Genomic DNA, 57,671 nt, shown 5'->3' on the forward strand with positions numbered 1-57,671 from the left:
CCAGTTCGGCAAGCGCATCGCCCACGGCTATTTCGTGCTGTCCGCCGCTGCGGGCCTGTTCGTTTCGCCGGCACCGGGGCCGGTGCTGGCCAACTACGGTCTGGATAATCTGCGCTTTATTACGCCGGTAGCCATCGGCGATACCATCCGCGCCCGTCTGACCTGCAAGCGCAAGGTGGACCGCAACCGTACCGACGACAAGGGCATAGGTCAGGGCGTGGTAGCGTGGGATGTGCAGGTCACCAACCAGAACGACGAACTGGTAGCCAGTTACGACATTCTGACGCTGGTGATGAAGCGGCACTAGGCCGCTTGATGAGGCGTGCAGCACGTGCCTTAACGGGCACTGCTGCACAATTTGCGCTGGCCTACTTATTCAGACCGAACGGATCATCGATGCTGTGTGCCGGTTCGGTGAACCATTTCGGACCGTTCTCGGTCATGTAGAAATGGTCTTCATGGCGCACGCCGAATTCGCCCGGTATGCAGATCATCGGCTCGTTCGAGAAGCACATGCCCACATCGAGCGGCGTCTTGTCGCCACCCACCAGATACGGCCATTCGTGGATGTCGAGACCGATGCCATGGCCGGTACGGTGCGGCAGTCCCGGTAGCTTGTAGCCGGGGCCAAAACCGTCTGCTTCCAGCGAACGGCGCGCCGCCGCATCCACTTCCTCGCATGGCACACCCAGTTGCGCAGCATTGAAAGCCGCCTGCTGGGCAGCCTTCTCGCTGTTCCACACGGAGCGCTGACGCTCGCTCGGCGTACCGTACACATAGGTGCGGGTGATGTCGGAAATGTAGTTGTGCAGTTTGCAGCCTGTGTCGATCAGCACGGTGTCGCCTTGGCGCAACGTTTGCACATAGCTCACGCCATGCGGGTAGGCCGTGGCTACACCAAACAGCACGATTACGAAATACGAACCGGAAGCACCCACCTTGCGATGCGCGAGGTTGATAAATTCTTCCACCTCGGTGGTGGTGATCCCCTCCCGCAGGATGCTGGCGGTGGCCACATGCACGGCCAGCGTCATGTCCTTGGCGCGCTGCATCAGGGCGATTTCATTTGCTGATTTGCGCGTGCGGCAGTGCGCTGTCACCTTGCGTGCGTTTTCCAGCGTGTAGCCTTCTGCCAGCGGGCGGATGCCGTCGTAGATGAAGAAGGCGGCACTCTCGCAGATACCGATGCGCGGCGCGGCAGCACCTGCGGCCGGTGCAATGCCCATGCGCTGCAGCGTATCGACGAACAGCTGGTAGGGGCTCTCGTGCTCGTGCCAGGTGTTGACGCGGCCCTCCACCAGCATGAAGTCTTTCAGCGTACTTTCTTCAAAAGCGGGGGCAATGTATTCGACCGCGCCGCTGGCCGGCAAAATAGCGCCCACCATGCGTTCGCTCGGATACCAGCGCGTGCCGGTGAAGTACATCAGATTGGCGCCAGCATTGATGTAGATGGCGGCGACGCCCTGCGCTTGCATATAGGCCTGCGCCTTGGCGATGCGCTGCAGGTGTTCGTCTTTGCCGATGGGGACAGCGCCCGCCGTCATGTCCGACAGGGAGGCCAGCGCCTCTTCGATGGTTTTTCCACCTATGGTCATTTTTATATCCCTGAGTTAGATCGCTGAGTAGAACGCCGGTAAGCGTCAGGCGGGGATGATATCAGCTTTATGCCAGCAAGCCAGTAACCGCAAGCCTTGCTGGCATTTTTGGTATGCCGATTTCGGCATCGGCCTGTGATGCGGATTTCCCTCTACTCGGCCAGCAGGCTAACTTTGTCGATGACGAAGTAAGTGGGCTTGGAACTATCCTCGTGCATGGCAAAACTGAGTGTTAGCGTCTTGCCCTTTTGCGCCAGCACGTCGAAGCTGCGTATCTGGTAACCCGCAGTCGCATCTTTGTTGCTGTAGCGCGCTAGTGTACGCACTACCTTGCCCGCACTATCCTTGAACGTGACGGTAAGCTGGTCATAGGCCACGGCATGGACTTCCTCCGTTTCGATATGCGTGGCAAAGCTCAGCACGGCCCGCGTGGCACCGGCCGGTATGCTGACGCTCTGCGTCAGTGTCTGATTGGTGGTGCGGCCCTGACCGCCCATGCGGGCATAGCGTGTGCCTTCGAACGCCGCCTGCGCGGGATCGCTGCCTATGGTGGCTGTATTGCCATTCCAGCCCGTTATGCCGTCTTCGAAGCCACCATTGACGATGCGTTCCATGCTTTGCTGGCCGCCGCCGTCACTGGCGCCGGTTTCGTCGACATCGGCGCCGACGTTGATCGCTGCATAGGCCCGCTGCACGGCGATGGCTTCCTTCGAGTTGGCGCCATACAGCTCCTGCGCCGCTTCCAGCACCTTGGTCCGCGCATCGGCATAGCCGGTGGTGGAGGTGAATTTGGTGGTGAGCGCCTTGAACCAGATGCGATACGCCTTGTCGCTGCCTATGCCGTGCATGGCGGCCGGTGTACGGGTCAGGAATTTGCTGTAGAAGTCCGAGGCAGGATCAGCCTTGGAGCCTTGCGCCAGGAAGTAGAACATGCGGTTATTCGGGCCGCTGGAATAATGCACGTCGAGGAATTTGAGCGAACTGCTCCACGCATCGGGACTGCTGCCATCCTTGCTCGGGCGGTACATCCAGCGCAGCGGCTGGCCGGTCTTGCTGATCTCCGTACCCATCATCCAGTCATTGCCGCTGGCGGGAATGAGGTTGCCGGTGCCGCCAGCACGCGCGTAGGCTTCCACCATCTCGCCGCCGATATCGGAATTCGATTCGTTCAGGCCGCCCGACTCGGCCGCATACACCAGATCAGCCGTGGCAGCGGTGACGCCATGCGACATTTCGTGGCCGATCACGTCGATGGCGCCCAGACTGTTGAAATGGCTGCCATCGCCGATGTACATGCATTTGCAGCTGTCGTCGTAAAACGCATTGTCGTAGCTGGTGTCGACATGGGCGGCGATATAGGTGGCGGTGTTGTTGCCATCGAGCGAATGCCAGCCCAGCGCGTTGCGGTTGGCGTCATAGGTATTCATCAGCCCCCACAGGGCATTGACCGCGGCAGTCTGGCCGTTGGCGCTGGTGGTGCTGCCACCGTTCACATACTGCTTGCCGTCGCCCCAGGTGTTGCTGCTATTGGTGTAGATGCTGCCGGGGTCAGGGTTGTCGGCCGAACTGTGATTGGCATTGGTGATGGCCATGCCGCCGTATCTGCCGCCCTTGCCGCGCGTGGTATCGAGCATCTGGAAACCGCCGGCGACGGCGCTGGTATTGATCGGTACCACGCCGTTGTACTGGCTGTTGCCGCTGCCGACTACGGTCTTCAGCGCAGGCCACTGGGCCAGTATGGCGCCCGTATTGGCATCGACGATGGTGTCGTAGTACACCGGCTTGTTATCCTGCGCCATGCGGGTTTTGACGTAATAGGCTAGCGCATAGCGCTCTATCACTTCCTGCAGATCGGCGGCATTGAGTTCGATCTCCTGTTTGCTTTGCGCTGCCGGAACGCGCACGCTGCGGGCTATCGGAAAGATCAGCAGCTCGGCGCTGGGCGGCCAGCGGTCCGTGCCGCGCGGTGCCACCGAATTGGCGGCAATGCGGATCGCGTCGGCGGCGCTGATGGCCGGTACCGTCGGCGCTACGGCCAGCGGCGCCAGACTGTTACCGGGCCCTACGCGGCGGTCCGTGGTGGTGATGCCGACCACGCTGCCCACCGTATCCGTCACCACCACCGACTCCGAGCCAAAGATGCGCAGTCCCTTGTAGGTGTGCTGGGTACGCACAATTTTCTGTCCGGCCGCGCCCGGATGCTGGCTGGCGAGGCGCACGCTCAGTTCGGGCGGCAAGCCCTGCGCCGCATCCATGGCGGCGAGGCGGGTCAGCAGGGTGCCGCTTTGCTGCGGCGTGAGTGTGGTGATGGGTTGTCCCATCATCTGGGCACCAGCGCCGTGAGCGCTGAAGGCGGCAGCGAGCATGGCGCACATCGCGCGCCGGTAGTGTAGCTTCATCATGGTCTCCTTCGATCAGCATGTCCGGCGCACATCGGCTGATGGCGCCGCTTCCGTGGGGCGGATAGATCACGCTAGATCGGCACGGCGCTCAGGGTTCTGTCGCATATCAACAAGTTGGCGCTTAGCGCTGGCGCTGCGCCGGTAGCGGCCGGCCCTTTGCAGGCACGGCCGCGCTTTCGCTTACTGGGTGAGCAGGCTGACCTTGTCGAGCACGAACGATGTCTGCAGCGTAGAGTCTTCCGTCATGCTGAACGACAGCGTCACCGTCTGACCCTTGTAAGGCAGCAGGTTGAAGCTGCGCGTCTGGTAGCCGCTGGCTGCGTCCGTGTTGGAATACGAGGCTAGCGTGGCCAGCGTCGTCCCGCTGCTGTTTTTGATGGCCACTATCATCTTGTCATATGCCTTGCTGCCAGATTCGGCGGTGTCGATATGCAGGGCAAAACTCAGCGTGGCGCTGCTGGCGTCGCCGGGTATGGTCAGCGCCTGGCTCAGGGTCTCGGTAGTGCTGCGGCCATTCCCGCCCAGCCACGCGTACTTGCTCCCCTCAAAGGCGCTCTGGCCGCTGAAGCTGCCGATGACCCCTGTGGTGCCGCTCCAGCCGGTGGCGCCGGCTTCGAAGCCGCCATTGCTCACCCGCTCTTTCACGGCGCTGCTGCCGACGCTGAGGTTGGCCCGGGCCGAGCTCACGCTCTGTGGCGGCGACGAGGCATCACGTATGGTGGCGTAGAACACCGCGCCATCGTCGCCCGCCTGCGCCGGGAAGGAATAGCTTGCCGCGGTCGCGCCACTGATCGCGGCGTCATTGCGGTACCACTGGTAGGTGTAGGGCGGCGTGCCGCCCGCGGCGGCAACGCTGAAGCTGGCGCTGGCACCGGCCGCCACGCTGATGCTGGCCGGCTGTGTGGTGATGGCCACCGACCCGCCGCCACCCGCTTCATCGATGTCGCTGCCCACATTGATTGCTGCATAGGCGCGCTGCACGGCGATGGCTTCACGCGAGCCGGTGCCATACAGTTCCTGTGCGGCCGCCAGCACCTTGCTGCGCGCATCGGCGTAATTGGTGGTGGAAGTGAACTTGGTGGTCAGGGCAAGGAACCAGATACGGTAGGCTTTGTCGCTGCCGATGCCGGTCATGGCGGCAGGGCTCTTGACCAGAAATTTCGAGTAGTAGTCGCTCGTGCTACTGGCGCTGGAACCTTGCGACAGGAAGTAGAACATGCGGTTGTTAGGGCCGCTGGTGTAGTGCACGTCCAGATTTTTCAGGCTGCTGCTCCAGGCGTCCGGGCTGCTGCCATCTTTGCTGGGCTTGTACATCCAGCGCAGCGGCTGGCCCGTCTTGCTGATTTCTTTGCCCATCATCCAGTCATTGCCGCTGGCAGGAATCACGCTGCCGCTGCCCCCCGCGCGTGCATAGGCTTCCACCATTTCGCCGCCGATATCGGAGTTGGATTCGTTCAGGCCGCCGGATTCGCCGGAGTAGACCAGATTGGCGGTGGATGCGGTGACGCCGTGCGACATCTCATGGCCGATCACGTCGATGGCACCCAGGCTGTTAAAGCTGGAGCCATCGCCGATGTACATGCACTTGCAATCATCGTCGTAGAAGGCATTGTCGTAGTTGTTGTCCACGTGGGCCGCAATATAGGTGGCCGTGTTGTTGCCGTCGAGGGAATGCCAGCCTAGCGCATTTTTCAGCGTGTCATAGGTATTCATCAGGCCCCACAAGGCGTTGACAGCGGCAGTCTGGCCGTTGGCGTTGGTGGTGCTGCCGCCCGCAACGTACTGTTTGCCGTCACCCCAGGTATTGCTGCTATTGGTGTAGATGCTGCCGGGACTGGGCGAATTGGCGGAACTGTGGTTGGCATTGGTGATGGCCATGCCGCCGAATTTCCCGCCCGTACCGCGCGAGCTGTCCAGCATCTGGTAGGTGTTGCCGGTCTGGCTGGTATTGATGGGCACTGCGCCGTTGTACTGGCTGTTGCCGGTGCCGACCACGGTTTTCAGTGCCTTCCAGCGTGCCAGCACAGCGCCTGTTGTGGCATTCACGATGACGTCGTAGTAGAGCGGCTTGCCTTCGCTGGCCATGCGCAGCTGGACGTAGTAAGCCAGCTCGTAATGGTCTATCTGCTCTTCCAGATCGAGCGCATTGAGCGATTTTTCTGTCTTGCCGGCGGCGCTGGCAATGCGCACGGTTTTCATCACCGGATAGATCATCAGCTCGGCGCGCGGCGCCCAGCGGTGCACGCCGGCTGGCGCCAGCGTCTGTACCAGCTGGTTAATCGCGTCGGCGCTGCTGATGGCGGGTGTGGTGTCGAAGGCGGTGGGGCGGGAAGCACGCCCGGTACTGTCAGCCTGCTCGGGTGTGGGGCCGTCCAGCGCAGTGCGGCGGTCGGCCACGGAGGTGCTGAGTATCTTGCCGCTGCTGTCGGTGAGCACTACAGACTCCGAACCGAAAATAGGCAGGCCGGCATAGGTGTGCTGGAGGCGGACGATTTTTTCGCCATTCAGGCCGGGATGCTGGCTGTCGATACGCATACTGTGTGAGGCGGTCAGGCCGCTGTCGGCATCGCGTGCCATTAACTGGGCCAGCAGGCCCTGATTTTCCTCGGGCGTGGCCTTGGCCACGGGAGCGGACATAAGCTGGTTTGCCATGCTGGCGGATGGCAGTGCCAGAACGGGCAAGCTTGCAACGATAGAGGCAGCGAGTACAGTCTTAGGTAGATTCATCTCTTCTCCATGGATACGCGGTTAATGGTCGACTCTTCATCCCTGCAGGCGGGCAGCGCGTGCTGTGCTGCGCATTGATTCATGCTGGTTAGCAGGTGGCGCGACACTATTCCTTTGCTTGCAGCAAAGTCAAAAAAAATCGAAAAATAGTCAGGTCTTGCGCGTTGTTCCAAATCGGACTATTCCCTGCAGGCATAAGGGCTTGCTTTCGGGCGCGATTGTGCTTGCGCTACCAGAAATTCGCTGTGTCGAGTAAAGAAATGAAGGTGTCTTGAGTTGCGTCAATCGCTGTTAGCTCAGCTCTTGTGCTTCTGGTGGCTACACAACAGGTGATCTGCAAGCGCGTCCATGCACGCTTGCAGATCCGGAAACATGGGACTTAAAATGGCGTGCGCCGGTTCAGTCCGTCAGGGCCCCGCATGAAGCGGGACAGCAAGTTTTTTATACGATAGAGGTTCGCGCCGGCGCGGGCCGGGGAGTGGATATGCTTTCGGTTGCAGCCAGGGTTGAACGCATTGTCATGGATTCCCAGTTTCTGGTGGAGGGCTTGCGGCGTAATCTGATCAACCTATCAGAACTGGCGCGCCAGTTGCAGCCGCAGCTGGAAACCGATCTGTGGAAGCCGGTAGGGCAGGCTGCCGTGGTGATGGCGCTGCGGCGCGTGACCAAGCGCCTGCCGGCAGTGGACCGGCCCGCAGCAGCGCCGGGACAGAAGACAGGCGAACTGACCACGCGCACCGATCTGAGCGAATATACCTACCGCCATTCCGATACGCTGGCCGCTGGCCATCGCCAGTTACTGGAACGTATGGCCGTGATGGACTCGGCTTTCGTGATGGTGACGCGCGGCGTGAATGAGCTGATGGTGATCTGCAACCGCAGCGCGCAGCCCGTGGTTGAAGAAGTGTTTGCCGGCCAGTGCCTGCGCGCCCGTCAGGATGGCCTGACGGCGCTGACCCTGCACTTCAATGGCGGTCAGCGCTGCGGCCCCGGCATCTACCAGTCCATACTCAGCCAGCTGGCATGGGAGCAGATACAGCTGGTTAATCTGATCTGCACCTACACCGAGTTGACACTGCTGATGGAACCGGGTCAGACGGCAGCGGCCTACACGCTGCTGGCGCAGACCCAGGCCTGATACTGATACTGAAACTGCGGCTATTTCTTTTCTTCGTCGGTGGAGAAGTTCAGCTGAGGCGGTTCGCCATCCTTGCGCTCTTCGCCAGCCGGCACCGGGTTGTCGAGCCGCAGTTCCAGCTGCTCTTTCATATCCACCTTCTTGCCGACCGTGACGAGCTGCGGGAAACCGATAATCAGCGCCACCATCAATATCTGGATCAGCACGAACGGTATGGCGCCCCAGTAGATATCGCTGGTCTTGACTTCTTTGGGCGCCACCGAGCGCAGATAGAACAGTGCAAAGCCGAACGGCGGGTGCATGAAGGAGGTCTGCATATTCACCCCCAGCAGCACGCCGAACCAGATCAGATCGATGCCCAGCTTGTCGGCCACCGGCCCCACCAGCGGCACCAGTATGAAAGCCAGCTCGAAGAAATCGAGGAAGAAGGCCAGCGCGAAGAACAGCAGATTCACCACGATCAGGAAGCCGGTGCTGCCGCCGGGCAGGGCCGACAGCAGGTGCTCCACCCACAGATCGCCATTCACACCGCGGAATACCAGCGAGAACACGGTAGAGCCGATCAGGATGAACACCACGAAGCAGGACAGACGGGTAGTGCTGTGCATGGCCTGGCGCGTCAGGTCCAGCGTCAGGCGGCGGTTGAACAGGGCTAGCAGCAGCGCACCCATGGCGCCCATGCCGCCGCCTTCCGTGGGCGTGGCCAGTCCGATGAAGATGGTGCCCAGCACGAGGAAAATCAGCGCCAGCGGCGGCACCATCACGAACACCACTTTTTCCGCCATGCGCGACAGCAGGCCCAGTTTCAGCTGGCGGTTCAGCAGTGCGAAGGCGAAAGCGCCGATGATGCCGACGGCAGCGGCGGCGATGCCCAGTTCGTCGCTGGCCATGGCCGGATGGCGCTCGCCCCAGTAACGGGCAAACAGCCATGCCGCGGCAGCGGCGCCCAGCACCAGTACCAGTAGCGAGCGCACGCCGCTATCGCCGTTGGGCTGGCGCAGGTTGCGCGCTTCCAGCGGCAGGGCCGGCACTGCGGCAGGTTTGAAAATGGACAGCGCCAGCACATAGCCGGCATACAGGGCGGTCAGCAGCAGGCCGGGTGCAAACGCGGCGCGGTACATATCGCCCACCGAGCGGCCCAGCTGGTCGGCCATCACGATCAGCACCAGCGAGGGCGGAATGATCTGGGCCAGCGTACCGGAAGCGGCAATCACGCCGGCCGCCAGTTTGCGGTCGTAACCGTAGCGCAGCATCACGGGCAGCGAGATCAGTCCCATCGAAATGACCGAGGCGGCCACCACGCCGGTGGTGGCCGCTAACAGGGCGCCGACGAAAATCACGGCATAGGCCACGCCGCCACGGATAGGACCGAACAGCTGGCCTATGGTGTCGAGCAGGTCTTCCGCCATCCCTGACCGTTCCAGTATCAGCCCCATGAAGGTGAAGAAAGGTATCGCCAGCAGGGTATCGTTGGCCATGATGCCGAAGATACGGTTGGGCAGGGCCTGCAGCAGTTCCGGTTTCAGCAGCCCCAGTTCTATCCCCAGCAGGCCGAAACACAGGCCGTTGGCCGCCAGTGCAAACGCCACCGGGAAGCCCGACAGCAGGAACAGCACCAGTACGGCAAACATGATGGGGGCGAGATTCGCCGTCAGGAATGCTTCCATGGACTTCCTTTATGAGCGATGGGTGGAGCGGGCGGATTAATCGAGCTGGTTGGCTGCCTTGATGGCGGCAATTTCTTCCTGCGGGCTGTGGGCCGCGCGGGTAAAGCTGCTATCGTCTATGCGTCCGGCCAGGAAGGCGATGCGCTTGATGATTTCGGCCAGCGTCTGCAGCACCAGCAGCAGAAAGCCCAGCGGCACCAGCAGCTTGGCCGGCCAGACGATCAGGCCGCCGGCATTGGGCGACATTTCGCCGCTCTGCAGTGACAGCAGCGCATACGGCGTGCCGTAGTAGAGGATCAGCAGCGCAATCGGCAGCAGGAACAGGACCAAGCCCAGCAAGTCTATCCACACCTGCGTGCGGCGCGAAAAGCGGCTGGTGATGACGTCGATGCGCACATGTTCGTCGCGCTTGAGGGTATAGGCGGAGGCCAGCAGGAACATGGCGGAAAACAGATACCACTGGATTTCCAGCCACGCATTGGAACTGATGTTAAGGCTGTAGCGCATCAGCGCATTGCCGGTGCAGATAATCACGGCGGCCAGCAAGGCCCAGCCTACGGCATGGGCAATGGCCTCGTTGAGGCGGTCGATGGTGCGGGCAAGCTTCATGAACATGAGAACTCCTCTACCTGCGGCAAGGTCGCCGGCATAACCATCCATGGCAGCTGCGCTGCTGCCCGGGCTGTGTGCATGCGCTGCGCCGGACCAGCACGGACCGGCGCAGCGGGGGCTGGTCTTAGCCGGCCAGCTGGGCGCGTACGCGCGCAATCGCTTTGCGTACCTGCGCCGGGGCGGTGCCGCCCACGTGGTCACGTGCGGCTACCGAGCCTTCCAGCGTCAGCACGGCGAACACGTCGTCGCCGATGAGCGGCGAGAAGGCGCGCAGCTGTTCCAGCGTCATTTCCGCCAGATCGATCTTCAGGCCGTCGCAGGCGCGTACGGCGTGGGCCACGGCTTCGTGGGCGTCACGGAATGGCAGGCCTTTTTTCACCAGATAATCGGCCAGATCGGTCGCGGTGGCGTAACCCTGCAGGGCGGCAGCACGCATGGCGTCCGGTTTGACGCTGATGCCGCCGGCCATGTCGGCGAAGATGCGCAGCGTATCGACCACGGTATCGACGGTATCGAACAGCGGTTCCTTGTCTTCCTGATTGTCCTTGTTGTAGGCCAGCGGCTGGCCTTTCATCAGGGTCAGCAGGCCCATCAGGTGGCCGTAGACGCGGCCGGTCTTGCCGCGCGCTAGTTCCGGCACATCCGGATTTTTCTTCTGCGGCATGATGGACGAGCCGGTGCAGAAACGGTCGGCAATATCGATAAAGCCGACCCGCGGGCTCATCCAGATAACCAGTTCTTCCGACATGCGCGACACGTGGGTCATGATCAGCGATGCGGCAGCGGTGAATTCGATGGCGAAGTCGCGGTCCGATACGGCGTCCAGCGAGTTGTGGCAGACGTCGTCGAAGCCCAGCGTTCTGGCCACGCGCTCGCGGTCGATCGGGAATGTGGTGCCGGCCAGTGCGGCGGCGCCCAGCGGCAGGCGGTTGACGCGCTTGCGGCAGTCCAGCATACGCTCGGCATCGCGGCCGAACATTTCCACGTAGGCCAGCATGTGGTGGCCGAAGGTGATCGGCTGGGCGACCTGCATGTGGGTAAAGCCGGGCAGGATGGTGTCGGCGTTTTTCTCGGCCAGATCGACCAGCGCGCTGCGCAGCGCGTGCAGCAGGACCAGCACGTCGTCGATGGCAGTGCGCACATACAGACGGATGTCGGTGGCCACCTGGTCGTTACGCGAACGGCCCGTGTGCAAACGCTTGCCGGCATCGCCTACCAGTTCGGTCAGGCGTTTTTCGATATTCAGGTGTACATCTTCCAGATCGAGCAGCCACTCGAAAGTACCGGCTTCGATTTCGGCGCTGATCTGTGCCATGCCACGTTCGATTTCGGCGCGGTCTGCCGCGCTGATGATGCCCTGCGCGGCCAGCATTTCGGCGTGGGCCAGCGAACCCTGAATGTCGGCTTTGGCCATGCGCTTGTCAAAGAAGACAGAGGCCGTGTAGCGTTTGACGAGGTCGGAAACAGGTTCGTTGAAGCGGGCCGACCAGGCTTCCGCTTTTTTTGAAAATTGATCAGTCATATAAAAGATAAAGGCAGGGGCAGAGGGGAGTGCTGAATAATGTCAACCGTGATTATAAACCGCGGCTGCTCAAAAATATGTCAACCTTGCGATTTTGCCCACCAAAATCCGGCCACGCCCCCTGATTTTGCGCCACTTGTTGCCCTGCCGCCCCCGACTTTGCCTTAATGTTAACTGCTGGCCCGCCTACTGCCAGTTCATCAGGCAAGGCGGCACCAGTATCGCCAGTGCCAGCACGGCATAGATCAGCTGCAGCGGAATCATCCACTTGGCCCAGGTAATCCACGGTATGCGGGCCAGTGCCAGCACGCCTACCGTGATGCCCGAAGTGGGGATCATCGGCGTGGTCAGTTCGCCCAGCTGGAAAGCCAGAATCGCCGTCTGGCGCGTCACGCCCACCAGATCGGACAGCGGCGCCATGATGGGCATGGTCAGCGCGGCCTGACCGCTGCCGGAGTGGATGAAGAAGTTGATCACGGTCTGGATGCCGAACATTTTCCACGCGGCGAACACCGGCAGCGAGGACTGCACCAGCGGCATCAGCCCGTGCAGCATGGTGTCGATGATGTGGGCATCGCGTGCCAGTATCATGGTGCCGCGTGCCAGCGCAATCACCAGCGCCGTGCCGACCAGATCGCGCGCGCCCTGGATGAAGCTCTCGACGATCTGGGTGGAATCGAGCTGGCCAACCAGACCGATGATGATGCCCATCACGAGGAACAGCGCAGCGATTTCATCGATATACCAGTCATAGCCCACCACGCCGCCCACCATGATGGCCAGCGATGCGACAAAGATGGTCAGCACCAGCTTGTGGCGGCCGGTGATGCCATGGAAGTCGCCCAGACCGTGCGGCTGCTCCCTGCGTTTTTCTACGTCGAGCGCATAGGTAGGGCTCAGCTGCGGGTTCTTCTTGACGCGCGCGGCGTACCACATCAGGAAAGCGATGGTGACGCCGGTGGCAATCACCCATACGATCAGGCGGTAGCCCCAGCCCGAGAATACGGGCACGCCGGCGATGCCCTGCGCGATGCCGACGTTGAACGGGTTGAGGAAGGCCGCGCCAAAACCCACCTGCGAGCCGAGAAAGGGTATCGACACGCCGGTGACTGTGTCATAGCCCAGCGCCAGTGCCAGCGGCACGAAGATCATCACGAAGGGAATGGCTTCCTCGTTCATGCCGAAGGTGGCGCCGCCTATCGAGAACATGGTGACGAACACGGGGATCAGTGCTTTCTGGATAAAGGGCGAGCTGTCATGCGCACGCGCCAGTGCCTTGATCATGGCGTCCACCGCCTCGGTCTTCTGCAGCACGGCGAAGGCGCCGCCCACCACCAGCACAAAGCCGATGATCAGCGCTGCTTCCACGAAGCCCTTGATGGGCGCCTTGACCAGTGCCGTTACGCCCTGCGGTACGCTGGGGATGTAGTGGAAACTGGCCGGATCGATCAGCTGCTTGCCGTTGACCAGATGGGTATCGTATTTACCGCCCGGTACCAGCCACGTTGCCGCTGCAATCAGCGCCAGAATGATGAACAGCAGGACAAAAGTATGCGGCAGCTTGAATTTCTTTTTGCTGCCCGGGGCGGCATGCATGCTAGGGGTGCTCATGGGCGAACTTTCTTATTGGCTCAGCAGATCACCGGCGCGGTAGGCCGTGGCACTGGCGATTTTGCCGATGTTCATGCCGCGGATCACATGGCGGTGAGCGCTGCGGGCGAAGAATACGCCTGCCACGCCAGCGTGGATCACGCTGGTTTCGCCGCTGACCGGATCGATGATGTCGGCAATCGCATCGCCGGCGGCCACGCGCTCGCCCAGATCGCGCGTGTACACAAGGATGCCGGGATGCGGCGCATACAGCGGCTCCACGCCTTCCAGCGGAGTGGCTTCGCACAGCGGCGCAGGCAGTACGCGCGCCGCTGCTTCGGCCTCGGCATCGGTGGCCAGCACTACGCCGTTCAGCATGAGGAATTGCAGCAGGCCGGCGGCATCCTTCTGCGCCAGCGCGTAGTGCACTTCCTGCTCGCCGCGCAGTTCCACCGTGGTGGACACACAGGCTGGCGGAATAGGGTAGCGTCCTTCGAAGTGGCGCTCCAGATCCCACCACAGGCGGCTACAGGCTTCGTCGAAAGGTTCGCCGCCAGCCTGATAGGCCAGCAGCACGGCATGCGCGCCCATGATGGCCGCCAGTGGCGCCACCGCATCGGCCAGCGGCGTGCCGGCGTAGATATGCAGCGCGGCTTCGTTGTCGCAGTGCAGATCGAGCACGATGTCGGCATCGATGGCCATCGTCATCAGGATCTTTTTCAGTGCTTCCGCATCCGTGCCCGGTTGCCATGCCGCGATGGAGTTGCGTGCATGGGCGCGGACCAGCGCCACGTTGGCGTCGGCATCCTGCCCCAGCAGGCCGGCCAGCGATGCTTTCAGGTCGTCCGCTACGTGCTTGTAGGCGCGGTTGAAGTTGATGCCAGTGGTCAGATCAAATCGGCCAAAAGCCGCACCGTGGATGGCCTGCGCCAGACCGATAGGGTTGGCGGCCGGTACCAGTATCACTTCGCCCTGCAGGCGGCCCGCCGCTTCCAGTGCAATCAGCTCCTTGCGCAGGAACTGCGCCACCAGCATGCCCGGCACTTCGTCCGCGTGCAGCGAGGCTTGTATATACACTTTTTTACCGCTGCCGGGCGTACCGAAATGCAGGCTGGTCAGCTGGTAGTGGGCGTTGCTATGGGCGCCGGAGATGGGATGTTGGTGAACTTGCATGGTGGCCGTGGCTTTGATTCGACAAAGATTGAGTATGTAGCACTATTTTCACAAAGTAAATGTACATATGCGGATTCTGTACTGGCTTCCTTGAGTTTTAGTCATGATGTGCGTACAGTTAGTTTAATGTAATCATTTCTTCAATTGAGAGAGCAAATAACATGGGTGCAGCACGCAAATTGCAGGTTTCGAATATGGCGCTGGCGGTCAGGCTGGCGCTGGGAGCGGGGGCTGTGGCCGGCCTGATCCAGCAGGTCCAGGCACAGGAAGCGGCGGTCAGCGCCGTACCCGTGCCCAAGGTGGAAATCACCGGTTCGGCCATCCGCCGCATCGAATCCGAAACCGCTTTGCCGGTGCAGGTGATCACCCGTGAAGAAATCGACAAGGCCGGCGTTACCACTGCGTCCGAACTGATGGCGCGCGTATCGGCCAACGTCGGTGGCCTGACCGATGGCGCCAGCATCAACGTGGGCGGCGACCAGCGCGGCTTCAACAGCGCCAATCTGCGCGGCATCGGCACCTCGTCCACGCTGGTGCTGCTGAACGGCCGCCGCATGGCCAACTTCGCTTCGCCCGGCGACGATACCGGCGTCGATCTGAATAACATTCCTGCTGCTGCCATCCAGCGCGTGGAAGTGCTGCTCGATGGCGCTTCGGCCCTGTACGGCACCGATGCTATCGGCGGCGTGATCAACTTCATCACCCGCAAGGACTTCCAGGGACTGGAACTGAACGCCTACGGCAACAAGACGCAGGAAGGCGGCGCCGGCAAGCGTACCGCCAGCCTGAGCGCCGGTACCGGCGATCTGGGCCGCGACGGCTACAACGTCTTCGCCGTGGTGGATGTGCAGCGCACTGGCGCGCTGAATACCTCGCAGCGCAAGTTCATCGATGATCTGCATATCGCCGAACGTCTGCCGCACCTGCTGTCCGGCTATACCAGTCCGGCCAACATCCGCCTGACGGGCGCCCAGCGCGACTATCTGCAGGAGCAGGGCTTCACCATCAACGGCAAGCCGATCACCAACCGCACCATCAACCTGTCGCTGCCTAACTGCGCGCCGCCAGCCAATCTGTATCTGCCGAATGGCACGGGCGGGGTAGATGCCTGCACCTACAACTACATGGGCGATACCGAGCTGTATCCGAAATCGGACAAGGTCAATCTGCTGTCGCGCGGCGTGCTGCAGCTCAATCCGGATAACCAGCTGTTCGCCGAAGTGGCGCTGAGCCGCTCCAAGACCAACTACGTCGGTTCGTCGGCACGGGTAACGGGCGTAGTCAACTACAAACGCATTCCGGCACTGGCCAAATATGATCTGGCTTCGGATGAAGCCAGCGCCGACGACGATGTCGTCGGCGACGTCACCCTGCGCATGCGTCTCAACGAAGCGGGCCGCCGTACCAGCGAACTGACCAGCGAGAGCCAGCGTTTCGTGGTCGGCCTGACCGGTAGCGCCGGCGGCTGGGACTACGATGTGGCGCTGAACCACAGCGTCAACACCGTCAAGGACAAAGACACCCACGGCTACGTGCTGTACGACAAACTGATGAAGGGCATCTACGATGGCCTGATCAATCCTTTCGGTCCTTCCAGCGCGGCAGGCGTGGCGCTGCTCGATTCCATCCAGGTGAACGACGATGTGCGCCATGCGCGCGGCGTTATGGACTCGATCGACTTCAAGGTATCGCATGCGCTGGGCGCCCTTGGCGGCGGCGATGCAGCACTGGCCGTGGGCGGCGAAGTGCGCCACGAGCGCACCGACTTCAACCCGTCGGCCCTGCTGATGAGCGATAACATCAATAATGACTTTGCACCGGAAGGCGGCCGCGCCACCAGCGACAAGCGCAGCGTGCAGGCCATCTACGGCGAGCTGCTGCTGCCGTTCACCAAGCAGCTCGAAGCGCAGGTGTCGGCACGTTACGACCACTATCAGGTGGTGGGCGGCGCCGCCAGCCCGAAAGTGGGTCTGAGCTACACCCCGGCCAAGACTATACTGTTCCGCGCTTCGGTTGGCCGCGGTTTCCGCGCGCCGTCCATGTCGGACCTGTACCGTCCTACGGTATTCAGCAGCACGGCCACCCTGCCTGATCCGGTGTATTGCGCCACCGTCAATAATAACTACGCCGACTGCGCCGATAACTGGGATACCCGCCGCTATTCCAACGACAAGCTGAAACCTGAGCATAGCCGCCAGTACTCGCTGGGCATGGTGCTGGAGCCGGTCAGGGATGCATCGCTGTCGCTCGATTACTGGAACATCAAGCGTACCGACCTGATTAGCGAACTCGGTGACGACGTCATCCTCGGCAATCTGGCCAAATACGGCAATCTGGTACACCGCAATGAAGATGGCAACATCGATTACATCGAACTGCGCAAGGAAAACCGCGGTGCCCAGCTGGCGTCCGGTCTGGACCTGACCATCGACTATCGTGGCGTGCAGACGGCGCTGGGCCGCTTTGGCGGACACCTGTCCGGCACCTATGTGCTCAATTCGAAGATCCAGAACAGCGTGGGCGATGCTTACCTGAGCAATCTGGGCCGCTTCGTCACCGACAGCGTGGTACAGCGCTGGCGCCATACCATCACCTTCGACTGGGACAAAGGCCCGTTCTCGGCCAGCCTGTCGAATACCTATTCGAGCGGCTATGAAGACCAGAACACGGCGATCAACATCGACGACGGTTCGGTGGTGGCAAAAAACCACGTAAAAGCCTACTCGCTGTGGGATCTGTCGGGTGCATGGCAGGTAAACAAGGCGCTGAAACTGCGTGCCGGCGTGCAGAATCTGCTGGATACGGCGCCACCGTACTCGAATCAGGCCTACTACTTCATCTCCGGCTACGATCCGACCTACACCGATCCGCGCGGTCGTCGTTTCTTTGCTACTGCTAATTACGCGTTCAAGTAATGTAACGTAATGATGCATTAAGCCAGATAGGCCAATTGATTGGTATGATCTGCGCTACGACGGCGCCGCGCGTGAGTGCGGCGCCGGTTTTACTAGGAAGGGCTACATGAATTTCTCAGGTTTTACGCTACTGCGAGTGCTTTTGCTATGGCTGCTGCTATGCGGCGCCAGTGTGCAGGCGGCACAGGTAGCGGTCAGCACGCCGGCGTCCAAAGCGCCGGCTGGCAAGCCGCAGCAGGCTGCAAAAAGCTCGAGCAAGCCGGCCAAGGCGGTGCCGCCGCCCAAGCCGGTGCTGGCGCCACCGGCCGGCAATCTGGTCATTATCGGCGGCGGCCTGCGCGCCGATAACGCCGAAGTCTGGCAGCGCATCGTCCAGCTGGCGGGCGGCAAGGGCGCACGCATAGGCGTGTTCGGCTCGGCGTCGATCAATCCCGAGCAGTCGGCCCAGAACACCATCAACAAACTCAATCAGTATGGCGCCCAGGCGTTCTTCATTCCGCTCGGCGTCACCCTGCCGAATAGCGATTACCGCAAGGCGGCGGAAGACCCGGAGGTGGTGGCAGCCATCCATTCGGCCACCGGCATCTATTTCACCGGTGGCGATCAGGCGCGGATTACCCGTGCGCTGGTGCGGCCGGACGGCAAACATACTGCGGCGCTGGACGCCGTGTGGGATGTGTACCGCGATGGCGGCGTGATCGCCGGCTCCAGCGCCGGCGCGGCCATCATGAGCACCACCATGTTCTACGATGCCAAGAGCACGCTGGAAATGCTCAAGCAGGGCGTCACCGAAGGTAACGAGATTTCGACCGGACTGGGTTTCATCGGCGATGACGTGTTTGTCGACCAGCACCTGCTGGTGCGCGGCCGCTTTGCCCGCATGATTCCTGTGATGCTGAAGAAGGGCTACCAGATGGGCCTCGGCATCGATGAAAATACCGCCATGGTAGTTAACGCCAAGCGCGACGTGGAGATCATCGGCTATAGCGGCGCACTGCTGCTGGACCTGTCGGCGGCGATTACCGACCGTGGTATCAAAGGCTTCAATATCAGCAATGCCACCATCAGCTATCTGGACCGGGGCGACAAGTTCAATCTGGTGACGCGCGAATTCACCCCTTCGCCGGACAAGGCCGATAACAAGCTCGATCCGAATCAGCCGGAGACCCGCGAGCCGGTGTTCACCAACGATATTCTGGGCAATAACGCCGTGCTCGATCTGATGGTCAACCTGATCGACAACGCCCAGCAGGAAGCCATAGGCATTGCCTTCGGCAACCCGCGCGATGCCTATCCGGATATCGGTTTCGAATTCAGGTTTAGCAAAACTATCAATAGCGTCGGTTATAGCTCGACCGAAGTGGAAGCCTACTCCGTGCTGAAACTGCGCATGGATGTGCGCCCCATCCAGCTGCAGGCGCCGCTCTACCGCTACCGCTAGCGAGCGGCAGAAAATCAGGTATATTGAAGGGATGGCGTGTCATGTGCCATCCCTTTTTCTTTGCGGAGGCGGCAATGCGTAGGGCGGATAAATGGTGGTGGAGAGTGGCGCAGGCAGCACTGATGCTGGCCGTGCCGTTCGGCGTGGCGCAGGCGGCACCCAAAGGCTCGCTGGTCATCATAGGCGGCAATCTGCAGGCCGATAATGCCGAAGTCTGGCAGCGCATCGTCCAGCTGGCCGGTGGCCCCGGCGCCCGGCTGGCGGTACTGCCTTCCGCTGCCGCCGATCCGGCACCAGTGGGCGCTGCCATCGTCGAGCGTTTCCGTGCCTACGGCGCCGATGCTTTTCTGGTACCGCTGGCCGTCAAGCTGGCCGATAGCGACTACCGCCAGGTAGCCGACGATCCGCAGCTGGCCGAAGCCGTGCGTAGCGCGGGTGGCGTATTCTTTGCAGGCGGCGATCAGGCCCGCATCACGCAGGCGCTGGTGCGGCCCGATGGCAGCCGCAGTGCCGTGCTCGATGCCGTGTGGGAGCTATACCGCAATGGCGGCGTGGTGGCGGGCAATAGCGCCGGCGCTGCCATCATGAGCAGCACCATGTTCTATGCGCCCGGGCCGGTGTTTTCCACTTTGCGTGCCGGTGTGACGGAAGGGCGCGAAATCGCACCGGGGCTGGGTTTTATCGGCGATGATGTCTTCGTCGACCAGCACTTTCTGGTACGGGGACGGTTTGCTCGCATGATCCCGGCCATGCTGAAAAAAGGCTATAAATTCGGCCTCGGCATCGATGAAAACACGGCCATGGTGATCGACAGCCGGCGGCAGGTGGAAATCGTCGGCCACCGTGGCGCCTTGCTGGTCGATCTGCGCCGCGCCACCACCGACGCCAGCCATGCTGGCTTTAACGTCGCCAACGCCGTCATCAGCTATCTGGACAAGGGCGACCGCTACGATCTGGCCAGTCACAGGTTTATTCCATCGCAGGCCAAGGCCGGCGGCAAGCTCGATGCGCGCGCCGTGCAGATGGCGCAGCCGGTGTTTTCGGCCGATATACTGGCGCGCAATGCGCTGGTCGAGCTGATGGAAAACCTGATCAACAACCGCCGCAGCGAGGCGATAGGCATCGCCACCAGCGGACGCAATTCGCCGCTGCCGGAGCTGGGCTTCCAGTTCACCCTCAGCAAAACCCGCGACAGCGTGGGCTATGCCTCGGCTGCACTGCAAAGCTATTCCATCCTGAATATGCGGCTGGACATCCGCCCGCTCGATATCGGCCAGTCGCTGATGCAAAAGAACTAGCCGTCTATCGTGCTAATGCTCTGCTGGCCGGATTAGAATGACGGCCTGCCCGACCCTCATAGATAGGAAGATCATGTCTCTGTTTGCCTCCCGCACGCCGCTGCGTGCTCTGGCCGGCGCGCTGGCGCTAGTCTGCGGCGCTGCCATATTCGCGCCGCTGTCCGTCCATGCTGCCGCCAGTGCCGCCGCTGTTGCTGCGGCTTCCGTCAAAGTCGTACAGCCAGCCACCGTGCGCGTCGACTATCTGCATAGCGGGAATGCGCTGAACGAGAACTATGCGCTCGAGCGCGTGGTGATCGAGCCGCTGCCATGGCCGGGCGATGTGCGGCGCGCTATCGACGACACCAATCGTGGCAACAATATGCTGGAAGTGGTGGACAGTAAAACCGGTGAACTGCTCTACTCGCGTGGTTTCTCCACCGTGTTTGCCGAGTGGCGCAGTACGGAGGAAGCCCAGCATGCCAATCGGGGTTTTCAGGAGTCGGTGCGTTTCCCCAAGCCGGACCGGCCAGTGCGGGTACGCATACTCAAACGTGACGATCGCAATGCGTTCTCGGTGGTGTGGACGGCCGAAATCGATACCGATGCCATGGACGTGGTGCGCAAGCTGCCGCCAGCGCCCGTCAAGCCGATAGCGATCTGCGTCAACGGCCCGTCGCCGCAGAAGGTGGACCTGCTGATCGTCGGCGACGGCTACACTGCTGCTGAAATGCCCAAGTTCGAAGCCAGCGCCCGCAAGCTGGCCGACCATCTGTTTGCCACCTCGCCTTTCAAGGAGCGCGCCAGCGACTTCAATGTGTGGGCGCTGGCTATGCCGACGGCGGAATCGGGTGTCTCGCGCCCCTCTACGGGGGTACATCACGCTTCGCCGCTAGGCACGCGCTACGATATCTTCGGCAGCGAGCGTTATGTACTCACCACGGACAACCGTGCCCTGCGCGAGCTGGCGCAGTACGCGCCATATGAGTTTATCGAAATTCTGGTGAATAACGAGACCTATGGCGGTGGCGGCATCTTCGGCCAGTTCAGTACGGCGGCAGCAAATAACGACTGGGCCAATTACCTGTTCGTGCACGAATTCGGCCACCACTTCGCCGGTCTGGCCGACGAGTACTACACCTCGCCGGTGGCCTACCAGTCCGGCGCAGCCCGCCCCGAACCATGGGAACCGAATGCCACGGCGCTGCGTGATCCGGCCAAGCTCAAATGGCAGCGCTTCGTCACCGCAGGCACGCCGCTGCCTACGCCATGGCCCAAGCAGACTTATGAAACGGCGTCGCGCGCCTACCAGAAAGAACGTGCGGCTTTGCGCGCGGCGCAGCGCCCCGAGCCGGAAATGAGTGCGCTGTTCAAAAAGGATCTGGCCGAGAGCACGGCGCTATTTACGCCGGATCCGCACTATCATGCAGTCGGTGCATTCGAGGGCGCCAACTACGAAGCGAGCGGCTACTACCGGCCGCAGATGCAGTGCATCATGTTCGATCGCAGCGAGAAGTTCTGCGCCGTGTGCGCCGATGCGATCAGCACCATCATCGATCTGTATTCGCGCCCGCCAGCACAGTAAAGCGTGCAAGCCCCATGCCGATCCGCTATGCCGTATTGGGGCATTGCGTCAATAGCCGCGTGATATGCTGAAAAATAGGCGTCATCAACATGCGAGTCAGGAGTTTTTGCCGCCGATGATTTCTGCCAGCAGTTCTGGCGGGATCGGCTGGCCGCTGGAGCCGAGCTGGCGTACGGTTTCATGCAGAAGATTGAGACGTGTAACCTTGATGACAGTCCACGAGATGATGCCGGCAATCGGAATCAGCAGGGCAATCACAGGTATCAGGATAGGCGACATATCGGTAAGTAAGCTCATTATTTTCCTGTAAATTTTAAATAGGCGAGAGATAAACAGCGCTGGACGCTGCTGCTAAAAGGCCAGTGTGCGCGGTAGGCCGGATTCATGCCAGCCTGCGCTGCGGTTCGGCCGCATGGATATACACGGTGTAGGTATCGGCTGGCCGTGCTGCTCCGGCCAGATCCAGTGCATGGCCGATGGCTCCGCGGTGATATGTTCCATGATTAATGATATGGAACAGCGCTTCCAGCGCGGAAAGCCGCCCGGGCTGGCCATCCATGAAACGCAGCGGTATCTGTTTTTGCAGCACTTCTTCCCTTGCATCGGCAACAAATTGTGCCAGCCACTGATTGGAGCGCGCCAGCCGCACGCCCAGCTCCTCCAGTGGCGGAACCACGGCCGTATTGGTAGCCTGATGCGGCAGCGTTTCGCCTAGCAGACGGGCGCGGAATAATTCTTCCACGATCACCATGTGATTCAATTGCTGGCAAATGAAAGCCACGGCAGCGGCGCCATCCCGCGTGGCCAGCGCCTGGGCGGCATCGAGGGTACGCTGGTCGGCCCATTGTTTGTAGTTGAAAGCGCGGATGAGCATAGTTTCCGGATGACTCAGGGAGCAAGAAGGTCGTATCGGCGGGTGTAAGCCGGAGCGTAGTCTAGCCGCAGGCATCGGCGTTGCCGAATTTATCCGATTTAGTCCAGCCCTGCTTGCCAGCGCTATTGCGTATCTGCTTCCACCATACCATTCTGGCCCGTTCGGCAGCAACGGTAGGAATAGCGCCCAGTTCCACGCTGCTGTGATACACCTTGCCCTGATACCAGAAGAGGAAAGCGCCCTCGCCCAGCGGTGCCAGCAGGTAGAGCATATCGCCCGGCTTGAGCGCCAGTTGCGGTCCGTCTTTGCCGTCGATATAGCCGTCCTGCATGGCCCGGTCTATGCGCACGCGGGCGGCTTTCTCGGTGATGACTACGCCGGTCAGTGCGGTGACTTTTTCATCGGGATGCAGGCGGAAAGCCAGCGCCGAACCGGCCTTGCGGGTGGCATACACATCGATGTCGTCGCTGGCCGTCCATTCCCGATAGGTACAGCATTCGAACGGACACACGCCCCAGTTCTCATAGTTAGGCGGCGGCTGATTTCCTGCCTGCGCAGATGGCGCAACAGAGGCAAACAGGCCCGCAGCCGCCAGCAGTAAGGCTTTCATCTTGATGCTCCCGTATCGAACATGCTTGATCATGCCTGACAGGATAGCATTATTGCGGATTTTGAAATGTAAGAATTGTCACAGGCAGCGGGACTGGTGGCCGCTCACCGTGACGGGGGCAAAGCAGGCGGCGAGGGCGAGGATGCAGCTGGCTTGCCGCCAGCCGACAGAGATGGCATGCGGCCGCCAGACTGGCTGGCGGCCGTAGGCGCCTAGATGATAGGCGTGAGGGTGTTCGGTTTGAGCTTGGTCGCGAGGGCCTTGCCCTTGCGCGCGCGCTTGCCGAAGTGGACCGCCAGTGCCGAAGCGGACAGACGTTCCTCCTGCGGTTTGGCAGCGCGGCCTATGCCGGACACGATCACGCCTTTCTGGCTGATAGGCTGGGCAGCGATCAGGGTTTCCTTGTCTTCCAGCTCCATCAGGATCACGCCGCGGCCGCCATTGGTCAGCACCTTCATCTCGTCCAGACCGAACACCAGCACGCGCGCATTGGCCGAAAGCACCGCCACGGCACTGGCTGTATCGGGAATCACGGCCGGTGGCAGCGGGGTAGCGCCTTCATCGAGCGTGATGTAGGCCTTGCCGCCCTTGATGCGGCTGACCATGTCGGCGGCCTTGGCGACGAAGCCGAAACCTGCACTGGTGGTCAGCATCATCTGGGTGCTGCCGCTGCCGGCGAAGTAATGCAGGATGCGGGTGCCGCTGGCCAGATCGATCAAGGTGGTAATCGGTACGCCGTCGCCGCGCGCATTCGGCAGCGCCGCTACCGGCACGGAGTAGATCTTGCCGTTGCTGCCGAAGGCCAGCAGGTGGTCCACCGTGCGGCATTCGAAGGCGCCATACAGGCTGTCGCCGGCCTTGAAGGTGAACTGCGCCGAGTCGTGGCCTATGCCGCTACGGGCACGGATCCAGCCTTTTTCCGAGATGATGACAGTAACCGGCTCGTCCACCACCTTCTGTTCCACCACGGCTTTCTGGGCTTCTTCGATCAGGGTGCGGCGGGCATCGCCATACTGCTTGGTGTCGGTTTCGATTTCCTTGATGATGGCGCGTTTCATCGAGTTCGGGTTGTCCAGCAGATCCTGCAGGATGCCTTTCTCTTTGCGCAGTTCGGCCAGTTCCTGCTGAATCTTGATAGCTTCCAGACGGGCCAGCTGGCGCAGGCGGATTTCCAGTATATCCTCGGCCTGGATTTCCGACAGGCGGAAGCGTTCCATCAGCGCCGCTTTCGGTTCGTCCGAATTGCGGATGATGTGGATGACTTCATCGATATTCAGCAGGATGGTCTCGCGGCCTTCCAGAATATGGATGCGCGCATCGACCTTGCCCAGCTTGTACTGGCTGCGGCGGGTCACGGTGGCGAAGCGGAAGGTGATCCACTCCTGCAGAATTTCGGACAGGCCTTTCTGGCGCGGACGGCCATCGCCCCCTATCATCACCAGATTGATGGAAGCCGACGATTCGAGCGAAGTATGGGCCAGCAACAGCAGCATGAATTCGGTCTGGTCCTGATTCTTCGACTTCGGTTCGAACACCAGACGCACGGGCGCAGCGCGGCCCGATTCGTCGCGGATAGTGTCGAGCGAATTGAGGATCAGCGACTTCAGCGCCAGCTGTTCGGGCGACAGGGTCTTCTTGCCCAGCTTGATTTTCGGGTTGGTCAGCTCTTCGATCTCTTCCAGCACTTTCTGGGCCGACGTACCGGGCGGCAGTTCCGTTACCACGGCCTGCCACTGGCCGCGCGCCAGCTCTTCGATCTTCCAGCGGGCCCGCACTTTCATGCTGCCACGGCCGGTCGCGTACATATCGCTGATCTGCGAAGCAGGCGTGATGATCTGGCCGCCGCCGGGGAAGTCCGGGCCGGGGATCAGTTCCATCAGTTCGCTGTGGCTGATCTTCGGGTTCTTGATCATGGCCACCGTGGCCTGCGCCACTTCGGCCAGATTGTGCGACGGGATTTCCGTCGCCAGACCCACGGCAATACCGGACGCGCCATTCAGCAGCACCATCGGCAGACGGGCCGGCAGCAGCGTCGGTTCTTCGGTCGAGCCGTCATAGTTGGCCTGGAATTCCACCGTGCCCAGATTGATTTCGTCCAGCAGCACCTTGGCGATAGGCGTCAAGCGGGCCTCGGTGTATCGCATGGCTGCAGCGCCGTCGCCGTCGCGCGAACCGAAGTTACCCTGACCGTCGACCAGCGGATAGCGCAGCGAGAAGTCCTGCGCCATACGCACCATGGCGTCGTACACCGACTGGTCGCCGTGCGGGTGCAGCTTACCGAGCACGTCACCCACCACCGTGGCCGATTTGCGCGGCTTGGCGGTTGAATTCAGGCCCATTTCGTTCATCGCGTACAGAATGCGGCGCTGTACCGGCTTCTGGCCATCGCATACGTCGGGCAGGGCGCGGCCCTTGACTACCGAGATGGCGTAATCGAGATAGGCGCGTTCGGCGAAGGTAGACAGGGTCAGGGCATCGCCGCCGTCACCGCCGTCGCCATTGCCGAAGACACCGTTGTCCTCGCCGCCGTTGCCGCCGCCATTATCACCGTTATCGCCGCCACCACTGCCGCTATCGCCACTGTCGCCGCCATCGCCATCGCCAGCTTCAGCACTGGCGGCCATGCCGCTTTCTGCTACGGCATCGCCGGTTTCTAGGTCTGCCAGCGCCACTTCCGCGCCGCTGTCGAACAGATCGCCTTCTACGGCGGCAGGTGCTGGCGCGGTTTTGTGCGCAGGTGCGTCAGCCTTGCCGGCAGACGCGCTGCTGTTTGCGGCCGGCTCGTTGGCCGGTTCGTCAAAGAGATTTGCTTGAGTCATGATCAGTAATAGTTAGATATCGGCGTCGGCTTCGTTGCCGTGTTCTTCGATCCACGCGCGGCGGGCGGCGGCTTCGCCTTTACCCATCAGCATATTGAAGCGGGCCGACGATGCGTTCAGGCCTAAGCCGCCCAGCGCTACCGGCAGCAGGCGGCGCGTATCGGGATTCATGGTGGTTTCCCACAGCTGTTCGGCGTTCATCTCGCCCAGACCTTTGAAGCGCGAGATCGACCATGCGCCTTCTTTCAGGCCGTCCTTGCGCAGCTTGTCCTCGATGGCGGTCAGTTCGCCTTCGTCCAGCGCATACAGCTTCTGGATAGGCTTCTTGCCCCGTGCCGGTGCATCCACGCGGTACAGCGGCGGACGGGCGATGCAGATATTGCCATTGGCGATAAGCGCAGGGAAGTGGCGGAAGAATAGCGTCAGCAGCAGCACCTGTATGTGCGAGCCGTCCACGTCCGCATCGGACAGGATGCAGATTTTGCCGTAGCGCAGGCCGCTCAGATCCGGCGTGCTGTTGGCCGTGTGCGGATCGACGCCGATGGCCACCGCGATGTCGTGGATCTCGTTGTTGGCAAACAGACGGTCGCGGTCCGTCTCCCACGAGTTCAGCACCTTGCCGCGCAGCGGCAATATGGCCTGGAATTCCTTGTCGCGGCCCATCTTGGCCGAGCCGCCGGCCGAATCGCCCTCGACCAGGAACAGTTCGGTGCGCGCCACGTCGGACGATTCGCAATCGGTCAGCTTGCCCGGTAAAACCGCTACACCCGAAGACTTTTTCTTTTCCACTTTCTGCAGCGAGCGCAGACGCGATTGCGCCTGCTTGATCACCAGCTCGGCCAGCTTCTTGCCGTGATCGACGTGCTGGTTAAGCCACAGCTCCAGCGCCGGTTTGGAGAAGGTCGACACCAGCCGCACGGCATCGCGCGAATTCAGGCGTTCCTTGGTCTGGCCCTGGAATTGCGGGTCCAGCACCTTGGCCGACAGCACGAAGGACACCCGGGCAAACACGTCTTCCGGCAGCAGCTTGACGCCCTTCGGCAGTAACGAGTGCAGTTCGACAAAGCTCTTCACTGCGCCATACAGACCGTCGCGCAGGCCCGATTCGTGGGTGCCGCCGCTCACGGTCGGTATCAGGTTGACGTAGGATTCGCGCACGATGGCGCCTTCTTCCGTCCATGCCACCACCCATGCCGCGCCTTCGCCTTCGGCAAAGCCTTCCGCGTCGGGGCCGGCAAACTGGGCGCCTTCGAACAGGGGAATCAGGGTTTCGCCGTTGCCGCTCTGGGCCAGCGTTTCGGTCAGATAGCCGCGCAGGCCGTCGTCGTATTTCCAGGTCTGCGATTCGCCTGTTTTGGCATTGGTCAGGGTGACGGAAACGCCGGGCAGCAGCACGGCCTTGGAACGCAGCAGGCGTTGCAGCTCGGCTTGCGAGATATTCGGCGAATCGAAGTATTTACCATCGGGCCAGGCGGTCACGCGGGTGCCGGACTTCTTGCCATCGCGCGGCGCCACCACGGAAGCCAGCGGCTCCACCACGTCGCCATGTTCGAAGGCCAGTTTGTGCAGGCCGGTGCCGTCAGGCTCCTTGCGCCACACCGTGATTTCCAGCCGCTTGGACAGCGCATTGGTGACCGACACGCCCACCCCGTGCAGACCGCCGGAGAAGGCATAGGCGCCGCCCGAACCTTTATCGAACTTGCCGCCTGCGTGCAGACGGGTAAACACGATTTCTACCGTGGGCACGCCTTCATCGGGGTGCAGGCCGACGGGAATACCGCGGCCATCATCCTCCACGGTGATGCTGCCGTCGGCATTTTGCGTGACGATAATATTCTTGCAATGGCCACCGAGCGCTTCGTCGGAGGCATTGTCGATCACTTCCTGAATGATGTGCAGCGGATTCTCGGTGCGGGTGTACATACCCGGACGTTGCTTGACAGGTTCCAGTCCCTTGAGGACGCGGATAGATGATTCGCTATAGTCGGAAACAGGTTTTTTAGTGGCCATACGTGATCAAGCTGATAATTTAATTACTGTGTTTATGTACAGTTTTATGCGAACGTTTGCGTATTCTATCCTCAACTGGCGGCAATCGCGGCAAAAAATCGGTGCGCGCTAGTTTATACACGATGTTTACTGTGCCAGCCCACCTTTTTAGACGGTTTTTACGACGCCGGCGCTAAGCTGTTGGCATGCCTAGCCATACAAGAGAGGTGTCCCGTGCACGCATTTTTCCAGACTAAACCGGCCCAGCGCCCTTCGCTGTGGCGTCACCAGCCAAAGGCAGCGCCGTGCTTGATGCAGTTGACGGTGGATACGGACTCGCTGTCAGTGCTCAGGCGGCAACGGCCAGCCGCCTGAGCTACGCTCCCGCGCAGGCGGGGGGCAGCAGCACCGCTTAAGCGTTCGCGCCGGGGGCAAACACCTGACGATACAGGTGGCGCACTTCCGGCGTGCACAGTACCTGATCATCTTCCTCATCTGCGTGGGCCAGCGCGCTGTGTCGGGTGTAATACGCGCCCCGTTCATCCAGCACCAGTTGCTCGACCAGCCGCGCTGATTCCAGCTGGGCGACAAACAGCAGAATATTGCCCACTTCCTGCACGCTCAGTTCGCGCGCACCATGGGCCACCGAAACCAGTATGCGCGCAGCCGGGTTATGGCTTGCCGCGCCGCGTAGCAGATTTAACAGCTGCGCCGTCGTGTGCTGTTGCTGCAGGTCGTCAGGCTGCAGCAGCACCACGATCAGGCTGGCCATGGCCAGCGCCGCGGCATGGTTGCTGTCGTGTGCAGCGGAGGCATAGATGACGGTATCATCATACGGCGGGTGTGCCGGACGACCTGCAGTGCCGGCCGAGTCCTGCAGTAGCACGCGTTTGCCTTCGGTGGTACGCAGCAGAGCCAGTTGCTGGCCCAGTTCAGCGGCGGCAGCGGGCTCGGTGCTGATCAGCGCAAGTATCATTGTTGTTCTCCAGATGAGGTGTGGGCGGTATTCGGCTAGCCGTCGGTACGGCAACCCCAGCTTAGACCGCCGCCCGTAAAGATAGTCTAAATATTCGCCTCTCCCCGGTAAACGCTGCATAAACGGGGCACCATCTTCTACCGGCTTTTACGCCTTGTTTACAGCGCCGCTGTAAGTGTTTACACCATCTTTAGATCCTAATCGATAACCTGCTGCCTACCCCCGATACCGGGGGTTGATCGCATCGTTATAACTTAGGGGAAGTCATGAAGAAATTGTTTATTGCCAGCGCCATTCTGGCCGCCTGCACCAGTGTCACCGCCCGTGCCGAAGACAGCGCCAGTGCGGCTGATGCCAAGCCTGAGCATGAAACCAGTTTTAATGCGGCGCTGGTGAGCGATTACCGCTACCGCGGCATTTCGCAAACCCGTTTGCAGCCGGCCCTGCAGGGTGGTTTCGACTATAGCCATAACCCTACCGGCCTGTATGCAGGCACCTGGCTGTCGACCATTAAATGGACCGCAGATGCGGGCGGCTCCGGCCATGTCGAGTGGGATCTGTATGCGGGCCAGCGCGGCAATCTGAGCGCAGCAGTCAGCTATGACGTGGGTGTGCTGGGCTATGTGTATGCACATAACGGCCTAGGCCGCGTGAGCGGCATGGCCGATGCCAACACGGCGGAAGTATATGGCCAGCTAGGCTATGGCCCCGCTTACTTCAAGTATTCGCACGCGCTGACCAATCTGTTTGGTTTTGCCGACAGCAGGAACAGCGGCTATCTGGATCTGGGCGCCAATATTGATCTGGCTGATGGTCTGGTCGCCAATCTGCATGCCGGTCGCCAGCAAGTCCGTGGCAATGATGCGGCCAGCTATACCGACTGGAAAATTGGTTTCACCAAGGACTTCGGCGTCGCCACCGTCGCACTGGCCATGGTCACCACCAATGCCAGCAAGACGGCTTATGCATCGCCCGCTAATGGCAAGTTCCTGGGCCGGAATGCCTTGTGGCTGAGCGTCGGCAAGACCTTCTGAATTGCCTGAAGCAGCGGGAAGATGCGGATTTTTACAGTTTGTTTACACCCGCTGCGCCAGTGTTTACAACATCTTTAGACCGGGCTCGCTAATCTGCTATTTCTTGATATGCGCGCTTTGAAGGGGAACCATGGACGCTTTGTATATAGCTTTATTGCTGGCTTTTGGGGCCATGATCGTAGGCTTTGCCGCTGCCTGTGCGCGGCTGGAGGGCAAACAATGAGCAGCTTTTATGTGGTAGGCGCACTCACGGCAGGCGCTTTGCTGGTGTATCTGGTAGTGGCCTTGCTGAAAGCGGAGGAACTCTGATATGAGTATGCAATCTATCATTTTGCTGGCCGTATTCCTGCTGGTGCTGCTGGCGCTGGCCTATCCGCTGGCCAGCATCCTGACCCGCGTGGGGCAGGGCGGCGCCGTGCCGGGCATGGGCTGGCTAGGCAAGCTGGAACAGCTGATGTACCGCCTGGCCGGTGTGCCGGTCCAGCAGGACGTGGCCGTGGGCCAGAGCTGGAAAGCCTACGCCCTCTCGCTGATGCTGTTCAACGGCATCGGGGCGCTGTTTGTGTATGCGCTGCAGCGCGTACAGCAATGGCTGCCGCTCAATCCCCAGGGACTGGCGAATATCTCGCCCGATTCATCCTTCAATACGGCCATCAGCTTTGTCGCCAACACCAACTGGCAGGGTTATAGCGGCGAACAGACCATGAGCTATCTGACCCAGATGCTGGCGCTGACCTGCCAGAACTTCTTCTCGGCGGCGACCGGTATGGCCGTGGCCTATGCGCTGATCCGCGGTTTTTCGGCCCGCTCGGCCAGCGCCATCGGCAATTTCTGGGCCGATGTGACCCGCTCCACGCTGTATGTGCTGCTGCCGCTGTCGCTGGTATTTGCCGTGTTCCTCGGCAGCCAGGGCGTGATCCAGAATTTCTCCGCCTATCAGGAAGTCAGCCTGATGGATCCGGTCACCTACACCCAGCCGAAAACCGGCGCCGATGGCCAGCCTGTGCTCGATGCCAAGGGCCAGCCCGTGACGGAGACCCTGAGCACCGACAAGCAGCTCATCGCCATGGGACCGGTGGCGTCGCAGGAAGCCATCAAGATGCTGGGCACTAATGGCGGTGGCTTCTTTAACGCCAATTCCGCCCATCCTTACGAGAATCCGAATGCGCTGACCAACTTCTTCCAGATGATCGCCATCTTCCTGATTCCGGCCGCGCTGTGCTTTACCTTTGGCCGTATGGTGGGCGACCGTCGTCAGGGCTGGGCCGTGCTGGCCGCCATGAGCGTGCTGTTCGTGGCGCTGACCGTGGTGGTGATGAGCGCCGAGCAGCAGGCCCACCCGCTGCTGCAAGCCATGAATGTGGACCAGAGCAGCAGTGCGCTGCAGTCGGGCGGCTATATGGAAGGCAAGGAGACCCGCTTCGGCATCAGTGCTTCCACCCTGTTTGCCGCCGTGACCACGGCCGCTTCCTGCGGCGCCGTCAACGCCATGCATGATTCCTTCCTGCCGCTGGGCGGCATGGTGCCGATGCTGCTGATCCAGTTCGGCGAGGTGATCTTCGGCGGCGTGGGTTCCGGCCTGTACGGCATGCTGATCTTCGCCATCATGGCGGTCTTCATCGCCGGCCTGATGATAGGCCGCACGCCCGAATATCTGGGCAAGAAGATCCAGTCCTACGAAATGAAGATGACCTCGATCGCCATCCTGGTGACGCCTACGCTGGTGCTGGCCGGTACTGCTATCGCCGTGCTGTGCGATGCCGGCAAGGCGGGCATCGCCAATCCCGGCGCCCATGGTTTCTCGGAGATTCTGTACGCCTTCAGCTCGGCCGCCAACAACAATGGCAGCGCGTTTGCCGGCCTGTCCGCCAATACGCCGTTCTATAACGTCATGCTGGGCATCGCCATGTGGTTCGGCCGCTTCGCCATGATTATTCCGATACTGGCGATTGCCGGTTCGCTGGCGGCCAAGCAGCGGCTGGAAGCCAATGCCGGCACCATGCCCACCCACGGCCCCATCTTCATCGGTTTGCTGATCGCTGTGGTGGCGCTGGTCGGCGTACTCAATTACGTGCCGGCGCTGGCGCTCGGCCCGGTGGTCGAACACCTGCAGCTGTTCGTGCATTAAGAGGAGTTCAAGATGTCCAATATTCCCGTATCTCAGAAAGAGATGACTGTGTTTACCAATCCGCCAGCCCGCAGGCTGAACATGTTCGAATCGACGCTGGTCATTCCGGCCATTGCCGATGCGTTCCGCAAGCTCGATCCGCGCGTGCAGCTGCGCAGTCCCGTGATGTTCGTGGTTTTCGTCAGCAGCATCATCACTTCGGCGCTGGCGGTGCAAGCCTGGCTGGGGCAGGGCGAGGCGCCGTTCGGCTTCATCCTGGCGACCGCCATCTGGCTGTGGTTCACCGTGCTGTTTGCCAATTTCGCCGAAGCGCTGGCGGAAGGCCGCAGCAAGGCACAAGCAGCTTCGCTGCGCAGCCTGAAGCAGACCGTGATGGCGAAAAAGCTGTCCGCACCCAAGCATGGCGCGGCCTGGCTGCCGCAGTCGGCGACCGATCTGCGCAAGGGCAATGTGATACTGGTGGAAGCCGGTGATGTGATTCCCATCGACGGCGAAGTGATCGAAGGCGTGGCCTCGGTGGACGAATCGGCCATTACCGGCGAATCGGCTCCCGTGATCCGCGAATCGGGCGGCGATTTTTCTTCCGTGACGGGCGGCACCCGCGTGCTGTCCGACTGGCTGATCGTGACAGTCACGGCCAATCCCGGCGAGACCTTCCTCGACCGCATGATCGCCATGGTGGAAGGCGCCAAGCGCCAGAAGACCCCCAACGAGATCGCCCTGACCATCCTGCTGGTGGCGCTGACTATCGTGTTTCTGGTCGTGACGGTGACGCTGCTGCCATTCTCGCTGTTCTCGGTAGACGCGGCCAGGGCGGCCGGTCTGGCCAGCACGCCTATCACCATCACGGTGCTGATCGCTCTGCTGGTGTGCCTGATCCCGACCACCATAGGCGGCCTGCTGTCGGCCATAGGCGTGGCGGGCATGAGCCGCATGATGCAGGCTAACGTGATCGCAACTTCCGGCCGTGCAGTAGAAGCGGCAGGCGACGTCGACGTGCTGCTGCTCGATAAAACCGGCACTATCACGCTGGGCAACCGTCAGGCCGCCAGCTTCGTGCCGGCACCGGGCGTGAGCGAACAGCAGCTGGCCGATGTGGCGCAACTGGCTTCGCTGGCCGATGAAACGCCGGAAGGGCGCTCCATCGTGGTGCTGGCCAAGAACAAATTCAATCTGCGCGAGCGCGCCATGGAGAGCCTGCACGCCCACTTCGTGCCGTTTGCCGCCACCACCCGCATGAGCGGGGTGGATATTCCCCTCGATGGCGCTGCCGTGCGCGAAGTACGCAAAGGCGCAGCAGACGCGGTGCGCAAATATGTCGAAGCACAGGGCCAGCCCTTCCCTGCCGAAGTGGCGCAGAGTGTGGACGATATTTCGCGCCGCGGTTCGACTCCGCTGGTGGTGGCCGATGGCGGCCGCGTGCTGGGCGTGATCGAACTGAAAGACATCGTCAAAGGCGGCATCAAGGAGCGCTTCGCCGAACTGCGCCGCATGGGCATCAAGACCGTGATGATCACCGGCGATAACAAGCTGACGGCCGCCACTATCGCCGCCGAAGCGGGCGTCGATGATTTTCTGGCCGAGGCCACGCCGGAAGACAAGCTGAAACTGATACGCCAGTATCAGGCTGAAGGCCGTCTTGTCGCCATGACGGGGGACGGCACCAACGATGCGCCCGCGCTGGCACAGGCCGACGTGGCGGTGGCGATGAATTCCGGTACCCAGGCCGCCAAGGAGGCAGGCAATATGGTCGATCTGGATTCCAATCCGACCAAGCTGCTGGAGATTGTCGAAATCGGCAAGCAGATGCTGATGACGCGTGGCTCGCTGACCACCTTCTCGATCGCCAACGATGTGGCCAAGTATTTTGCCATTATACCGGCGGCCTTCGTGGGCACTTATCCGGCCCTGAAATCGCTCGACGTCATGCATCTGGCCAGTCCCGCCTCGGCCATCATGTCGGCAGTGATCTTCAATGCGCTGATTATCGTGTTCCTGATTCCGCTGGCGCTCAAGGGCGTGCAGTACCGTGCCATCGGCGCGGCGGCCCTGCTGCGGCGGAACATACTGCTGTATGGCGTGGGCGGCATCATTCTGCCGTTTATCGGCATCAAGCTGATCGACATGGTACTGGCCATGTTTAGTTTGTTTAACTGAGAGGAACTGGTATGAATAACGCAAACTCTGCCTCCCGCGCAGCGCAATTACGTCCTGCCACCCTGCTGTTTGCCATCCTGTCCGTGCTGTGCGGCGTGCTGTATCCGCTGCTGGTATGCGGCTTCGTCGGCCTGCTGTTTCCGGCCAAGGCAGGCGGCAGCCTGATCGAACAGAACGGCAAGCTGGTAGGCTCCAGTCTGATCGGCCAGGCCTTCTCTGCGCCGCAGTATTTCTGGAGCCGTCCTTCGGCGACAGCGCCGATGCCGAATAATGCGGCCGCTTCCTCCGGTGCCAATCAGGGGCCGACCAACCCGGCGCTGGCCGATGCCGTCAAGGGCCGCATCGAGGCGCTGCACGCTGCCGAGGCAGCCGTCGGCCTGGCGCCATCGTCTGCCGCTATTCCGGTGGATCTGGTGACGGCTTCGGCTTCCGGGCTGGACCCGGACATCAGCGTGGCGGCGGCGCTGTATCAGGTGCCGCGCGTGGCGGCGGCGCGCCGGCTCGATGCGTTGCACGTGCGCGCACTGGTGGAACAGCTGAGCGAAGCTGCGCTGCTGGGTGTACTGGGCGAGCCACGGGTGAACGTACTGGCCCTGAACCGAGCGCTTGATGCCGAGCGCAGCAAGCTGCTGGCGCAGGCCGCGCTAGCTGGTGCGCACTGAAAGCTGGGGTAGAATGCAGTTCCATGTTTTCTAGTGAAAAGCTGCGGCCCGGCCGCCCCGATCCCGATGCGTTGCTGGCGCAGGTGCAGGCACAGGAACGCAAGGCGGCGCGCGGCAGGTTGCGCATCTATTTTGGTGCTTCGGCCGGCGTCGGCAAGACCTACGCCATGCTGGCGGCCGCGCACAAGCTGCAGGCCAGCCCCGTGCCCCCCGTGCTGCTGGTGGGCGTGGTGGAAACCCATGGCCGCAGCGAAACGGCGGCCATGCTCGATGGCTTGCCGCTACTGCCTATGCGCCAGGTGGCCTATCGCGGCAAAAGCATCGCCGAATTCGATATCGACGGCGCGCTGGCACAGCATCCGGTCCTGATACTGATAGACGAACTGGCACATTCGAATGCGCCCGGTTCGCGCCATCCCAAGCGCTGGCAGGATGTGGAGGAATTGCTTGATGCCGGCATCGATGTTTTCACCACCGTCAATGTGCAGCATCTGGAAAGCCTGAACGATGTGGTGGGCGGCATCACCAGCGTACGCGTTAGCGAGACGGTGCCCGATACGGTCTTCGATCAGGCCGACGAGGTGGTGCTGGTCGATATTCCGGCGGATGAATTGCTGGCGCGGCTGAAGAGCGGCAGGGTGTATCAGGCGGCGCAGGCGGAACGGGCGGCGCGCAATTTCTTCCGCAAGGGGAATCTGATCGCATTGCGCGAACTGGCGTTGCGGCGCACCGCCGACCGGGTCGAAGGCGACGTGCGGGCCTATCGGGTCGAACAATCGATAGACGCGATCTGGAAGACCGGCGCGGCCCTGCTGGCCTGCGTGGGGCCACGTCCCGGCGGCGAGCACACGGTACGCAGCACGGCGCGGCTGGCCAGCCAGCTGGGCACGGCCTGGCACGCGATTTATGTGGAAACCCCAGCCTTGCAGCGTTTGCCTGCCGTGCAGCGTGAACAGATACTGCAGACGCTCAAGCTGGCGCAGGATCTGGGCGCGGTGACGGCAGTGATCTCGGCGCAGGATATCGCGGCGGCGGCGGTCGATTATGCCCGCAGCCACAATCTGTCCAAGCTGGTGCTGGGGCGCACGCGGCGCAACTGGCCGTGGCAGGCCAGTGCGGGCAGGCAGATCACCCGGCTGGCGGGCGAGCTGGATCTGATCGAGATAGGCGCGGCGGATCAGGACAGCTCTGGCGGCACGCCCGGCGGCTACGGCAAACCTGCGTACGGCAGCGTGCCCGATCTGGATGAAGCCCGGGACGATGGCGAAGGCAGCTATCTGTGGCGGCGCAAACAGGGTTATATCTGGGCAGCGGCGGCCAGCCTGTTTACTGCGCTGGCGGCAACGCCCCTGCTGGCATGGCTGGACCTGGCCAATATCGCCATGCTGTTCCTGCTGGTGGTGGTGCTGGTGGCGTGGCGTTTTGGCCGTGGACCGTCGGTGCTGGCTACCTGCGTCAGTGTGGCCTGTTTCGATTTTTTCTTTGTGCCGCCGCGCTTCGACTTCGCCGTTTCGGACTTCCAGTATCTGATCACTTTTGTCGTGATGCTGGTGGTGGGACTGTTCACTGGCCACCTGACTTCCGATCTGCGCTTTCAGGCGCGGGTGGCCTCCAACCGCGAAGCGCGTTCGCGCGCGCTGTATGAATTTTCCCGCGAGCTGTCCGGCGCCTTGCAGACCGAGCAGATTTTCGAAATTACCCATCAGGCCATACAGCGGGCGTTTCGCGCCCGTGCCACGCTGATCGTGCCGGACGAGCACGGGCGTTTGCAGCTGCCCCGTCTGGGCGGCGCCGACGCCGCCACCTACCGTCATGGCGCGGCGCTGGATCTGGCGATCGCCCAGTGGGCGTTTGATCGTGCCGAGAGTGCCGGTCTGGGCACGGATACCCTGCCGGCCAGCCGCATCTTTTACCTGCCGCTGGTCGCCCCCATGCGTACCCGTGGCGTGCTGGCCATCGAACCCCAGCACCGGCGCTGGATTCTGATTCCGGAACAGCGCCAGCAGCTCGATACCTTCGCCGCGCTGGCAGCGATTGCGCTGGAGCGCGTGCACTATATCGAAGTGGCGCAGAATGCGCTGGTGAATATGGAGTCCGAGCGTCTGCGTAACTCTCTGCTGGCGGCGCTGTCGCATGATTTGCGCACGCCTTTGACGTCGCTGGTCGGCCTGTCCGAGTCGCTGGTGATAGCGCGTCCGCCCCTGTCCGAGGCACAGCGGCTGACCGCCAGCGCGCTGCACGAAGAAGCCCTGCGTATGAGCACGCTGGTGGCCAATCTGCTGGACATGGCCCGCATCCAGAGTGGTGAAGTCAAGTTCAACCTGCAATGGCAGGCGCTGGAAGAGGTGGTGGGCAGCGCGCTGCGCGCCAGTGCCTCGCAGCTGCGCCAGCATACCGTGGTGACGCACCTGCCGGCCGATCTGCCGCTGGTACAATTCGACGCTGTGCTGATCGAGCGGGTGCTGTGCAATCTGCTGGAAAACGCTGCAAAATATACTCCGCCCGGTGCGCAGATCGTGCTGGCGGCGCAGGCGCGCGGTACTCTGCTATGCGTCAGCGTGTGCGATGATGGTCCGGGCCTGCCGCCCGGCCGCGAGGAACAGCTGTTTGAAAAATTTACCCGTGGCGAACGCGAATCGAACAAGCCGGGCGTGGGGCTGGGGCTGGCGATCTGCCGCGCGATTATCGAAGCGCACGGCGGCAAGATAGCGGCCGTGCCTACACCGCTGGGCGGCGCCGGTTTTGAATTCACCCTGCCGCTGGGCACGCCGCCGCTGCCACCGGAACCGGACCTCGACGCACCCGCAGCAACACAGGACGCCTGAAACCATGAGTGAGCTATCCCCGACCGCCCTGCTGGTCGAAGACGAACCGCAGATCCGCCGTTTTGTGCGCGCCGCGCTGGAGCAGGAGGGCTGGCAGGTGCACGAAGCGGCAACGCTGCAGCGCGGCCTGATCGATGCGGGTACCCGCAAGCCCGATCTGATTGTGCTCGATCTGGGCCTGCCCGACGGTGACGGCAACAGCTTTATCAGCGACGTGCGCAAATGGTCGCAAGTGCCGATCATCGTACTGTCGGCCCGTGTTGGCGAGGAGGACAAGATCGCCGCGCTCGATGCCGGCGCCGATGACTATCTGGCCAAGCCCTTCGGCGTGGGCGAGCTGCTGGCACGTATGCGCGCCACTTTGCGGCGCCAGCGCCAGCCGCTGGCGGATGCCGCCGGTCTGGTGAGTTTTGGCGACGTCTCGGTGGATATCCGCAACCGCCGCGTGCTGCGCGCCGGCCAGCCCGTGCACCTGACGCCGACCGAATTCCGCCTGCTGTCGGTGCTGGTGGCCAACGCCGGACGGGTGATGACGAATGTGCAGCTGCTGCGCTCTGTATGGGGGCCGGCGCAGTCGGAAAATGGCCACTATCTGCGCATCTACATGGGCCATCTGCGCCACAAGCTGGAAGCCGATCCGGCCCAGCCGCGCTATCTGCTGACGGAAACGGCAGTGGGCTACCGGCTGCAATTGCCGGGCTAGACGGCAACAGCCTGCTAGCATTCGCGGCGCAGCATGACGTAGCCGAATCTGGATACGTCGGTCTGGGCAAAGCCGCGTTTCAGCAGCATGGAGAGCATGGTCGATTCGGGCCGGCAGGCCGCGATGAGCGTGCGCTGCTTGTAGTGCGAGCAGAAGAAGTCGACCATCAGGCTGCCCAGTCCCTGGCCGCGGTTACGCGGATCAACCACCATGGCGTGCAGTTCGCGTGACAGCACATCCTTTTGATCTACGCCGAGCAGCATCATGTAGCTGCGCACTTCGCCTTCGGATTCGGCGACCCAGAATTCGATAGGAACGGTGCACTGTCCGCCCGACCAGACATCACGCAGGGCGCTGCCCTGCAGAATGCCGGCGCGGAAGCTTGAATCGAGCGCAGCCTGACGGACGCTGTCGGTGATCACCTGATCAAAGCTGCCACTACTGGCTGCCAGCGAAGTGAGGTGAATTATGGCCGGCACGTCATCGGGAACCGCGCGCCGGATCGAGGATTCGAGATGGCGCAGGTGGCGTTCGTGCTTGAAACTGCTGCGGATGTGGCGCGCATGTTCCAGTATATGATTGCGCTGCCGGCGCAGTGCCAGAGCAATCAGCGCCATGCAGCCATAGAAAGCCGCACTTTGTAGCACATCGTAGGTGAGCATCAGCGCGGATTGATGCTGCGCCCGCATCAAGCTGAAATCGATGACCCGGGCGGCAGTTGATAAAACCACAAATAGCAAGGCCGGCCAGCGACCGAACCACCACGCCGCCAGTGCGGTGGGGATGCACAGGAAGGGGGCATAGGAAATGCTGGCCCCGGTGTCCATATCGAGCAGGAAGATCAGAGCTTCCAGCAGCAGCAGGGAGAGCAGCAGCTGGCGTGGGCGGAGCCGGCGCAGCCGCTCCGAAAAAGTTCGTTGGTATAGCATGGTTGCTGAAATCCCGTGACAGCTGGGGCTGGGGTGTCTAAGGGCCTACAGGCTAAAGCAGGTACACCCCAAGAGCAACTTGAGGTTTGTATGTAATTGTATCCTCGCCTTGTGACGGAGGCCAAACAGCAGGGCTTGCTGTGTGGCTCCGGCATGATATTTCTCAACTATTTGCTAAGGGTACGCATGGCCCGTTCCAGCCCGTCCATGGTAAGCGGGAACATGCGCCTGTTCATCAGCTGGTCGATGATGGAAATCGACTGGCGGTATTGCCAGACGCCGGCCGGCTCGGGATTGAGCCAGACGAATTTGGGGAAGGTAGCGGTAAAGCGCTGCAGCCAGACCGCACCGGCCTCCTGATTGTTGTACTCCACCGAGCCGCCCGGTTGCAGGATTTCATAGGGACTCATGGTGGCGTCGCCGACGAAAATCAGCTTGGTATCGGGCGGGTATTTGCGCAGGATGTCCCAGACCGGAAAGCGCTCGGCATGGCGGCGGCGGTTGTTCTTCCACAGGTAGTCATAGACGCAGTTGTGGAAGTAGAAGAACTCCATGTTCTTGAATTCGCTGCGGGCAGCCGAGAACAGTTCTTCCGTGCGTTCGATGTGGTCGTCCATGGTGCCGCCCACGTCGAACAGCATCAGCACCTTGATGTTGTTCTTGCGCTCGGGCTGCATCTTGATATCGAGGTAGCCGGCATTGCTGGCCGTGGCGCGGATGGTGGCGTCCAGCGCCAGTTCTTCCGCTGCCCCCAGACGGGCAAACTTACGCAGGCGGCGCAGTGCGACCTTGATGTTGCGCGTGCCGATTTCGCGTTCGCCGTCGTAATCCTTGTAGTTGCGGGCTTCCCACACTTTGACGGCCGTGCGGTTGCCGCCCTTGCCGCCTATGCGTATGCCTTCCGGATTGGTGCCGCCATGGCCGAACGGCGAGGTGCCGCCCGTGCCTATCCACTTGCTGCCGCCTTCGTGGCGTTCCTTCTGCTCCTTGAGCAGTTCCTGCAGGCGGTCCATCAGCTTGTCGTAGCCGTATTTTTCCAGCGCGGCGCGCTGCTCTTCGCTCAGCTCGCGCTTCATGCGCTGCACCAGCCAGTCCAGCGGGATGGTGCCGTTTTCCTCGAAAGCGGCCTGTATGCCTTTGAAATACAGGCCGAAAGCGCGGTCGAACTTGTCGAAATGGGCTTCATCCTTGACCAGCGTGATGCGGGCCAGATAGTAGAAATCATCGAAGGAAGTGCCTATCACCTGCTTCTGCAAGGCCTCCAGCAAGGTAAGGAATTCCTTGATGGTGACGGGGATCTTGGCGTCCCTTAAGGCATAGAAAAAATCGATCAGCATGTCAGACGGTTCCGTGTTGCGCCAGCTTGTAGCGCAGGTGCGCCTTGATTTCCGGCCATTCGCCTGCCGTGATGCTGTACATGACGGTGTCGCGCACGCTGCCGTCGCGGCGCAGGGCGTGGTGGCGCAGCACGCCATCCTTCTTGGCGCCCAGCCGTTCGATGGCCGCTTGCGAAGCGTGGTTGAAATTATCCGTGCGCAGACCGACCAGCGCCGCGCCCAGCGTTTCGAAGGCGTGCGTCATCAGCATCAGCTTGCAGGTAGTGTTGACGTGGCTGCGCTGCACGCTGCGCGCATACCAGGTGTAGCCGATTTCGAGGCGGGCAATGGCCGGCACGATATCGTGGTAGCTGGTGGTGCCCAGCACTTTGCTGCTGGTCGCATCAAGTACGGCAAAGGCCAGTCGCTCCGGGCGCTGGCCCAGCGCTTTGTCTATGTAGGCATCGACCTGATCGGGCTCGGGCACGGAGGTTACGCGCAGCTTCCACAGTTCGCCGTCACTTGCGGCAGCGCGCAGGCCGTCCGCATGCTGCGGGCCCAGTGGTTCGAGGCGCACGCCGTGCAGTTCCAGAGTGACTGGCGTAATGGGGGCGGCAGGGTGGGCGAGAGTATGCATCAGCGATTATTCCGTGACATATAGACCAGACGTTCGAACAGATGCACGTCCTGTTCGTTCTTGAGCAGGGCGCCATGCAGCGGCGGCACGATGGCTTTGGCATCGTCGCTGCGCAGGGCTGCGGGGGGAATGTCTTCTGCCATCAGCAGCTTGAGCCAGTCGAGGAATTCCGAAGTGGACGGCTTTTTCTTCAGGCCCTGGACGTTGCGCAGATCGTAGAAGGTTTGCAGCGCCTGCGCCAGCAGTTCCTTTTTCAGGTGCGGGTAGTGCACCTGCACGATCTGCTCCATGGTGTCGCGGTCAGGGAACTGGATGTAGTGGAAGAAGCAGCGGCGCAGGAAGGCATCCGGCAGTTCCTTCTCGTTGTTGGAAGTGATGATCACCAGCGGACGGTGCCTGGCGCGCACCATTTCGCGGGTTTCGTAGACATAGAATTCCATGCGGTCTAGCTCGCGCAGCAAATCGTTGGGGAACTCGATGTCGGCCTTGTCGATTTCGTCGATCAGCAGCACCACCGGCTGGTCTGTTGTAAATGCCTGCCACAGCACGCCCTTGACGATGTAGTTATTGATCTCGCGCACGCGCTCGTCGCCGAGCTGGGAATCGCGCAGACGCGACACGGCATCGTATTCGTACAGGCCCTGCTGGGCTTTGGTGGTTGATTTGACATGCCATTGCAGCAAGGGCATGCCCAGCGCGGCGGCCACTTCTTCGGCCAGCATGGTTTTGCCGGTGCCCGGCTCGCCCTTGATCAGGAGCGGGCGTTGCAGCGTCAAAGCCGCATTCACGGCCAGTTTCAGGTCATTGGTGGCGACGTATTGAGCGGAGCCTTCGAAGCGCGGTGTAGCAGACATGGGGCGTGGATTTCTACAGTAAAAAAGGGAAACGTCAGTATAGGGGAGAACGCTAGAGGCGGGGCTCGGATGCTGCGCGCAACAGAGTCGTGTGGCGTGTGTTGTAATGGCAATGAATTGCGTAGCCGTGCAATATTTCTTGAGTTAGAATCGCAAGCTCAATGCAAATGTCAAGTTTTTGCATCCGCGGTAGTATCCGATTACTTACCTTGCACACACTATGAAAAAAATCTCCGCACTCCTCGTGCTCGCTGGTTGCGCTAGTCTGGCTTCAGCAGCTGACCTCGTGGGCAATGCCCAGAATGCCAAAGCAAAGATTGAAATGTGTATCGGTTGTCACGGGATTCCCGGCTACAAAGCCAGCTTCCCCGAGTCGTTCCAGGTGCCCATGATCGGTGGCCAGTCGGCCAAGTTCATCGAAGGCGCACTGAAGGCCTACCAGAAGGGCGATCGCAAGCATCCCAGCATGAAGGGGATAGCGGCCAGCCTGTCGGATCAGGATATCGCGGATGTCGCAGCGTACTATTCGCAGCAAACGGCTAGCGCAAAATAAGGATAGGGACATGAAAAAACTGTTAATCGCACTGGCATGCGCCACCGTGTCCTACTCCGCTGTTGCGGGTGGCAATATCGAAGCAGGCAAAGCCCTGACGGAGAAATACAGCTGCTTCGCCTGCCACGGCAAAGATTTCAATAGCCCTATCGATCCGAGCTATCCCAAGCTGGCCGGCCAGCACAAGGATTACCTCGTGCATGCGCTGACCGCCTACAAGCGCGGCGATGCGGCCAATGGCCGTAACAATGCCATCATGGGTGGTCAGGTCAAAGCCCTGAGCGATCAGGATATCGGCGATATCGCAGCTTATCTGCACAGCCTGCCGGGCAGTCTGGTGTCGCACCGCTAAGCTTTAAGCTAGTTACCGACGGGGTCAGATCGGGCATCGTGCAGCCTCAGAGGCGGCATGCTTGTCCGCTCTGGCCCCTGTTGCCTTGTCGGCCGGGCCTGCACGTTGCCCGACCTGACCCCGCTCTCTAGAGCAGGCGGCGCACCGCTTCGATATAGGCGGCGCCGTCAGGCTGGGTGCCGTTGCGCTGGGCGTTCCAGATCATTTCACCGAGGCATTCCATGATGGCGTGCTGGGCGGCGTGAGCGTCGTCCAGTTTCAGCGTCAGGGCCGTGGCCGCAGCGCGGATGCCGGGTGGCTGGTCGATCGAGATTTGCTCGTCGATCGACAGGTGCATGGAGAGATGCAGAAAGGGGTTGCTGACGTTGCCGCCCGAGTAGTCGCGCGTCAGAGCCTGCTCGACATCGGCCAGCACGTCGTGGTATTCGGGATGGTGGCGTATCCAGTCGCTCGCCATGGCTTCAAGCGGCGTCAGGAGTTCGTTGGCCCGCTGCTTGCGGAAGGTCTCGCAGAAGAAGCGGCGGACGTCGTCGGAAGATGGATTAAACATGGCGCTATTGTACCTGCTAGGCTAAAGGCCAGTAGGCAAGAGCGGAAACGTCAACGGGACAGCATGCTGTCCCGTTGACGTTTGTTGCGCCGCAATGCTGGCTATTCTCAGCTGCCCTTAACGGTTTCAGCGTTGCTGCTGATCGTTGGCTGGGCTATTTCTGCTGCATTGCCGCATGCGGTGACCGGGGTACTGCTTGCCGCTGCGGCGGCGCTGTTCTGCCCGGCAGCCGGCGGGTTGTTGCGCGGCTGGCGCAGATAGCGGGCGCCGTGGCGACGTTCCTGACCATTGGCCGGCCAGGTCAGAAAACGCGACAGCTCCTGCAAAGCGCGCTGATACACATCGCGCTTGAATTCAATCACCACATCCAGCGGCACCCAGTAGTCATGCCAGCGCCAGGCGTCGAACTCGGGGTGGTCGGTCAGGCGCAGATTTACATCGTTGTCGCGTGCGCACATGCGTAACAGGAACCAGATCTGCTTCTGGCCACGGTAATGGCCACGGATTTCCCGCTTGATAAAGTGATCCGGTACCTCGTAACGCAGCCAGTCACGCGTGCGACCGACGATTTTTACATGTTCTGCCCTTAATCCGATTTCCTCTTCCAGCTCCCGGTACATCGCCTGTTCCGGCGTTTCTCCATATTTAATGCCGCCCTGCGGAAATTGCCATGAGTGCTCGCGCACCCGTTTACCCCACCACACCTCGTTCTGGGCGTTTAGCAGGATAATGCCGACGTTGGGCCGAAACCCTTCACGATCGAGCATATTGCACCTCAATACTTTCTGCGACCGAGCTTCCTGCTTATATTTTTGCCCACAAAACCGCACGCCGGCACGTCTTTCGGGGTACGAAAGCGGCCGCACAGGCATCTATTGAACGCATTTGTATAAAGTATGGACGCATCAGCCAGCTAATCCTTTAAAATTAGGTTGATTATAACCCTCTCTTTTTAAAAAGAATTCACCGTATGCGCGCCTCACGATTTTTTATTTCCACGCTTAAAGAAGCTCCTTCCGACGCCGAGATCGTCAGCCACCAGCTGATGATGCGCGCCGGCATGATCAAACGCCTCGGTTCCGGCATCTATACCTATATGCCCATGGGCCTGCGCATCATCCGTAAAGTCGAAGCCATCATACGTGAAGAGATGAACAAGGCCGGCGCGATCGAGCTGCTGATGCCGCTGGTACAGCCAGCCGAACTGTGGCAGGAGACGGGCCGCTGGGACAAAATGGGTCCGGAACTGCTGCGCGTGAAAGACCGCCACGGCCGTGATTTCGCCATCCAGCCTACTTCGGAAGAAGTGATTACCGATGTGGTACGCACGGAAATCAAATCCTACCGTCAGCTGCCGTTGAATTTTTACCACATCCAGACCAAGTTCCGCGACGAGCGCCGTCCACGCTTCGGCCTGATGCGCGGCCGCGAGTTCACCATGAAGGATGCGTATTCCTTCGACCGCGATCTGGCTGGCATGCAGCTGTCCTACCAGCGCATGTTTGACGCTTACGTTTCGATCTTCAACCGCTTCGGTCTGAAATTCCGCGCCGTGGCAGCCGATAATGGTGCCATCGGCGGTACCGGTTCGCACGAATTCCACGTGATTGCCAGCACCGGCGAGGACGCGCTGGTGTACTGCGCCGATTCCGACTATGCCGCCAATATGGAAGCGGCCGAAGCACTGCCGCTGGCGGCCAGCCGTCCGGCCGCTGCCGAAGCGCTGACCAAAGTGGCGACGCCCAACGCCACCAAGTGCGAAACCGTGGCCGAACAGCTCAAGCTGGACCTGAGCCGCACCGTGAAAACCATCGCCCTGACGGTGGAAACGGAAACCGACGGCAAACTGGCTAAACAGTATTTCATGTTACTGTTGCGCGGCGACCACGAACTGAACGAAGTCAAGGTCAACAAAGTGCCGGGTCTGGGCGCTTACCGCTTCTCCACCGAAGCGGAAATTCTGGAAGTCTACGGCTGCGTACCGGGCTATCTGGGGCCGGTCGGCACCAAGGCGCCGGTCACCGTGGTGGCCGACCGCACCGTGGCCAACATGGCCGATTTCGTCTGCGGCGCCAATGACGCCGGTTTCCATTACACGGGTGCCAACTGGGGCCGCGACACGGCCGAACCGAATATCGTGGCCGACCTGCGCAATGTGGTGGCCGGCGACGCTTCGCCGGACGGCAAAGGCGTGCTGTCCATCGAGCGCGGCATCGAAGTGGGCCACGTATTCCAGCTCGGTACCGCTTACTCGGAGTCTATGAAAGCCACCTATCTGGACGAAAACGGCAAACCGGCACCGCTGCAGATGGGTTGCTACGGTATCGGCGTGACCCGTATTCTGGGCGCTGCCGTCGAGCAGAACTTCGACGACAAGGGCATCATCTGGCCCGCCGCACTGGCGCCGTTCGAACTGGTGCTGTGCCCGATGGGTATGGACCGCAGCGAAGCGGTGAAGGAGGCCACCGAACGTCTGTATGCCGAAGCCGTGGCAGCCGGCATCGACGTGATTCTGGATGACCGTGGCCTGCGTCCGGGCGGCATGTTTGCCGACTGGGAGCTGATCGGCGTGCCGCACCGCGTGGTGATCGGCGACCGTGGTCTGAAAGAAGGCAATCTGGAATACCGGGGCCGTCGCGATAGCGAAGCGACTGCCGTGCCGGTGGCCGATGTGATCAGTTTCATCAAAGGCAAGATCGCAGCGTGAAACCGCAAAGCAGGCTAGTGCGATGGATAGTCGCGGCAGTATTACTGGCCGCGACACTCCCTGCGCTGGCCGGCAATCAGAAGGAAGAAGCGCTGGCCGACTCGGTACGGCTGGCGCTGGCCAACGCCATTCGCGATGCGGCGCCGCCCCAGCCCAGCTTCCGCACGGAAGCGGAGCGCCAGCGCTACCAGCAGTGGCTGGAGCAGATGTCGGCGCGCCTGCAACGGCGCCTGCCCGACCAGCAGACCCGTACCGAATTCCTTGCCACCGTGTGGTATGAAGCGCGCCGTGCCGGGCTCGATCCGGCCATGGTGCTGGGGCTGATACAGGTGGAATCGGCCTACCGCAAATACGCCGTGTCGATGGTGGGCGCGCGCGGCTATATGCAGGTGATGCCGTTCTGGACCAGTGTGATCGGCGACCATAACCGCAGCGCGCTATTTAATATGCAGACCAATCTGCGCTATGGCTGCGCCATCCTGCGCATGTATCTCGATATGGAAGCAGGCAATCTGTTTCTGGCGCTGGGCCGCTACAACGGCAGCCGCGGCAAGTCCGATTATCCGAATGCCGTACTGGCAGCGTGGAACCACTGGAAACTGCAATAGGCAGGCGTCACACGATACGCTGGGTATCGGCGCCAGAAGGCTAGATCAGGGAAGGGGAAGAGCAGATAAAGTCGTAATCCTTTGCGAGAAAGGACTACGACTCCGGTGGGTATTACTTCAGGTGGTCGGAAATGAGCTTGGTCATTTCGAACATGGACACCTGGGCTTTGCCGCCGAATACAGCTTTCAGCTTGTCGTCGGCATTGATCATGCGGCGGTTGGCCGGATCCTGCAGGTCGAGCTTCTTGATGTAATCCCAGACTTTTTTGGTGACTTCCGTGCGTGGCAGCGGCGCAGCGCCTACCACGGCGGCCAGTGCGGCCGATGGGGTCATGGCCTTCATGAAGGCGGCGTTAGGTTTGCGCGGTGCGGCCGGCGCTTTTTTCACTGCGGCAGGCTTGGCGGCTGCTGCTTTGGCTGGTGCGGCTTTCTTCGCGGCTGCCGGTTTAGCGGCCGCAGCTTTCTTGGCGGGTGCTGCTGGGGTTTTTTTGGCTGTTGCCATATTCGAGCCTCCTTAACGAACACATGGAAAAATTGCGCAATTGATCGCACCGGTTAATATTGGTGGTGATTTGCGCTATGTGCAAGTGTTTTTCGCGTTTTTTCCCGGAAACACCACGTAAACACAGGCCGAGGCACAACGTTGCGGGGCACTTGCCCCGCATTTCCCTGCTAGCGGCTATGCCTAGCGCATGCCCGGCATCATGCCCTTCATCGAGCGCATCATCTTCATCATGCCGCCGCCCGAGAGTTTTTTCATCATGGTCTGCATCTGCTCGAACTGGGTCAGCATGCGGTTCACTTCCTGCACCTGCACGCCGGCGCCGGCCGCAATACGGCGCTTGCGGGTGGCTTTGATCAGCTCCGGCTTGGCGCGTTCCTGCGGCGTCATCGAATCGATAATGCCGACCATGCGGCGCACCTGCTTGTCCGCCTGATCCATGTTGGCGCCGTTGGCAGCCTGCTGGAACTGGGCCGGCAGCTTGTCCATCAGATTGGCCATGCCGCCCATTTTCTTCATCTGGCCTAGCTGGGCCTTGAAGTCGTTCATGTCGAACTTGCCGCCCACCTTGATCTTGTTGGCCAGATCGGCAGCGGCCTTGCTGTCCACGCCTTTGCGGGCTTCTTCCACCAGCGCCAGGATGTCGCCCATGCCCAGCACGCGGTTGGCCATGCGGGCGGGATCGAAGGCTTCCAGACCATCGAGCTTCTCCGACACGCCGGCAAACTTGATCGGCTTGCCCGTAATGTGGCGTACCGACAGCGCTGCACCGCCGCGCGAATCGCCATCGAGCTTGGTCAGCACGATACCGGTCAGCGGCAGCGCATCGTTAAACGCCTTGGCCGTGTTGATGGCATCCTGACCCAGCATGGCGTCGACCACGAACAGGGTTTCGATAGGCTTGACGGCGCTGTGCACGGCGGCGATTTCGCGCATCATCTCTTCATCGATACCGAGACGGCCCGCCGTGTCGATGATCAGCACATCGTGGTAATGCTTCTTGGCCCAGTCCAGTGCCGCCAGAGCGATATCGACCGGCTTGTCCTGCGCGGTGGAAGGGAAGAAGTCGGCGCCGACCTGGCCGGTGACGGACTGCAGCTGGGCGATCGCGGCCGGACGGTAGACGTCGGCCGAGACGGTCAGCACTTTTTTCTTCTTCTCTTCTTTCAGGTATTTGGCCAGCTTACCCACCGTGGTGGTTTTACCCACACCCTGCAGACCGGCCATCAGGATGATGGCAGGCGGCTGCTGGGCGAAGCTGAGCTGGGTGGCTTCCGCGCCCAGATCGGCACCCATCAGGGCAGCCAGTTCGCGCTGCACCACACCTACCAGCGCTTGTCCCGGCGACAGCGAGGCGATGACTTCTTCACCCAGCGCCTTTTCTTTGACGCGGGCGATAAATTCGCGCACGGCGGGCAGGGCCACGTCGGCTTCGAGCAGGGCCATGCGCACTTCGCGCAGCATTTCAGCGGTGTTGGCTTCCGTCAGGCGGGCCGCGCCGCGCATGGTTTTAACGACCTTGGCAAGGCGTTGGGTAAGATTGTCTAGCATGTTGAACCCAGAATAAAACAGTGGCCGCCATTTTACCCCATCCACTGCGCCTAGTCGCCGCATGGGGCGCGCTTATGGTTTATATTCCTGTATGGACACGGACAGCGCAGGCTGGGCTGTTGCTATGATGCAGAGAAAACAAGAACCCGGAGGATGAACACGATGAAACGTACGATCTGGTGGAAAACCCTGGCGCTGAGCGCCGTGATGACGCTGCAGGCCGCAGCGCCAGTACAAGCGCAGGAAGTGGTGCGGCTGGGGAACCTGAAATTCGCCCACTACGGCGCCGTCTCCTATATTAAAGAGATCGCCCCCAAATGCGGCATCAAGGTGGAAGAGCGGGTGTTCGCCAAAGGGCTGGACGTGATGCAGGGGATCATCGCCGGCGAGCTTGATGTCGGCACCACTGCCTCCGAAGCGGCCATTTCGGGCCGTGCCAGCGGCGCGCCCATCGTGGTGGTGGCCGGCTTTGCCAAGGGCGGCGCACGACTGGTCAGCCGCGCCGACCTGAAACTCAAATCCGTCAAGGACCTGAAAGGCAAGCGGGTAGGCGTTACCCGTGGCGGCATACAGGAAGTGCTGCTGCTGGCCGAGCTGCAGATGGCAGGCCTGACGGCTTCCGACCAGCCGGGCAAGGATGTGCAGCTGATCTATCTGGCCTTCGCCGATCTGAATCAGGCGCTGCTGGGTAAAAACATCGACGCCATGATGAATTCCGAACCGCAGTCCTCGCAGGCCATCAACAAAGGCTTTGGCACGGAAATCATCAAGCCTTACGACACCCCGATCGGCGAGCCTATCCGCACCATGGTGATGACGGAGAAGTTCTATAAAGAGAAGCGTGCGCTGGCCGAGAAATTCATGCGCTGCTTCGTGGAAGCCACCAAAACCTTTATCGACCAGCCGGCAGTGGCCGAGAAGTATGTGCGCGAAACTGTGTTCAAGGGGCAGATCAGCAAGGATGATTTCGACGATGCCATCGGCAATTCGCCATATTCCTACGACATCACGCCGGAACACATCCAGATCACTACCGACGTGATGTTCAAGACGGGCGTGGGCCGCATGGCCAAACCGCCCGCTGCTAAAGAGTGGGTGCGTACCGACCTGCTGGAAGCGGCCAAGAAAAGCGTAGGGATCAAATAATGGCCGGGGCGGCGCGCAAAGCAGGGCGGGGCTGGCAGCAGCTGGCCGTGGGCATGATCGTGCCCATCATCGTGATCGCCGTGTGGCAGCTGGCAGCCACCATGGGCTGGGCCAATCCGCAGATGCTGCCATCGCCGCTGGCGGTGGCCGAGCGCTGGCTGGCCTATCTGCTGCCTGTGCAGCCATACAGTGCGGAGCAGGGCAGCTGGCTGGCGTGGGCGGTATCGGGTGAGCTGATCGTCGATGCGCTGGGTAGCCTGTACCGCGTGGCGCTGGGCTTTGCCATCGGCGCGGCGCTGGCGCTGCCGTTAGGCTTGCTGATGGGCGCCAGCCCGCTGGTGTATGCATGGTTTAATCCGCTGCTGCAGCTGCTGCGCCCGATTCCGCCCATTGCCTATATTCCGTTGTCGATTCTGTGGTTCGGGCTGGGTAATGCGCCGGCCGTGTTCCTGATCGTGCTGGGCGCCTTTTTCCCCGTGCTGATGAATACCATCGCCGGGGTGCGCCAGGTGGACGGCATCTATCTGCGCGCGGCGCGCAATCTGGGCGCCAGCGGCAGCACGCTGTTTATCCGCGTGATCCTGCCTGCGGCCGTGCCGTATATATTGTCGGGGGTGCGCATCGGTATAGGCACCGCCTTCATCGTGGTGATCGTGTCTGAAATGATCGCCGTGAACAACGGCCTGGGTTTTCGCATACTGGAAGCGCGCGAGTACTTCTGGTCGGACAAGATCATGGCCGGCATGATTACCATCGGCCTGCTGGGACTGGCCATCGACAGCGCCGTCAACAAACTGAATAACTATCTGCTGCGCTGGCACCGCGGTCTGGAGAACTAATGGATAGCGCACATATCAGCGTAGCCCACGTCAGCAAGGTGTTCCAGACCGAGGAACGCGCCGTGGTGGCCCTGCAGGACATCAATCTGGAAATCCCGCGCGGCCAGTTTGTCTGCCTGCTGGGCCCCTCCGGCTGTGGTAAATCCACCCTGCTCAATGCTATCGCCGGCTTTGCCCCGCCCAGTAGCGGCAGCATCGTGGCCGATGGCCAGACGGTGAGCGCACCGGGCCCGGAACGGGGCATGGTGTTTCAGGAATACGCGCTCTTCCCCTGGATGACGGTGGCGGAAAATATCGCTTTCGGCTTGCAGATCAAGGGATTAGCGAAAGCCGAGATCAGTGCGACGGTGGACCGGCTGCTGGCCATGCTGTCGCTGAGCGACTTCCGCAGCCGCTATCCGAAAGACCTGTCCGGCGGCATGCGCCAGCGGGTGGCGATCGCCCGCGTGCTGGCGCTCGATTCGCCCATCATGCTGATGGACGAACCGTTCGGCGCGCTCGATGCGCTAACCCGGCGCAACCTGCAGGACGAGCTGCTGCGCATCTGGGCCGAACTGAAAAAGACCATTATTTTTGTCACCCACAGTATCGAAGAGGCCATCTATCTGGCCGACCGCATCATCGTCATGACCTACCGGCCCGGCACGGTGAAGCGCGATCTGATGGTGGAACTGCCGCGCATGCGCGATCCGGCGGCGGCGGAATTCAATGCGCTCAAGCGTGAACTGGGGCAGCTGGTGATGGAGGAACAGCAGCGCCACCATAACGATGAGCTACGCATGGCTGCCGTCGACTGAGCGATAGTGTAAACTGGGGCTTATGCAGAATTTCCTACTCATCGCAGCCATCGTGCTGTACCTCGTATGTGCGGCGCTGCCATCGCGCCGTTCCGGTCTGATATCCGCCATGACGGCACTGGCCTGGCTGCTGCATGGCGCCGGCCTGTGGTTCGATCTGGTCAGCGTCGGCACCATCCGCCTCGGCTTTGCGGCCATGCTGTCGTCGGCGCTGTGGGTGTCGGTGGCTGCTTACTGGGTGGAGAACCGCAACTTCAGCCTCGATAGCATGCGCCATCTGGTGATGCCGAATGCGGCGCTGGTGGTAGCCTTGCAGGTTGGCTTCCCCGGCAGCGTGATCGCGCTGGAAGACAAATCGCCCCTGTTCGGCTGGCATATCGCCATTGCCACCATGGCTTACAGCACCCTCACGGTGGCGGCTTTCCATGCCGTGCTGATGGCGCTGCAGGAGCGCCACCTGCATGCCGCCACCCAGCGCAAGACCTTTCTGTCGAATGCGCTGGATCAGTTGCCTGCCCTGTTGACCATGGAAAAGCTGTTGTTCCGTATGATCAGCTTCGGCTTTGCCCTGCTCAGCCTGACCGTATTTTCCGGCATCGTGTTCTCCGAACAGGTGTTTGGCCAGGCCCTCAAGTGGGACCATAAATCCGTGTTTACCCTGCTGTCATGGCTGCTGTTCGCGTCCCTGCTGGCAGGCCGCCGCTTCCGCGGCTGGCGTGGCCGCACGGCGCTGAGTTTCACCCTGGCCGGTTTTGCCACCCTGCTGCTGGCCTATGTGGGCAGCCGCTTCGTGCTGGAAGTACTGCTGCATAAGGGGGGCGTATGAGCCGTCTGCTATTCTGGCTGGCGCTGATTTTCCTGATCGGTTTCGCCATCCGCAGCAAGATCCGCGAGGCGCAGAAGCGTCAGCAGCCGTTCAACCAGCCGCCGCCGGCTGGCCCGGCGGCAGGTGCGGCGCGGCAGAATACCAGCGCCGAAGTGGAAACCATGTTGCAATGCGCCCATTGCGGCGTGTTTTATCCCGCTTCCGAAACGGTGCAGGCGCGCGGGCGCGACTACTGCAGCGCGGCCCACGCGGCCATGCCCTCTGCCTGAGGCAGCGTGGATTCCGGCCACTTCGCCGTTCCGGCCGAATCGCGCGCCTCGTTCTGGCGTTCACTACAGACTCTGAGCATTTCGCGCGTGGTGATCGCGCTGGTGCTGCTGGTCTACCTGAGCTTTGACCGCAACGGCCTGCGTGCCGATAGCTCCTATCTGAACTTGCAGCTGTGCGTGCTGTATCTGGCGCTGGCGCTGGCGTTTGCCCTGCTGGCCGTGTACTGGCAGCAGCGCTTCCGCTGGCAGTTACTGGGCCAGATTACCGCCGATCTGGCCATCATTTCCCTGCTGTTTATCGTGGGCGGCGGCTTGCGCAGCGGGCTGGCCATCCTGTATCTGTTCCCGCTGGCGGGCGCCGCCATTCTCGCGCCGCTGTTGCTGTCCCTGTTCTGCACGGCGCTGGTGGCGCTGTTCATGCTGGGCGAAAGCATCTGGCGCGTGCTGATGCTGGAGACGGAACGGCCGTTTCTGCAGGCCGGCCTGTATGGTGCCGCCTTCTTTGCTACCGTGCTGGTGGTGAACCGCATGGCGGCCCGCCTGATCGGGCAGGAAGAACTGGCCATACGGCGCGGGGTGGAAGTCAATGTGCAGCAGGCCATCAACCAGCTGGTCATGGCCAATGTGGGCGACGGCATCCTGGTGGTTGACCGGGCCGGTCTGGTTTATGCCAGCAATCCGGCGGCGCAGCAGATGCTGGGCATGCTGGGGGCCCAGTCCGATTTCACGCTGGCCGACGCAGGCGCGCTGGCGCCGCTGGCCGAAGCTTACGCGGCATGGTGCGAGGAGCGCAGCCGCAGCACGGCCTATATCACCATCAAGCCGTATGCCGACGATGCCCTGCAGCAGGTGACGGCCGCGTGGAGCGTGCGGCGCGACTTCTCGGCCCACCTGAAAGTACGCTTTGCGGCGGTAGATACGGCGCGGCTGGGCACGGAGCGCAGCGTGATCTTCCTGCAGGACGTGACGGGCATCGAAAATCAGGCGCAGCAGCTCAAGCTGGCTTCGATGGGCCGGCTGACTGCCAGCATCGCCCATGAAGTGCGCAATCCGCTCTCGGCCATCGGCCATGCCACGGCTTTGCTGGGCGAGGACATGACGGATGGCGTGCAGACCCGGTTGCTGAAGATCATCGGCGATAATGTCAGCCGGGTGAACCGCATGGTGGAGGACATCTTGCAGCTGTCGCGCAAGGTGCAGCCGCATAATGAACCGCTGGCGCTGGAGGGCTTCCTCACTGAGCTGGTGCAGGAATTTGTCGAGACCCATGGCCTGCCCGCAGATATGCTGGGGTTGACGCTGGTAGCGGCGGCGCCGGTGCGCTTCGATGCGCTGCATCTGCGCGAAGTGCTGCTTAACCTGCTCAATAACGCGGTGCGCTATGCCAGCGGCGGCCCCGCTTCGATCCGGCTCGATCTGCGCAGCATACCCTCGCGCGCGCTGGAACTGCATGTGCAGGACGATGGCCCCGGCATAGCGCCCGAGGTGCGCGCCCACCTGTTCGAGCCGTTCTACACTACCTCCAGCAAGGGCACGGGGCTGGGATTGTATCTGGCGCGGGAACTATGTTTGAATAACGAGGCACGGCTAGACTATGAATATCGTTTCGATGGTCAGCAGGATGCCAGCGGCAAGCCGCGCTCCAGCGGGCGGTTTGTCATTACTTTCGCCCATCCGGCACAGAAGTAGAAAGGTAGCTTGATGACTGTTCGATTCCCTCGCGTGCTGGTGGTGGACGATGAAGCCGACCTGCGCGAGCTGCTGGAACTGACCTTGCTCAAGATGGGGCTGGAAGTCGATTGCGCCGCCACGCTGGGCGAGGCGCGGGCGCTGCTGGCGCAGGCAGGCGTGGAATACCAGCTGGTGCTGACCGATATGCGTCTGCCCGATGGTCTGGGGCTGGAGCTGGTGCGCGAGGTGAATGTCAGCCACCGCAATACGCCGATCGCGGTGGTCACGGCCTTTGGCAGTGCGGAGAATGCCGTGGTGGCACTGAAGGCGGGCGCCTTCGACTATATTTCCAAACCGGTGGCGCTGGATCAGCTGCGGGTCATGGTGCGTTCGGCCCTGCGCCTCAGTGCCGGCGCGGCGGAAGACGAGGCGCCGGCAGCCAGGCCAGCGCCCAGCCGGCTGCGCGGCAGTTCGGCGGTGATCGAAGCGCTGCGTGCGCAGATTGCCCGGCTGGCCCGCTCGATGGCGCCGATCGCCATCAACGGCGAATCAGGCAGCGGCAAGGAGCTGGCGGCACGTGAAATCCATGCCCAGAGTTCGCGCGCAGCCAAGCCTTTTATCGCCGTCAACTGCGGTGCGATACCGGAAGCCCTGATGGAAGCCGAGTTTTTCGGCTACCGCAAGGGCGCGTTCACCGGCGCCGCCGACGAGCGCGACGGCTTCTTCCAGGCCGCCAATGGCGGCACCCTGATGCTCGACGAGGTGGCCGATCTGCCGCTGGCCATGCAGGTCAAGCTGCTGCGCGCCATACAGGAGCGGCGTGTGCGCAAGATAGGCGCCACCGCCGAGGAGCCGGTGGATGTGCGGATTATCAGTGCCACCCACAAGAATCTGGCCCAGTGCGTGGAACAGGGCAGCTTCCGGCAGGACTTGTACTACCGCCTGAATGTGATTGAACTGAGTCTGCCGCCTCTGCGTGATCGGCTCGATGACCTGCCCGTGCTGACCGACGGCATACTGGAGCGGCTCGGCACTTTCGAATCCGAGGTCAGGCTGGGCGAAGGCGTGCTGGACGCGCTGCGCAGCTATTCCTTCCCCGGCAATGTGCGCGAGCTGGAAAACATACTGGAACGGGCGCTGGCGTTTGCCAATGATGGCGTGATCGAAGTGGCCGATCTGGCGCTCAAGGGCGCACGCATGGTGGAGGCTACCGTGCCGCTGCCCACACCGACCACGCCGGCGCCGTTTCTGGCTGCCAGCGAAGCGGCGGCCATACGGCTGCCGCCAGCGGATGGCGCGGCGGCCATGGCCGCCGCGCAGGTTGCCGCGCTGCCCGCAGAAGAGTGGCCACCGCTGCCGCAGATCGATGTGCTGCCGCCGAATCTGCCGGAATTTCTCAACCGGATCGAGCGCGAGCTGATATTAAGAGCACTGGCGCAGACCCAGTTCAACCGCACCCAGGCCGCCCAGCTGCTGGGCATCAGCTTCCGCCAGCTACGCTACCAGATGCAGAAGCTCGACATACAGGAGCCGGAAGCGTGAGCCGGCCGCCGGACGCAGCCGGGCAGGGCGTGGTGCTGCCGGATGATGCAGGCTGGTGGCCGCTGGCACAGCGCTACGACAGTCCGCACTGTGACGAGCGGCCCGATCCGGCCGATATCAGCCTGCTGGTGATCCACAATATCTCGCTGCCGGCCGGCTGTTTCGGCGGTCCGCACGTGACTGACCTGTTTACCGGCCGGGTCGATTATAATGCTGACCCTTCGTTTGCCGACCTGCGCGGTCTGAAGGTGTCCAGCCACTTTTTTATCCGCCGCGACGGCCGTGTCATGCAGTATGTTTCTGCTAACGCGAGGGCGTGGCACGCAGGGCGTTCGGCGTTCCGCGGGCGGGAAAAATGTAACGACTATTCGATCGGTATCGAGCTGGAAGGCAGCGATGAGACGCCGTTCGAAGCCGCCCAGTACGAGGCGCTGGCGACGCTGACACTGGCACTGCAGCAGCGCTATCGGCTGGCCGATGTGCTAGGTCATGAACACATCGCGCCGGGCCGGAAAACCGATCCCGGAGTGTTGTTTGATTGGTCACTCTATGAGCAAATCTGGCGCAAAAAGTGGCAGTTGCTGAGTCCGCAAACAGGCACGTTAGTGAGTGCTCTCGGCGAACTGCGCTTTGTAAAAGGGCTCCCGCAAAGTCAATAGAAAAATTGCCGTTTATAGCAAAATTTCCACTTGTCTTAGCCCACTCCGATCACTACAATCAGTGTATCGATTCGCGTCTATCACTAGATATAGTAGTTCCCAAGACACTGGTTCTTAAACTATCTGCAATGCCTTAAGACCAGTCGATCACGCTTTTATTGCAGCTTATTTGGCATCTCATCAGCCAGCAGCCAGGGCTGAGTGCAGTATTTCGGCCTTTTTTATACAACATTACGTCGCGCAGCACTGACTGCACGCTGTTTTCGGGGAGCTTAAATGCAATCTACTCAAGACATCACCATCAATCCGGCACTGGTACCTTCAGTTGCTGCGAGCACCGCCAGCAGCCCGGTTACGGCCGCCAGCGACCTCGGTGACTACCGCATCATCCGCCGTAACGGCGCGGTTGTCGCGTTTGAACCGTCGAAGATCGCCGTGGCGATGACCAAAGCCTTCCTGGCCGTGAATGGCGGTCAGGGTGCTGCGTCGGCACGTATCCGCGAACTGGTAGAACAGCTGACCGCCAGTGTGGTGGCAGCACTGGTGCGCCGCCAGCCTTCGGGCGGTACCTTCCACATCGAAGATGTGCAGGATCAGGTAGAACTGGCGCTGATGCGCTCGGGCGAACATGATGTGGCGCGCGCCTACGTACTGTACCGCGCCAAGCAGATGGAAGAGCGCCGTGCCGCCAAGGAGGCCGCTGGCGCCACCGCTATCGCTGCACCGCAGATTCACGTAGTCGAAAACGGCGAGCGCAAGCTGCTGGAACTGGACCGCGTGTCGAACCTGATCAATGCCGCCTGCGCCGGTCTGGAAAAGCACGTCGATGCCGACGCGATTCTGGCCGAGACCATGAAAAACCTGTACGACGGCGTGCCGGTGGAAGAACTGCACAAGTCGGCCATTCTGGCGGCCCGCGCCCTGATGGAAAAAGATCCGGCC

General features: G+C 61.5%; 48 protein-coding genes (2 of these 48 cut by a window edge). 26 read left to right on the forward strand and 22 right to left on the reverse strand.

Going from position 1 to position 57,671, the window contains the following annotated elements; translation table 11 throughout:
• A protein-coding gene (gene paaZ, locus GTP27_RS13180) for a phenylacetic acid degradation bifunctional protein PaaZ (RefSeq protein WP_161039637.1) crosses the window boundary here: on the forward strand, positions 1–307 show its 3' end. The gene continues 1,745 nt to the left of window position 1, outside the view; 307 of the gene's 2,052 nt are visible here — the last part of the coding sequence; the start codon falls outside the window, past its left edge; the stop codon is at positions 305–307.
• Between the two features lie 61 nt (positions 308–368).
• Here paaZ and GTP27_RS13185 read toward each other — a convergent pair whose 3' ends face one another.
• The 3 genes from GTP27_RS13185 to GTP27_RS13195 all read right to left on the reverse strand — a co-directional run bounded on the left by GTP27_RS13185 (position 369) and on the right by GTP27_RS13195 (position 6,724).
• Positions 369–1,595, reverse strand: coding sequence for a M24 family metallopeptidase (locus GTP27_RS13185; RefSeq protein ID WP_161039638.1), 1,227 nt, complete (start codon positions 1,593–1,595; stop codon positions 369–371).
• A 152-nt stretch (positions 1,596–1,747) separates the two neighbouring features.
• Complete coding sequence (locus GTP27_RS13190) at positions 1,748–3,994, reverse strand: M4 family metallopeptidase (RefSeq protein WP_371865925.1); 2,247 nt, start codon at positions 3,992–3,994, stop codon at positions 1,748–1,750.
• Between the two features lie 183 nt (positions 3,995–4,177).
• Entirely contained in the window at positions 4,178–6,724 is a 2,547-nt protein-coding gene (locus tag GTP27_RS13195; RefSeq protein ID WP_161039639.1) for a M4 family metallopeptidase, read from the reverse strand.
• 520 nt (positions 6,725–7,244) lie between these two features.
• On the opposite strand from GTP27_RS13195, the gene GTP27_RS13200 reads away from it, so the two are divergent.
• Positions 7,245–7,862 carry a hypothetical protein gene (locus GTP27_RS13200; protein ID WP_229633808.1) on the forward strand — a complete coding sequence of 206 codons (618 nt, stop codon included), beginning with the start codon at positions 7,245–7,247 and terminating at the stop codon, positions 7,860–7,862.
• 20 nt (positions 7,863–7,882) lie between these two features.
• On the opposite strand, the gene GTP27_RS13205 is transcribed toward GTP27_RS13200, so the two are convergent.
• The 5 genes from GTP27_RS13205 to GTP27_RS13225 all read right to left on the reverse strand — a co-directional run bounded on the left by GTP27_RS13205 (position 7,883) and on the right by GTP27_RS13225 (position 14,426).
• Complete coding sequence (locus tag GTP27_RS13205; protein ID WP_161039641.1) at positions 7,883–9,529, reverse strand: TRAP transporter large permease; 1,647 nt, start codon at positions 9,527–9,529, stop codon at positions 7,883–7,885.
• A 36-nt stretch (positions 9,530–9,565) separates the two neighbouring features.
• Positions 9,566–10,138 carry a TRAP transporter small permease subunit gene (locus GTP27_RS13210; RefSeq protein WP_161039737.1) on the reverse strand — a complete coding sequence of 191 codons (573 nt, stop codon included), beginning with the start codon at positions 10,136–10,138 and terminating at the stop codon, positions 9,566–9,568.
• A gap of 127 nt (positions 10,139–10,265) precedes the next feature.
• Positions 10,266–11,663, reverse strand: coding sequence for an argininosuccinate lyase (gene argH, locus GTP27_RS13215; protein WP_161039642.1), 1,398 nt, complete (start codon positions 11,661–11,663; stop codon positions 10,266–10,268).
• A 186-nt stretch (positions 11,664–11,849) separates the two neighbouring features.
• Positions 11,850–13,274: a YfcC family protein gene (locus GTP27_RS13220; protein ID WP_229633810.1), complete on the reverse strand. Its 1,425-nt coding sequence runs from the start codon at positions 13,272–13,274 to the stop codon at positions 11,850–11,852.
• Between the two features lie 12 nt (positions 13,275–13,286).
• Positions 13,287–14,426, reverse strand: a complete 1,140-nt coding sequence (locus GTP27_RS13225; protein ID WP_161039643.1) for a succinylglutamate desuccinylase/aspartoacylase family protein — start codon at positions 14,424–14,426, stop codon at positions 13,287–13,289.
• A gap of 161 nt (positions 14,427–14,587) precedes the next feature.
• On the opposite strand from GTP27_RS13225, the gene GTP27_RS13230 reads away from it, so the two are divergent.
• From GTP27_RS13230 to GTP27_RS13245, 4 genes are all read left to right on the forward strand, one after another.
• On the forward strand, positions 14,588–17,341 hold the full coding sequence (locus GTP27_RS13230) for a TonB-dependent receptor (protein WP_161039644.1): 2,754 nt from the start codon (positions 14,588–14,590) through the stop codon (positions 17,339–17,341).
• 106 nt (positions 17,342–17,447) lie between these two features.
• Positions 17,448–18,782, forward strand: a complete 1,335-nt coding sequence (locus tag GTP27_RS13235) for a cyanophycinase (protein WP_161039645.1) — start codon at positions 17,448–17,450, stop codon at positions 18,780–18,782.
• 74 nt (positions 18,783–18,856) lie between these two features.
• On the forward strand, positions 18,857–20,080 hold the full coding sequence (locus tag GTP27_RS13240; protein WP_161039646.1) for a cyanophycinase: 1,224 nt from the start codon (positions 18,857–18,859) through the stop codon (positions 20,078–20,080).
• A gap of 73 nt (positions 20,081–20,153) precedes the next feature.
• A complete protein-coding gene (locus GTP27_RS13245; RefSeq protein ID WP_161039647.1) occupies positions 20,154–21,644 on the forward strand; it encodes an IgA Peptidase M64 in 1,491 nt (496 codons plus the stop codon).
• Between the two features lie 96 nt (positions 21,645–21,740).
• On the opposite strand, the gene GTP27_RS13250 is transcribed toward GTP27_RS13245, so the two are convergent.
• The 6 genes from GTP27_RS13250 to GTP27_RS13275 all read right to left on the reverse strand — a co-directional run bounded on the left by GTP27_RS13250 (position 21,741) and on the right by GTP27_RS13275 (position 28,912).
• Positions 21,741–21,941, reverse strand: a complete 201-nt coding sequence (locus tag GTP27_RS13250) for a hypothetical protein (RefSeq protein WP_161039648.1) — start codon at positions 21,939–21,941, stop codon at positions 21,741–21,743.
• A gap of 85 nt (positions 21,942–22,026) precedes the next feature.
• Complete coding sequence (locus GTP27_RS13255; RefSeq protein ID WP_161039649.1) at positions 22,027–22,518, reverse strand: DinB family protein; 492 nt, start codon at positions 22,516–22,518, stop codon at positions 22,027–22,029.
• A 61-nt stretch (positions 22,519–22,579) separates the two neighbouring features.
• Complete coding sequence (locus GTP27_RS13260; RefSeq protein WP_161039650.1) at positions 22,580–23,128, reverse strand: hydrogenase expression/formation protein; 549 nt, start codon at positions 23,126–23,128, stop codon at positions 22,580–22,582.
• A 212-nt stretch (positions 23,129–23,340) separates the two neighbouring features.
• Positions 23,341–25,947: a DNA topoisomerase IV subunit A gene (parC, locus tag GTP27_RS13265; protein WP_371865921.1), complete on the reverse strand. Its 2,607-nt coding sequence runs from the start codon at positions 25,945–25,947 to the stop codon at positions 23,341–23,343.
• A gap of 12 nt (positions 25,948–25,959) precedes the next feature.
• On the reverse strand, positions 25,960–27,957 hold the full coding sequence (locus GTP27_RS13270) for a DNA topoisomerase IV subunit B (protein ID WP_161039651.1): 1,998 nt from the start codon (positions 27,955–27,957) through the stop codon (positions 25,960–25,962).
• A 391-nt stretch (positions 27,958–28,348) separates the two neighbouring features.
• Positions 28,349–28,912 (reverse strand): hypothetical protein, encoded by a 564-nt coding sequence (locus GTP27_RS13275; RefSeq protein WP_161039652.1) that lies wholly within the window; start codon positions 28,910–28,912, stop codon positions 28,349–28,351.
• A 266-nt stretch (positions 28,913–29,178) separates the two neighbouring features.
• Between GTP27_RS13275 and GTP27_RS13280 the strand changes: the two genes are divergently transcribed.
• The 7 genes from GTP27_RS13280 to kdpE all read left to right on the forward strand — a co-directional run bounded on the left by GTP27_RS13280 (position 29,179) and on the right by kdpE (position 38,421).
• Positions 29,179–29,946, forward strand: a complete 768-nt coding sequence (locus GTP27_RS13280; RefSeq protein ID WP_161039653.1) for a TorF family putative porin — start codon at positions 29,179–29,181, stop codon at positions 29,944–29,946.
• Positions 29,947–30,165: 219 nt separating this feature from the next.
• The gene (locus tag GTP27_RS13285; RefSeq protein WP_161039654.1) at positions 30,166–30,255 is read left to right on the forward strand and encodes a potassium-transporting ATPase subunit F; all 90 of its coding nucleotides are present in this window, start codon (positions 30,166–30,168) and stop codon (positions 30,253–30,255) included.
• A gap of 1 nt (position 30,256) precedes the next feature.
• A complete protein-coding gene (gene kdpA, locus GTP27_RS13290; protein ID WP_161039655.1) occupies positions 30,257–32,074 on the forward strand; it encodes a potassium-transporting ATPase subunit KdpA in 1,818 nt (605 codons plus the stop codon).
• Between the two features lie 42 nt (positions 32,075–32,116).
• Positions 32,117–34,231, forward strand: a complete 2,115-nt coding sequence (kdpB, locus tag GTP27_RS13295) for a potassium-transporting ATPase subunit KdpB (protein ID WP_161039656.1) — start codon at positions 32,117–32,119, stop codon at positions 34,229–34,231.
• Between the two features lie 11 nt (positions 34,232–34,242).
• Entirely contained in the window at positions 34,243–34,893 is a 651-nt protein-coding gene (kdpC, locus tag GTP27_RS13300) for a potassium-transporting ATPase subunit KdpC (protein WP_161039657.1), read from the forward strand.
• A 23-nt stretch (positions 34,894–34,916) separates the two neighbouring features.
• Positions 34,917–37,718: a DUF4118 domain-containing protein gene (locus GTP27_RS13305; protein WP_161039658.1), complete on the forward strand. Its 2,802-nt coding sequence runs from the start codon at positions 34,917–34,919 to the stop codon at positions 37,716–37,718.
• Between the two features lie 4 nt (positions 37,719–37,722).
• Positions 37,723–38,421: a two-component system response regulator KdpE gene (gene kdpE, locus GTP27_RS13310; protein ID WP_161039659.1), complete on the forward strand. Its 699-nt coding sequence runs from the start codon at positions 37,723–37,725 to the stop codon at positions 38,419–38,421.
• A 14-nt stretch (positions 38,422–38,435) separates the two neighbouring features.
• Here kdpE and GTP27_RS13315 read toward each other — a convergent pair whose 3' ends face one another.
• From GTP27_RS13315 to GTP27_RS13330, 4 genes are all read right to left on the reverse strand, one after another.
• Positions 38,436–39,350, reverse strand: coding sequence for a GNAT family N-acetyltransferase (locus GTP27_RS13315; RefSeq protein ID WP_161039660.1), 915 nt, complete (start codon positions 39,348–39,350; stop codon positions 38,436–38,438).
• Between the two features lie 167 nt (positions 39,351–39,517).
• Positions 39,518–40,687, reverse strand: coding sequence for a vWA domain-containing protein (locus tag GTP27_RS13320; RefSeq protein ID WP_161039661.1), 1,170 nt, complete (start codon positions 40,685–40,687; stop codon positions 39,518–39,520).
• A 1-nt stretch (position 40,688) separates the two neighbouring features.
• Complete coding sequence (locus tag GTP27_RS13325) at positions 40,689–41,303, reverse strand: GNAT family N-acetyltransferase (RefSeq protein WP_161039662.1); 615 nt, start codon at positions 41,301–41,303, stop codon at positions 40,689–40,691.
• Positions 41,303–42,157 (reverse strand): AAA family ATPase, encoded by an 855-nt coding sequence (locus tag GTP27_RS13330; RefSeq protein WP_161039663.1) that lies wholly within the window; start codon positions 42,155–42,157, stop codon positions 41,303–41,305. Before GTP27_RS13330 ends, GTP27_RS13325 begins: the two co-directional genes overlap by 1 nt.
• 220 nt (positions 42,158–42,377) lie before the next feature.
• Here GTP27_RS13330 and GTP27_RS13335 point away from each other — a divergent pair, with 220 nt between their 5' ends.
• Positions 42,378–42,710, forward strand: a complete 333-nt coding sequence (locus GTP27_RS13335) for a c-type cytochrome (RefSeq protein WP_155432863.1) — start codon at positions 42,378–42,380, stop codon at positions 42,708–42,710.
• A gap of 10 nt (positions 42,711–42,720) precedes the next feature.
• Positions 42,721–43,062: a c-type cytochrome gene (locus tag GTP27_RS13340; protein ID WP_161039664.1), complete on the forward strand. Its 342-nt coding sequence runs from the start codon at positions 42,721–42,723 to the stop codon at positions 43,060–43,062.
• A gap of 127 nt (positions 43,063–43,189) precedes the next feature.
• Here GTP27_RS13340 and GTP27_RS13345 read toward each other — a convergent pair whose 3' ends face one another.
• A complete protein-coding gene (locus GTP27_RS13345) occupies positions 43,190–43,612 on the reverse strand; it encodes a DUF1841 family protein (protein ID WP_161033618.1) in 423 nt (140 codons plus the stop codon).
• A 107-nt stretch (positions 43,613–43,719) separates the two neighbouring features.
• A complete protein-coding gene (locus GTP27_RS13350; RefSeq protein ID WP_161039665.1) occupies positions 43,720–44,379 on the reverse strand; it encodes an RNA pyrophosphohydrolase in 660 nt (219 codons plus the stop codon).
• Between the two features lie 203 nt (positions 44,380–44,582).
• Between GTP27_RS13350 and GTP27_RS13355 the strand changes: the two genes are divergently transcribed.
• The gene (locus GTP27_RS13355; protein ID WP_161039666.1) at positions 44,583–46,319 is read left to right on the forward strand and encodes a proline--tRNA ligase; all 1,737 of its coding nucleotides are present in this window, start codon (positions 44,583–44,585) and stop codon (positions 46,317–46,319) included.
• Between the two features lie 17 nt (positions 46,320–46,336).
• Complete coding sequence (locus GTP27_RS13360; protein WP_371865922.1) at positions 46,337–46,927, forward strand: lytic transglycosylase domain-containing protein; 591 nt, start codon at positions 46,337–46,339, stop codon at positions 46,925–46,927.
• 112 nt (positions 46,928–47,039) lie between these two features.
• On the opposite strand, the gene GTP27_RS13365 is transcribed toward GTP27_RS13360, so the two are convergent.
• Positions 47,040–47,429, reverse strand: a complete 390-nt coding sequence (locus GTP27_RS13365; protein ID WP_155432867.1) for an SWIB/MDM2 domain-containing protein — start codon at positions 47,427–47,429, stop codon at positions 47,040–47,042.
• 183 nt (positions 47,430–47,612) lie between these two features.
• Positions 47,613–48,980: a signal recognition particle protein gene (ffh, locus tag GTP27_RS13370; RefSeq protein WP_161039668.1), complete on the reverse strand. Its 1,368-nt coding sequence runs from the start codon at positions 48,978–48,980 to the stop codon at positions 47,613–47,615.
• A 207-nt stretch (positions 48,981–49,187) separates the two neighbouring features.
• Between ffh and GTP27_RS13375 the strand changes: the two genes are divergently transcribed.
• The 9 genes from GTP27_RS13375 to GTP27_RS13415 form a co-directional block, all read left to right on the forward strand.
• Positions 49,188–50,126, forward strand: a complete 939-nt coding sequence (locus GTP27_RS13375) for an ABC transporter substrate-binding protein (RefSeq protein WP_371865926.1) — start codon at positions 49,188–49,190, stop codon at positions 50,124–50,126.
• Positions 50,126–50,965: an ABC transporter permease gene (locus GTP27_RS13380; protein WP_202416763.1), complete on the forward strand. Its 840-nt coding sequence runs from the start codon at positions 50,126–50,128 to the stop codon at positions 50,963–50,965. Before GTP27_RS13375 ends, GTP27_RS13380 begins: the two co-directional genes overlap by 1 nt.
• Complete coding sequence (locus tag GTP27_RS13385; RefSeq protein WP_161039670.1) at positions 50,965–51,762, forward strand: ABC transporter ATP-binding protein; 798 nt, start codon at positions 50,965–50,967, stop codon at positions 51,760–51,762. The genes GTP27_RS13380 and GTP27_RS13385 overlap by 1 nt, the downstream gene beginning before the upstream one ends.
• Positions 51,763–51,784: 22 nt before the next feature.
• On the forward strand, positions 51,785–52,588 hold the full coding sequence (locus GTP27_RS13390; RefSeq protein ID WP_161039671.1) for a cytochrome C assembly family protein: 804 nt from the start codon (positions 51,785–51,787) through the stop codon (positions 52,586–52,588).
• Positions 52,585–52,857 carry a PP0621 family protein gene (locus tag GTP27_RS13395; protein ID WP_161039672.1) on the forward strand — a complete coding sequence of 91 codons (273 nt, stop codon included), beginning with the start codon at positions 52,585–52,587 and terminating at the stop codon, positions 52,855–52,857. The genes GTP27_RS13390 and GTP27_RS13395 overlap by 4 nt, the downstream gene beginning before the upstream one ends.
• Before the next feature lie 6 nt (positions 52,858–52,863).
• The gene (locus tag GTP27_RS13400; RefSeq protein WP_161039673.1) at positions 52,864–54,546 is read left to right on the forward strand and encodes a sensor histidine kinase; all 1,683 of its coding nucleotides are present in this window, start codon (positions 52,864–52,866) and stop codon (positions 54,544–54,546) included.
• A 12-nt stretch (positions 54,547–54,558) separates the two neighbouring features.
• Positions 54,559–56,070 (forward strand): sigma-54-dependent transcriptional regulator, encoded by a 1,512-nt coding sequence (locus GTP27_RS13405; RefSeq protein WP_161039674.1) that lies wholly within the window; start codon positions 54,559–54,561, stop codon positions 56,068–56,070.
• The gene (ampD, locus tag GTP27_RS13410) at positions 56,067–56,729 is read left to right on the forward strand and encodes a 1,6-anhydro-N-acetylmuramyl-L-alanine amidase AmpD (protein ID WP_371865923.1); all 663 of its coding nucleotides are present in this window, start codon (positions 56,067–56,069) and stop codon (positions 56,727–56,729) included. Before GTP27_RS13405 ends, ampD begins: the two co-directional genes overlap by 4 nt.
• Before the next feature lie 276 nt (positions 56,730–57,005).
• Positions 57,006–57,671, forward strand: the 5' end (the start) of a protein-coding gene (locus GTP27_RS13415) for a ribonucleoside-diphosphate reductase subunit alpha (RefSeq protein WP_161039675.1). 2,247 nt of this gene lie beyond the right edge of the window; 666 of the gene's 2,913 nt are visible here — the first part of the coding sequence; the start codon lies at positions 57,006–57,008; the stop codon falls past the right edge of the window.

This window comes from Duganella qianjiadongensis (genome assembly GCF_009857915.1).
Lineage (GTDB): Bacteria > Pseudomonadota > Gammaproteobacteria > Burkholderiales > Burkholderiaceae_D > Rugamonas > Rugamonas qianjiadongensis.

Coding starts and splice junctions, on each gene's coding strand:
- GTP27_RS13205 (WP_161039641.1), bottom strand. CDS start 9,529: ATGGAAGCATTCCTGACGGCGAATCTCGCCCCCATCATGTTTGCCGTA.
- GTP27_RS13200 (WP_229633808.1), top strand. CDS start 7,245: ATGGATTCCCAGTTTCTGGTGGAGGGCTTGCGGCGTAATCTGATCAAC.
- GTP27_RS13235 (WP_161039645.1), top strand. CDS start 17,448: ATGAATTTCTCAGGTTTTACGCTACTGCGAGTGCTTTTGCTATGGCTG.
- kdpB (WP_161039656.1), top strand. CDS start 32,117: ATGACTGTGTTTACCAATCCGCCAGCCCGCAGGCTGAACATGTTCGAA.
- GTP27_RS13195 (WP_161039639.1), bottom strand. CDS start 6,724: ATGAATCTACCTAAGACTGTACTCGCTGCCTCTATCGTTGCAAGCTTG.
- GTP27_RS13380 (WP_202416763.1), top strand. CDS start 50,126: ATGGCCGGGGCGGCGCGCAAAGCAGGGCGGGGCTGGCAGCAGCTGGCC.
- GTP27_RS13285 (WP_161039654.1), top strand. CDS start 30,166: ATGAGCAGCTTTTATGTGGTAGGCGCACTCACGGCAGGCGCTTTGCTG.
- kdpE (WP_161039659.1), top strand. CDS start 37,723: ATGAGTGAGCTATCCCCGACCGCCCTGCTGGTCGAAGACGAACCGCAG.
- GTP27_RS13365 (WP_155432867.1), bottom strand. CDS start 47,429: ATGGCAACAGCCAAAAAAACCCCAGCAGCACCCGCCAAGAAAGCTGCG.
- GTP27_RS13275 (WP_161039652.1), bottom strand. CDS start 28,912: ATGATACTTGCGCTGATCAGCACCGAGCCCGCTGCCGCCGCTGAACTG.
- GTP27_RS13315 (WP_161039660.1), bottom strand. CDS start 39,350: ATGCTATACCAACGAACTTTTTCGGAGCGGCTGCGCCGGCTCCGCCCA.
- GTP27_RS13245 (WP_161039647.1), top strand. CDS start 20,154: ATGTCTCTGTTTGCCTCCCGCACGCCGCTGCGTGCTCTGGCCGGCGCG.
- GTP27_RS13355 (WP_161039666.1), top strand. CDS start 44,583: ATGCGCGCCTCACGATTTTTTATTTCCACGCTTAAAGAAGCTCCTTCC.
- GTP27_RS13220 (WP_229633810.1), bottom strand. CDS start 13,274: ATGAGCACCCCTAGCATGCATGCCGCCCCGGGCAGCAAAAAGAAATTC.
- GTP27_RS13255 (WP_161039649.1), bottom strand. CDS start 22,518: ATGCTCATCCGCGCTTTCAACTACAAACAATGGGCCGACCAGCGTACC.
- GTP27_RS13250 (WP_161039648.1), bottom strand. CDS start 21,941: ATGAGCTTACTTACCGATATGTCGCCTATCCTGATACCTGTGATTGCC.
- GTP27_RS13190 (WP_371865925.1), bottom strand. CDS start 3,994: ATGAAGCTACACTACCGGCGCGCGATGTGCGCCATGCTCGCTGCCGCC.
- GTP27_RS13385 (WP_161039670.1), top strand. CDS start 50,965: ATGGATAGCGCACATATCAGCGTAGCCCACGTCAGCAAGGTGTTCCAG.
- kdpC (WP_161039657.1), top strand. CDS start 34,243: ATGAATAACGCAAACTCTGCCTCCCGCGCAGCGCAATTACGTCCTGCC.
- ffh (WP_161039668.1), bottom strand. CDS start 48,980: ATGCTAGACAATCTTACCCAACGCCTTGCCAAGGTCGTTAAAACCATG.
- GTP27_RS13405 (WP_161039674.1), top strand. CDS start 54,559: ATGACTGTTCGATTCCCTCGCGTGCTGGTGGTGGACGATGAAGCCGAC.
- GTP27_RS13375 (WP_371865926.1), top strand. CDS start 49,188: ATGACGCTGCAGGCCGCAGCGCCAGTACAAGCGCAGGAAGTGGTGCGG.
- GTP27_RS13210 (WP_161039737.1), bottom strand. CDS start 10,138: ATGAAGCTTGCCCGCACCATCGACCGCCTCAACGAGGCCATTGCCCAT.
- GTP27_RS13270 (WP_161039651.1), bottom strand. CDS start 27,957: ATGGCCACTAAAAAACCTGTTTCCGACTATAGCGAATCATCTATCCGC.
- kdpA (WP_161039655.1), top strand. CDS start 30,257: ATGAGTATGCAATCTATCATTTTGCTGGCCGTATTCCTGCTGGTGCTG.
- GTP27_RS13240 (WP_161039646.1), top strand. CDS start 18,857: ATGCGTAGGGCGGATAAATGGTGGTGGAGAGTGGCGCAGGCAGCACTG.
- GTP27_RS13350 (WP_161039665.1), bottom strand. CDS start 44,379: ATGCTCGATCGTGAAGGGTTTCGGCCCAACGTCGGCATTATCCTGCTA.
- GTP27_RS13305 (WP_161039658.1), top strand. CDS start 34,917: ATGTTTTCTAGTGAAAAGCTGCGGCCCGGCCGCCCCGATCCCGATGCG.
- GTP27_RS13330 (WP_161039663.1), bottom strand. CDS start 42,157: ATGTCTGCTACACCGCGCTTCGAAGGCTCCGCTCAATACGTCGCCACC.
- argH (WP_161039642.1), bottom strand. CDS start 11,663: ATGACTGATCAATTTTCAAAAAAAGCGGAAGCCTGGTCGGCCCGCTTC.
- GTP27_RS13390 (WP_161039671.1), top strand. CDS start 51,785: ATGCAGAATTTCCTACTCATCGCAGCCATCGTGCTGTACCTCGTATGT.
- GTP27_RS13325 (WP_161039662.1), bottom strand. CDS start 41,303: ATGCATACTCTCGCCCACCCTGCCGCCCCCATTACGCCAGTCACTCTG.
- GTP27_RS13185 (WP_161039638.1), bottom strand. CDS start 1,595: ATGACCATAGGTGGAAAAACCATCGAAGAGGCGCTGGCCTCCCTGTCG.
- GTP27_RS13260 (WP_161039650.1), bottom strand. CDS start 23,128: ATGAAAGCCTTACTGCTGGCGGCTGCGGGCCTGTTTGCCTCTGTTGCG.
- GTP27_RS13345 (WP_161033618.1), bottom strand. CDS start 43,612: ATGTTTAATCCATCTTCCGACGACGTCCGCCGCTTCTTCTGCGAGACC.
- GTP27_RS13320 (WP_161039661.1), bottom strand. CDS start 40,687: ATGCTGATCGATTTTTTCTATGCCTTAAGGGACGCCAAGATCCCCGTC.
- parC (WP_371865921.1), bottom strand. CDS start 25,947: ATGACTCAAGCAAATCTCTTTGACGAACCGGCCAACGAGCCGGCCGCA.
- GTP27_RS13280 (WP_161039653.1), top strand. CDS start 29,179: ATGAAGAAATTGTTTATTGCCAGCGCCATTCTGGCCGCCTGCACCAGT.
- GTP27_RS13335 (WP_155432863.1), top strand. CDS start 42,378: ATGAAAAAAATCTCCGCACTCCTCGTGCTCGCTGGTTGCGCTAGTCTG.
- GTP27_RS13230 (WP_161039644.1), top strand. CDS start 14,588: ATGGGTGCAGCACGCAAATTGCAGGTTTCGAATATGGCGCTGGCGGTC.
- GTP27_RS13340 (WP_161039664.1), top strand. CDS start 42,721: ATGAAAAAACTGTTAATCGCACTGGCATGCGCCACCGTGTCCTACTCC.
- GTP27_RS13225 (WP_161039643.1), bottom strand. CDS start 14,426: ATGCAAGTTCACCAACATCCCATCTCCGGCGCCCATAGCAACGCCCAC.
- GTP27_RS13395 (WP_161039672.1), top strand. CDS start 52,585: ATGAGCCGTCTGCTATTCTGGCTGGCGCTGATTTTCCTGATCGGTTTC.